78 protein-coding genes and 3 tRNA genes (1 of these 81 running past the window's edge) are annotated in these 53,009 nt (G+C 44.9%); 10 read left to right on the forward strand and 71 right to left on the reverse strand.

Annotated elements, in window-relative coordinates; translation table 11 throughout:
- Positions 1 to 84: 84 nt before the first annotated feature.
- From BP688_RS03840 to BP688_RS03850, 3 genes are all read left to right on the forward strand, one after another.
- The gene (locus tag BP688_RS03840) at positions 85 to 1,332 is read left to right on the forward strand and encodes an acetyl-CoA C-acetyltransferase (RefSeq protein WP_290597020.1); all 1,248 of its coding nucleotides are present in this window, start codon (positions 85 to 87) and stop codon (positions 1,330 to 1,332) included.
- Between the two features lie 61 nt (positions 1,333 to 1,393).
- Positions 1,394 to 2,728: an adenylosuccinate lyase gene (purB, locus tag BP688_RS03845; RefSeq protein ID WP_290597021.1), complete on the forward strand. Its 1,335-nt coding sequence runs from the start codon at positions 1,394 to 1,396 to the stop codon at positions 2,726 to 2,728.
- Positions 2,725 to 3,102: a cyclophilin-like fold protein gene (locus BP688_RS03850; RefSeq protein WP_290597022.1), complete on the forward strand. Its 378-nt coding sequence runs from the start codon at positions 2,725 to 2,727 to the stop codon at positions 3,100 to 3,102. Before purB ends, BP688_RS03850 begins: the two co-directional genes overlap by 4 nt.
- Before the next feature lie 211 nt (positions 3,103 to 3,313).
- Here the strand turns inward: BP688_RS03850 and BP688_RS03855 are convergent, their stop codons facing one another.
- From BP688_RS03855 to BP688_RS03930, 16 genes are all read right to left on the reverse strand, one after another.
- Positions 3,314 to 3,508 carry a hypothetical protein gene (locus tag BP688_RS03855; protein ID WP_290597023.1) on the reverse strand — a complete coding sequence of 65 codons (195 nt, stop codon included), beginning with the start codon at positions 3,506 to 3,508 and terminating at the stop codon, positions 3,314 to 3,316.
- A gap of 317 nt (positions 3,509 to 3,825) precedes the next feature.
- Positions 3,826 to 4,737: a reverse transcriptase/maturase family protein gene (locus BP688_RS03860; protein ID WP_290624515.1), complete on the reverse strand. Its 912-nt coding sequence runs from the start codon at positions 4,735 to 4,737 to the stop codon at positions 3,826 to 3,828.
- A 141-nt stretch (positions 4,738 to 4,878) separates the two neighbouring features.
- Positions 4,879 to 5,022: a hypothetical protein gene (locus tag BP688_RS03865; RefSeq protein WP_290624517.1), complete on the reverse strand. Its 144-nt coding sequence runs from the start codon at positions 5,020 to 5,022 to the stop codon at positions 4,879 to 4,881.
- A 184-nt stretch (positions 5,023 to 5,206) separates the two neighbouring features.
- Entirely contained in the window at positions 5,207 to 5,608 is a 402-nt protein-coding gene (gene avd / locus BP688_RS03870; RefSeq protein WP_349677333.1) for a diversity-generating retroelement protein Avd, read from the reverse strand.
- Between the two features lie 3 nt (positions 5,609 to 5,611).
- Positions 5,612 to 7,222 (reverse strand): DUF2460 domain-containing protein, encoded by a 1,611-nt coding sequence (locus BP688_RS03875; RefSeq protein ID WP_290597025.1) that lies wholly within the window; start codon positions 7,220 to 7,222, stop codon positions 5,612 to 5,614.
- A 1-nt stretch (position 7,223) separates the two neighbouring features.
- Complete coding sequence (locus tag BP688_RS03880) at positions 7,224 to 7,430, reverse strand: hypothetical protein (RefSeq protein ID WP_290597026.1); 207 nt, start codon at positions 7,428 to 7,430, stop codon at positions 7,224 to 7,226.
- Between the two features lie 6 nt (positions 7,431 to 7,436).
- The gene (locus BP688_RS03885) at positions 7,437 to 7,799 is read right to left on the reverse strand and encodes a hypothetical protein (protein ID WP_290624519.1); all 363 of its coding nucleotides are present in this window, start codon (positions 7,797 to 7,799) and stop codon (positions 7,437 to 7,439) included.
- A gap of 84 nt (positions 7,800 to 7,883) precedes the next feature.
- Entirely contained in the window at positions 7,884 to 9,485 is a 1,602-nt protein-coding gene (locus tag BP688_RS03890) for a hypothetical protein (RefSeq protein ID WP_290597027.1), read from the reverse strand.
- Positions 9,472 to 9,705, reverse strand: coding sequence for a hypothetical protein (locus tag BP688_RS03895; RefSeq protein ID WP_290597028.1), 234 nt, complete (start codon positions 9,703 to 9,705; stop codon positions 9,472 to 9,474). The genes BP688_RS03890 and BP688_RS03895 overlap by 14 nt, the downstream gene beginning before the upstream one ends.
- 1 nt (position 9,706) lies before the next feature.
- On the reverse strand, positions 9,707 to 10,798 hold the full coding sequence (locus tag BP688_RS03900) for a baseplate J/gp47 family protein (protein ID WP_290597029.1): 1,092 nt from the start codon (positions 10,796 to 10,798) through the stop codon (positions 9,707 to 9,709).
- The gene (locus BP688_RS03905) at positions 10,795 to 11,148 is read right to left on the reverse strand and encodes a DUF2634 domain-containing protein (RefSeq protein WP_290597030.1); all 354 of its coding nucleotides are present in this window, start codon (positions 11,146 to 11,148) and stop codon (positions 10,795 to 10,797) included. The genes BP688_RS03900 and BP688_RS03905 overlap by 4 nt, the downstream gene beginning before the upstream one ends.
- Before the next feature lie 36 nt (positions 11,149 to 11,184).
- Positions 11,185 to 11,727 (reverse strand): hypothetical protein, encoded by a 543-nt coding sequence (locus tag BP688_RS03910; protein WP_290597031.1) that lies wholly within the window; start codon positions 11,725 to 11,727, stop codon positions 11,185 to 11,187.
- A complete protein-coding gene (locus BP688_RS03915; protein WP_290597032.1) occupies positions 11,724 to 12,560 on the reverse strand; it encodes a hypothetical protein in 837 nt (278 codons plus the stop codon). Before BP688_RS03915 ends, BP688_RS03910 begins: the two co-directional genes overlap by 4 nt.
- A gap of 4 nt (positions 12,561 to 12,564) precedes the next feature.
- Entirely contained in the window at positions 12,565 to 12,846 is a 282-nt protein-coding gene (locus BP688_RS03920) for a hypothetical protein (protein ID WP_290597033.1), read from the reverse strand.
- On the reverse strand, positions 12,847 to 13,392 hold the full coding sequence (locus tag BP688_RS03925) for a phage baseplate protein (RefSeq protein ID WP_290624521.1): 546 nt from the start codon (positions 13,390 to 13,392) through the stop codon (positions 12,847 to 12,849).
- A gap of 51 nt (positions 13,393 to 13,443) precedes the next feature.
- Positions 13,444 to 16,011 (reverse strand): phage tail tape measure protein, encoded by a 2,568-nt coding sequence (locus BP688_RS03930; protein WP_290597035.1) that lies wholly within the window; start codon positions 16,009 to 16,011, stop codon positions 13,444 to 13,446.
- A gap of 252 nt (positions 16,012 to 16,263) precedes the next feature.
- Here BP688_RS03930 and BP688_RS03935 point away from each other — a divergent pair, with 252 nt between their 5' ends.
- Entirely contained in the window at positions 16,264 to 16,665 is a 402-nt protein-coding gene (locus tag BP688_RS03935) for a minor capsid protein (protein ID WP_290597036.1), read from the forward strand.
- A gap of 114 nt (positions 16,666 to 16,779) precedes the next feature.
- Here the strand turns inward: BP688_RS03935 and BP688_RS03940 are convergent, their stop codons facing one another.
- The 27 genes from BP688_RS03940 to BP688_RS04070 all read right to left on the reverse strand — a co-directional run bounded on the left by BP688_RS03940 (position 16,780) and on the right by BP688_RS04070 (position 32,418).
- A complete protein-coding gene (locus tag BP688_RS03940) occupies positions 16,780 to 18,279 on the reverse strand; it encodes a Rho termination factor N-terminal domain-containing protein (protein ID WP_290597037.1) in 1,500 nt (499 codons plus the stop codon).
- A 30-nt stretch (positions 18,280 to 18,309) separates the two neighbouring features.
- Positions 18,310 to 18,492, reverse strand: a complete 183-nt coding sequence (locus BP688_RS03945; RefSeq protein ID WP_290597038.1) for a hypothetical protein — start codon at positions 18,490 to 18,492, stop codon at positions 18,310 to 18,312.
- On the reverse strand, positions 18,489 to 18,752 hold the full coding sequence (locus tag BP688_RS03950; RefSeq protein WP_290597039.1) for a hypothetical protein: 264 nt from the start codon (positions 18,750 to 18,752) through the stop codon (positions 18,489 to 18,491). Before BP688_RS03950 ends, BP688_RS03945 begins: the two co-directional genes overlap by 4 nt.
- Before the next feature lie 46 nt (positions 18,753 to 18,798).
- The gene (locus BP688_RS03955) at positions 18,799 to 19,200 is read right to left on the reverse strand and encodes a hypothetical protein (protein WP_290597040.1); all 402 of its coding nucleotides are present in this window, start codon (positions 19,198 to 19,200) and stop codon (positions 18,799 to 18,801) included.
- A gap of 10 nt (positions 19,201 to 19,210) precedes the next feature.
- On the reverse strand, positions 19,211 to 20,278 hold the full coding sequence (locus BP688_RS03960; protein ID WP_290597041.1) for a hypothetical protein: 1,068 nt from the start codon (positions 20,276 to 20,278) through the stop codon (positions 19,211 to 19,213).
- Positions 20,279 to 20,339: 61 nt separating this feature from the next.
- Positions 20,340 to 20,551 (reverse strand) — tRNA-Gln (locus tag BP688_RS03965).
- Positions 20,537 to 20,872, reverse strand: a complete 336-nt coding sequence (locus tag BP688_RS03970; RefSeq protein WP_290597042.1) for a hypothetical protein — start codon at positions 20,870 to 20,872, stop codon at positions 20,537 to 20,539. Before BP688_RS03970 ends, BP688_RS03965 begins: the two co-directional genes overlap by 15 nt.
- Before the next feature lie 40 nt (positions 20,873 to 20,912).
- On the reverse strand, positions 20,913 to 21,137 hold the full coding sequence (locus BP688_RS03975) for a hypothetical protein (protein WP_290597043.1): 225 nt from the start codon (positions 21,135 to 21,137) through the stop codon (positions 20,913 to 20,915).
- Between the two features lie 37 nt (positions 21,138 to 21,174).
- A complete protein-coding gene (locus BP688_RS03980) occupies positions 21,175 to 21,672 on the reverse strand; it encodes a phage neck terminator protein (RefSeq protein ID WP_290597044.1) in 498 nt (165 codons plus the stop codon).
- 3 nt (positions 21,673 to 21,675) lie between these two features.
- The gene (locus BP688_RS03985) at positions 21,676 to 22,113 is read right to left on the reverse strand and encodes an HK97-gp10 family putative phage morphogenesis protein (protein WP_290597045.1); all 438 of its coding nucleotides are present in this window, start codon (positions 22,111 to 22,113) and stop codon (positions 21,676 to 21,678) included.
- Entirely contained in the window at positions 22,110 to 22,421 is a 312-nt protein-coding gene (locus tag BP688_RS03990) for a hypothetical protein (protein WP_290597046.1), read from the reverse strand. The genes BP688_RS03985 and BP688_RS03990 overlap by 4 nt, the downstream gene beginning before the upstream one ends.
- Positions 22,418 to 22,543: a hypothetical protein gene (locus BP688_RS03995; protein ID WP_290597047.1), complete on the reverse strand. Its 126-nt coding sequence runs from the start codon at positions 22,541 to 22,543 to the stop codon at positions 22,418 to 22,420. The genes BP688_RS03990 and BP688_RS03995 overlap by 4 nt, the downstream gene beginning before the upstream one ends.
- Positions 22,540 to 22,830, reverse strand: coding sequence for a hypothetical protein (locus tag BP688_RS04000; RefSeq protein WP_290624523.1), 291 nt, complete (start codon positions 22,828 to 22,830; stop codon positions 22,540 to 22,542). Before BP688_RS04000 ends, BP688_RS03995 begins: the two co-directional genes overlap by 4 nt.
- On the reverse strand, positions 22,827 to 23,054 hold the full coding sequence (locus BP688_RS04005; protein ID WP_290597049.1) for a hypothetical protein: 228 nt from the start codon (positions 23,052 to 23,054) through the stop codon (positions 22,827 to 22,829). The genes BP688_RS04000 and BP688_RS04005 overlap by 4 nt, the downstream gene beginning before the upstream one ends.
- Before the next feature lie 186 nt (positions 23,055 to 23,240).
- A complete protein-coding gene (locus tag BP688_RS04010) occupies positions 23,241 to 23,717 on the reverse strand; it encodes a hypothetical protein (protein WP_290597050.1) in 477 nt (158 codons plus the stop codon).
- The gene (locus BP688_RS04015) at positions 23,718 to 23,960 is read right to left on the reverse strand and encodes a hypothetical protein (protein ID WP_290597051.1); all 243 of its coding nucleotides are present in this window, start codon (positions 23,958 to 23,960) and stop codon (positions 23,718 to 23,720) included. It lies immediately after the preceding gene.
- A gap of 43 nt (positions 23,961 to 24,003) precedes the next feature.
- Positions 24,004 to 24,285: a hypothetical protein gene (locus BP688_RS04020; RefSeq protein WP_290597052.1), complete on the reverse strand. Its 282-nt coding sequence runs from the start codon at positions 24,283 to 24,285 to the stop codon at positions 24,004 to 24,006.
- Between the two features lie 8 nt (positions 24,286 to 24,293).
- A complete protein-coding gene (locus BP688_RS04025; RefSeq protein ID WP_290597053.1) occupies positions 24,294 to 24,734 on the reverse strand; it encodes a hypothetical protein in 441 nt (146 codons plus the stop codon).
- 6 nt (positions 24,735 to 24,740) lie between these two features.
- A complete protein-coding gene (locus BP688_RS04030) occupies positions 24,741 to 24,905 on the reverse strand; it encodes a hypothetical protein (protein ID WP_290597054.1) in 165 nt (54 codons plus the stop codon).
- Positions 24,906 to 24,918: 13 nt separating this feature from the next.
- Positions 24,919 to 25,248 carry a hypothetical protein gene (locus BP688_RS04035; RefSeq protein WP_290597055.1) on the reverse strand — a complete coding sequence of 110 codons (330 nt, stop codon included), beginning with the start codon at positions 25,246 to 25,248 and terminating at the stop codon, positions 24,919 to 24,921.
- 21 nt (positions 25,249 to 25,269) lie between these two features.
- On the reverse strand, positions 25,270 to 26,169 hold the full coding sequence (locus tag BP688_RS04040; RefSeq protein ID WP_349677332.1) for a phage major capsid protein: 900 nt from the start codon (positions 26,167 to 26,169) through the stop codon (positions 25,270 to 25,272).
- Positions 26,170 to 27,531, reverse strand: coding sequence for an HK97 family phage prohead protease (locus BP688_RS04045; RefSeq protein ID WP_290597056.1), 1,362 nt, complete (start codon positions 27,529 to 27,531; stop codon positions 26,170 to 26,172).
- Positions 27,532 to 27,571: 40 nt separating this feature from the next.
- A complete protein-coding gene (locus tag BP688_RS04050) occupies positions 27,572 to 27,901 on the reverse strand; it encodes a hypothetical protein (protein ID WP_290597057.1) in 330 nt (109 codons plus the stop codon).
- Positions 27,902 to 27,925: 24 nt separating this feature from the next.
- A complete protein-coding gene (locus tag BP688_RS04055; protein ID WP_290597058.1) occupies positions 27,926 to 29,419 on the reverse strand; it encodes a minor capsid protein in 1,494 nt (497 codons plus the stop codon).
- A gap of 1 nt (position 29,420) precedes the next feature.
- A complete protein-coding gene (locus BP688_RS04060; protein WP_290597059.1) occupies positions 29,421 to 30,641 on the reverse strand; it encodes a phage portal protein in 1,221 nt (406 codons plus the stop codon).
- Between the two features lie 30 nt (positions 30,642 to 30,671).
- Positions 30,672 to 32,000 (reverse strand): terminase large subunit domain-containing protein, encoded by a 1,329-nt coding sequence (locus BP688_RS04065; protein WP_290597060.1) that lies wholly within the window; start codon positions 31,998 to 32,000, stop codon positions 30,672 to 30,674.
- Positions 31,993 to 32,418 (reverse strand): hypothetical protein, encoded by a 426-nt coding sequence (locus tag BP688_RS04070; protein WP_290597061.1) that lies wholly within the window; start codon positions 32,416 to 32,418, stop codon positions 31,993 to 31,995. The genes BP688_RS04065 and BP688_RS04070 overlap by 8 nt, the downstream gene beginning before the upstream one ends.
- 140 nt (positions 32,419 to 32,558) lie before the next feature.
- Here BP688_RS04070 and BP688_RS04075 point away from each other — a divergent pair, with 140 nt between their 5' ends.
- Complete coding sequence (locus tag BP688_RS04075) at positions 32,559 to 32,840, forward strand: hypothetical protein (RefSeq protein WP_290597062.1); 282 nt, start codon at positions 32,559 to 32,561, stop codon at positions 32,838 to 32,840.
- A 12-nt stretch (positions 32,841 to 32,852) separates the two neighbouring features.
- On the opposite strand, the gene BP688_RS04080 is transcribed toward BP688_RS04075, so the two are convergent.
- The 28 genes from BP688_RS04080 to BP688_RS04215 form a co-directional block, all read right to left on the reverse strand.
- Positions 32,853 to 33,518: a hypothetical protein gene (locus tag BP688_RS04080; protein WP_290597063.1), complete on the reverse strand. Its 666-nt coding sequence runs from the start codon at positions 33,516 to 33,518 to the stop codon at positions 32,853 to 32,855.
- Positions 33,499 to 34,785: a hypothetical protein gene (locus BP688_RS04085; protein WP_290597064.1), complete on the reverse strand. Its 1,287-nt coding sequence runs from the start codon at positions 34,783 to 34,785 to the stop codon at positions 33,499 to 33,501. The genes BP688_RS04080 and BP688_RS04085 overlap by 20 nt, the downstream gene beginning before the upstream one ends.
- Positions 34,772 to 34,933 (reverse strand): hypothetical protein, encoded by a 162-nt coding sequence (locus BP688_RS04090; RefSeq protein WP_290597065.1) that lies wholly within the window; start codon positions 34,931 to 34,933, stop codon positions 34,772 to 34,774. The genes BP688_RS04085 and BP688_RS04090 overlap by 14 nt, the downstream gene beginning before the upstream one ends.
- Entirely contained in the window at positions 34,923 to 35,174 is a 252-nt protein-coding gene (locus tag BP688_RS04095; protein WP_290624525.1) for a thioredoxin family protein, read from the reverse strand. The genes BP688_RS04090 and BP688_RS04095 overlap by 11 nt, the downstream gene beginning before the upstream one ends.
- Positions 35,165 to 35,899, reverse strand: a complete 735-nt coding sequence (locus BP688_RS04100) for a DNA cytosine methyltransferase (RefSeq protein WP_290597067.1) — start codon at positions 35,897 to 35,899, stop codon at positions 35,165 to 35,167. The genes BP688_RS04095 and BP688_RS04100 overlap by 10 nt, the downstream gene beginning before the upstream one ends.
- A complete protein-coding gene (locus BP688_RS04105) occupies positions 35,886 to 36,671 on the reverse strand; it encodes a phosphoadenosine phosphosulfate reductase family protein (protein ID WP_290597068.1) in 786 nt (261 codons plus the stop codon). Before BP688_RS04105 ends, BP688_RS04100 begins: the two co-directional genes overlap by 14 nt.
- Positions 36,668 to 38,200, reverse strand: coding sequence for a helix-turn-helix domain-containing protein (locus BP688_RS04110; protein ID WP_290597069.1), 1,533 nt, complete (start codon positions 38,198 to 38,200; stop codon positions 36,668 to 36,670). Before BP688_RS04110 ends, BP688_RS04105 begins: the two co-directional genes overlap by 4 nt.
- 3 nt (positions 38,201 to 38,203) lie before the next feature.
- Positions 38,204 to 39,229, reverse strand: coding sequence for a hypothetical protein (locus BP688_RS04115; protein ID WP_290597070.1), 1,026 nt, complete (start codon positions 39,227 to 39,229; stop codon positions 38,204 to 38,206).
- A complete protein-coding gene (locus BP688_RS04120) occupies positions 39,216 to 39,425 on the reverse strand; it encodes a hypothetical protein (RefSeq protein WP_290597071.1) in 210 nt (69 codons plus the stop codon). The genes BP688_RS04115 and BP688_RS04120 overlap by 14 nt, the downstream gene beginning before the upstream one ends.
- On the reverse strand, positions 39,403 to 40,050 hold the full coding sequence (locus tag BP688_RS04125) for a ribonuclease H-like domain-containing protein (protein WP_290597072.1): 648 nt from the start codon (positions 40,048 to 40,050) through the stop codon (positions 39,403 to 39,405). The genes BP688_RS04120 and BP688_RS04125 overlap by 23 nt, the downstream gene beginning before the upstream one ends.
- Positions 40,047 to 40,487: a hypothetical protein gene (locus BP688_RS04130; protein WP_290597073.1), complete on the reverse strand. Its 441-nt coding sequence runs from the start codon at positions 40,485 to 40,487 to the stop codon at positions 40,047 to 40,049. The genes BP688_RS04125 and BP688_RS04130 overlap by 4 nt, the downstream gene beginning before the upstream one ends.
- A gap of 13 nt (positions 40,488 to 40,500) precedes the next feature.
- Positions 40,501 to 40,698, reverse strand: coding sequence for a hypothetical protein (locus tag BP688_RS04135; RefSeq protein ID WP_290597074.1), 198 nt, complete (start codon positions 40,696 to 40,698; stop codon positions 40,501 to 40,503).
- Positions 40,695 to 41,186, reverse strand: coding sequence for a hypothetical protein (locus BP688_RS04140; RefSeq protein WP_290624527.1), 492 nt, complete (start codon positions 41,184 to 41,186; stop codon positions 40,695 to 40,697). The genes BP688_RS04135 and BP688_RS04140 overlap by 4 nt, the downstream gene beginning before the upstream one ends.
- Positions 41,183 to 41,887: a DUF5131 family protein gene (locus BP688_RS04145; RefSeq protein ID WP_290597076.1), complete on the reverse strand. Its 705-nt coding sequence runs from the start codon at positions 41,885 to 41,887 to the stop codon at positions 41,183 to 41,185. The genes BP688_RS04140 and BP688_RS04145 overlap by 4 nt, the downstream gene beginning before the upstream one ends.
- Positions 41,880 to 42,071 carry a hypothetical protein gene (locus tag BP688_RS04150; RefSeq protein ID WP_290597077.1) on the reverse strand — a complete coding sequence of 64 codons (192 nt, stop codon included), beginning with the start codon at positions 42,069 to 42,071 and terminating at the stop codon, positions 41,880 to 41,882. The genes BP688_RS04145 and BP688_RS04150 overlap by 8 nt, the downstream gene beginning before the upstream one ends.
- Positions 42,068 to 42,196, reverse strand: coding sequence for a hypothetical protein (locus tag BP688_RS04155; protein ID WP_290597078.1), 129 nt, complete (start codon positions 42,194 to 42,196; stop codon positions 42,068 to 42,070). Before BP688_RS04155 ends, BP688_RS04150 begins: the two co-directional genes overlap by 4 nt.
- A gap of 2 nt (positions 42,197 to 42,198) precedes the next feature.
- Complete coding sequence (locus BP688_RS04160) at positions 42,199 to 42,441, reverse strand: hypothetical protein (RefSeq protein ID WP_290597079.1); 243 nt, start codon at positions 42,439 to 42,441, stop codon at positions 42,199 to 42,201.
- A gap of 2 nt (positions 42,442 to 42,443) precedes the next feature.
- Positions 42,444 to 43,166, reverse strand: coding sequence for a DNA polymerase sliding clamp (locus BP688_RS04165; RefSeq protein ID WP_290597080.1), 723 nt, complete (start codon positions 43,164 to 43,166; stop codon positions 42,444 to 42,446).
- On the reverse strand, positions 43,163 to 43,441 hold the full coding sequence (locus BP688_RS04170) for a hypothetical protein (RefSeq protein WP_290597081.1): 279 nt from the start codon (positions 43,439 to 43,441) through the stop codon (positions 43,163 to 43,165). Before BP688_RS04170 ends, BP688_RS04165 begins: the two co-directional genes overlap by 4 nt.
- Positions 43,438 to 43,806: a hypothetical protein gene (locus tag BP688_RS04175; RefSeq protein ID WP_290597082.1), complete on the reverse strand. Its 369-nt coding sequence runs from the start codon at positions 43,804 to 43,806 to the stop codon at positions 43,438 to 43,440. Before BP688_RS04175 ends, BP688_RS04170 begins: the two co-directional genes overlap by 4 nt.
- Complete coding sequence (locus BP688_RS04180; protein ID WP_290597083.1) at positions 43,803 to 44,402, reverse strand: hypothetical protein; 600 nt, start codon at positions 44,400 to 44,402, stop codon at positions 43,803 to 43,805. Before BP688_RS04180 ends, BP688_RS04175 begins: the two co-directional genes overlap by 4 nt.
- Positions 44,399 to 44,668, reverse strand: a complete 270-nt coding sequence (locus tag BP688_RS04185) for a hypothetical protein (RefSeq protein ID WP_290597084.1) — start codon at positions 44,666 to 44,668, stop codon at positions 44,399 to 44,401. The genes BP688_RS04180 and BP688_RS04185 overlap by 4 nt, the downstream gene beginning before the upstream one ends.
- A gap of 5 nt (positions 44,669 to 44,673) precedes the next feature.
- The gene (locus tag BP688_RS04190) at positions 44,674 to 45,231 is read right to left on the reverse strand and encodes a hypothetical protein (RefSeq protein WP_290597085.1); all 558 of its coding nucleotides are present in this window, start codon (positions 45,229 to 45,231) and stop codon (positions 44,674 to 44,676) included.
- A gap of 177 nt (positions 45,232 to 45,408) precedes the next feature.
- On the reverse strand, positions 45,409 to 46,500 hold the full coding sequence (locus tag BP688_RS04195; protein WP_290597086.1) for a hypothetical protein: 1,092 nt from the start codon (positions 46,498 to 46,500) through the stop codon (positions 45,409 to 45,411).
- A gap of 129 nt (positions 46,501 to 46,629) precedes the next feature.
- Positions 46,630 to 46,702: transfer RNA gene (locus BP688_RS04200), tRNA-Thr, on the reverse strand.
- 44 nt (positions 46,703 to 46,746) lie between these two features.
- Positions 46,747 to 47,502 (reverse strand): ABC transporter permease, encoded by a 756-nt coding sequence (locus BP688_RS04205; protein WP_349677334.1) that lies wholly within the window; start codon positions 47,500 to 47,502, stop codon positions 46,747 to 46,749.
- The gene (locus tag BP688_RS04210; protein WP_290597088.1) at positions 47,499 to 48,482 is read right to left on the reverse strand and encodes an ATP-binding cassette domain-containing protein; all 984 of its coding nucleotides are present in this window, start codon (positions 48,480 to 48,482) and stop codon (positions 47,499 to 47,501) included. The genes BP688_RS04205 and BP688_RS04210 overlap by 4 nt, the downstream gene beginning before the upstream one ends.
- Complete coding sequence (locus BP688_RS04215; RefSeq protein ID WP_290597089.1) at positions 48,460 to 48,678, reverse strand: hypothetical protein; 219 nt, start codon at positions 48,676 to 48,678, stop codon at positions 48,460 to 48,462. Before BP688_RS04215 ends, BP688_RS04210 begins: the two co-directional genes overlap by 23 nt.
- A 134-nt stretch (positions 48,679 to 48,812) precedes the next feature.
- Here BP688_RS04215 and BP688_RS04220 point away from each other — a divergent pair.
- The 5 genes from BP688_RS04220 to BP688_RS04240 all read left to right on the forward strand — a co-directional run.
- Positions 48,813 to 48,886 (forward strand) — tRNA-Lys (locus BP688_RS04220).
- Between the two features lie 23 nt (positions 48,887 to 48,909).
- The gene (locus BP688_RS04225; protein ID WP_290597090.1) at positions 48,910 to 49,140 is read left to right on the forward strand and encodes a DNA-directed RNA polymerase subunit H; all 231 of its coding nucleotides are present in this window, start codon (positions 48,910 to 48,912) and stop codon (positions 49,138 to 49,140) included.
- 35 nt (positions 49,141 to 49,175) lie between these two features.
- The gene (locus tag BP688_RS04230) at positions 49,176 to 50,714 is read left to right on the forward strand and encodes a DNA-directed RNA polymerase subunit B'' (protein WP_290597091.1); all 1,539 of its coding nucleotides are present in this window, start codon (positions 49,176 to 49,178) and stop codon (positions 50,712 to 50,714) included.
- A 1-nt stretch (position 50,715) separates the two neighbouring features.
- A complete protein-coding gene (rpoB, locus tag BP688_RS04235; RefSeq protein ID WP_290624529.1) occupies positions 50,716 to 52,530 on the forward strand; it encodes a DNA-directed RNA polymerase subunit B in 1,815 nt (604 codons plus the stop codon).
- Between the two features lie 11 nt (positions 52,531 to 52,541).
- On the forward strand, positions 52,542 to 53,009 hold the start of the coding sequence (locus BP688_RS04240; RefSeq protein WP_290624531.1) for a DNA-directed RNA polymerase subunit A'. 2,136 nt of this gene lie beyond the right edge of the window; the window shows 468 of its 2,604 coding nt (coding positions 1-468); its start codon is at positions 52,542 to 52,544; its stop codon lies off the right edge, out of view.

Genomic DNA, 53,009 nt, shown 5'->3' on the forward strand with positions numbered 1-53,009 from the left:
AAGCATCCTCTGATGTGAATATCTCACTCCCTAATTTTTTATGGAAAATGTTTAAAATTGAACATTAAAAGGGTGGTGATAGCAATGGTGGAGGAAGTATATATCGTAGATTTTTTGAGGTCTGCATTCTCAAGGAGCAGGCCAAAGCAGCCTGAAAGAGATGTTTTCAACAAGATTGACATGCCCGCAGTTGCAGCGATGCTTATAAAGGAAATGGTAAACAGAACCGGGATAGACCCAAAGGAGATCGGAGATGTTATTACGGGCTGCACAATGCAGATGAAGGAGAACTGGCTCTATGGTGGAAAGATAATTCCGCTGCTGGCTGAGCTTCCGGTTGAAGTCCCTGCTCAGGGGACGGAGAGAGTCTGCAACTCCGGGACTTCAGCAATGCATCAGTGTGCGATGGAAATCATGCTCGGTTACTCTGAAATCACTATTGCGTGCGGTATCGAGCACATGACTCATCTACCGATGCAGATGGATTTAAACCCACACCTTGGAATCTCCCCGACCATGATGAAGAGGGGGGACCTGATACAAAAATACGACCTTATGACTGCAATGAGCATGGGTCTAACAGCAGAGAAGCTTTTTGAGGTTTATAAAGATGAAATTGGATGGACCAAAAGGGACCTTGACGAGTGGGGAGTTAGGAGTCACCAGCTTGCTACAAAGGCTCTGAAAGAGGGGTGGTTCAGAAATGGCGATGGATATCCAACGAAGAGGGAGGGAGAGATTCTGCCCATTGAGGTTGAGCAGGCTGATGGCAGCATGAAGGTAATTGATACCGACCAGTCCATCAGACCTGATACAACCCTTGAGAAGGTCGAGAATCTGCCACCAGCTTTCAAGCCAGGTGGGGTTATCACTGCTGGCAACTCCTCACCGCTCAATGCCGGAGCTACAGCAATCATGCTGATGAGCAAAAAGAAAATGAAAGAATACGGGCTTGAACCAATGGCAAAAATAGTCTCCATTGGATGGGCGGCAATTGATCCCAGTATAATGGGTGCAAGCCCCGTTCCTGCAAGCCTTAAAGCTTTGAAGCACGCTGGTTTGGAGGTTAAAGACATTGACTACTGGGAGATTAATGAGGCTTTCTCCGTAGTGCCGCTCTTTGCCATCAAGAAGCTGGGTCTTGATCCTGACAGAGTCAACATTAAAGGAGGGGCTATAGCCATCGGTCATCCTCTTGCGGCAAGCGGTCCAAGAGTTACAGGCACTCTTGCAAGAATACTGAATGTTGAAGAGGCAAAATACGGATGCGCCACGCTCTGTGGAGCTGGTGGGCAGGGAGGAGCTACAATTATTGAAAACGTAAACGTTTAATTTACTTTTTATATTTGTCTCGAAAGCTTAACCTTTTATCTCTTCAGTCCAACTCTGCTTCATGATAGTCCACCCCATTGACTACCGGTACGGCACCCCGGAGATGAAGAGGATATGGAGTGAGGACAGCAAGATAAAGAGAATGGTGAGGGTCGAGATGGCTCTTCTCCGTGCTTTGGCCAAAAAAGGATATTTAAGTGAAGAAGAGGTAAGAGAGGCTAAAAAAAAGGCTTTCAGTGTCACTCCTGAAAGGGTCAGGCAAATTGAGGCTGAAATCAAACACGACATAATGGCTCTTGTTAAAGCGATAACAGAGGCGACCAACTGCAAATGGATTCATTTTGGTGCCACATCTAACGATATCATTGATACTGCCACGGCTTTGCAGTTAAGAGATAGCGTGAAGATTTTGGAGGTTAAGCTTAGGAAACTGGCGAGTCTTCTTGCTGATAAGGCTTTAGAATACAAGGAGGTTGTCTGCCTCGGAAGAACCCACGGTCAGGCTGCTCTACCTGTCACCTACGGATTCAGGTTTGCCATCTGGGCGTCAGAAATTGCAAGGCACTACATCAGGCTTCAGCAGCTTAAAGAGAGACTTCTCGTAGGACAGATGAGTGGGGCGGTGGGAACACAGGCTGCCTTCGGAAAGGATGGTTTTGAGATTGAGGAAGAAGTTATGAGGTTGCTAAACCTCAAGCCAGCCATCATCTCAAGCCAGATTATACCAAGGGACATCTACTGCGAATACATAGAGTTTCTGGCAAATGTCGCCACTACTCTCGAAAAAATAGCCCTCAACTTCAGGCTGCTGCAGAGGGCTGAGGTTGGAGAGGTAATGGAGAAATTTGAGGCTAAACAGGTTGGAAGTTCCACAATGCCCCACAAGAGAAATCCGATAGACTGCGAGAACATTTGCGGGATTGCGAGGGTGGTAAGGGGCTTTGTTGAGCCACAGCACCAGTCCGCGATTTTGTGGGAGGAGAGAGATTTGACAAACTCCTCTGCCGAGAGGATAACACTTGTGGAGGCGACTGTTCTTACAGACCACATCCTCACGAAGATGATCAAGGTTGTTTCCGGTATGGCCCTCAACATTGAGAACATCAGGAGGAATCTGGAAATACAGAGAGGGTTGAATTTGAGTGAAGCTGTTATGATCGAGATGACCAAGAAAGGAGTTGGAAGGCAGGAGGCACATGAAATTCTCAGGCAGGCAGCGATGAGAGCTTACGAAGGTAACACAACGCTTTTAGAGGAACTTCTGAAAGACGAGAAGGTCATGAAGTATTTCAGCGAGGAAGAACTCAGGGAGATTCTGAAACCTGAAAACTACCTTGGCACAGCAATTGAGAGAGTCGAGAAAGTTGCAAAGTGGGTTAGAGAGGTGGTGGGATGAAGCTAAAAATTACAGCAGGTAACGTGAAATGTGAAGTTGAGCTTTTTGAGGATTGGGCTCCAGAAACTGTTAGAGCGATTTTAGCTGCACTCCCAATAAAAAGCACAGCAAATAGATGGGGGGACGAAATCTACTTCACTACCGATGTTGTTGTGAACAAGGATGAGAACTCAAAGGATGTCGTGGAGCTTGGTGATGTAGCTTACTGGATTCCCGGCAAGGCCATCTGCCTTTTCTTCGGAAAAACACCAATCAGTGATGAGAGAATCAGACCTGCAAGCGCTGTAAACGTAATAGGTAAAATAACCAGCGACCTGAAAGTTTTGAAGAACGTTAAAGATGGAGATGAAGTTTTGGTGGAGGTTGTAGAATAGGAGTCGCATCTGGGCCCGGCTTCGGAGACTTTAAAAGCTCTTCAGGTTTCCCCTCGGAGCCTTCCAACGGATTTACATCAGGACCTGAGGTTTTACCCTCAAAATCCCAAGTTCAACCCATCAGCATCTCCTCAGCCCGGTTTACCCTGCGACTATTATTGTTGGGGCGAAAGCATATAAAGTTTTCTATTATCTATTATGACAAATTGGATCAATGCCTTTCCGAGAGAACTCTTGCAATCGTTATCAGAACCGAGAAAAGAGCGGAAAGCAGTATAGAAAGAGTTAAATCAACCTTAGAGTAGCGCAGAACCACCATTGCAACCAGAAAACTCATGACGGCTGTTCCTGTGGAGGACATTAGTTTCAGATTTCTGAACATACCTTCACGCAACTTTTCATCCATGGCTCCCACTTCTCTCCTAAAAAGAGCCGCCAAATGCATCCCGACCCGCATCCGGACCCTTGAGGCTGTAGCACCCAACACCCTTAACACCACTCAACTCCTTCTTTCGCGCAAGTGCTTCGGAGTTCGCTTTTTCTTCATTCTCGATGGATCATTCCAGTATGGGGATTTGCATTTCGGGCATTTCTTTACTTCGGGCTTCCTTGGAACCCACTCATGTCCGCAACGTTGGCACTTAAGTCTTGGCACTTCCACCTTCACAGACATCCCGATGTTATAACTTACTTATAGGGTAGTATAAATAAGTTTCGATTTCTTTATTTGGTATCTGGATAAAACTTCTTCAACCCGATTTCGAGAATTGGATACTTCTTTGCTATGCTTTTGTTGAGTCCGTACGCATCCGCATGGATAGTGTAGCCCATCCAAGACATTATCGATTGTTCTGGATCTTTGTCGAAGGTCCCATTTGCTATCTTCTTGAGGCGCTGATAAAAGCGGTGAACATTCCTTCTTCTAACCCTCCGATGATCTCTAAAAACAATATAACCCAAAAAGTCGATGCCCTTGCTGGCTGGAAAAACGATCTGCTTCTTTGGATGCAATTGTAACTTGAGCTTCTTCAAGAATTTTGCTATTTCATCTCTCCAAGCCCAAAGTTGCTTTTTATCTGGATGAAGCATCACGAAATCATCCATGTAGCGGATGTAATGTTTAACCCTCAACTCGTGTTTGATGAAGTAATCGAGTTCATTGAGAACAATGTTGGCAAATAGTTGAGATGTCAGATTGCCGAGTGGGATGCCGACACCAAGTTTTCCTTCTTCGTGGTAGCTGTCGATAATCTTCCAAATAACAGAGAGTAATTCTTTATCCACGATCTTTCTTTTGATGATTTTGAACAGAATTTCGTGATCAACACTTGCAAAATAACTCTCTATGTCTGCTTTAAAGCAATAAACTTTCTGTTTTGGTGGATACGACCTCAGAAACTTTGTCAACCTATCCACACCTTTGTGAGTTCCCTTACCCTTTCTGCATGCATAAGAATCATAAATGAAAATTCGCTCCCAAATTGGTTCAATAACATCATGAACAGCTCTGTGAACGATGCGGTCTCGAAAAGTAGGAGCGTTGATCAAGCGCTTTTTCGGATCGTAAACATAGAAAGTCGTGTAGCCTTGTGGCTCCCACATTCCCGTGCGAAGTTCTTCTTGCAATTCGAACAAATTTTCCTCGAGGTTTGCCTCGAATTCCAAAGCATAAATGCGGTAGGTTTTACCCTTGCGACAAAGATAAAAGGATCGGAGGAGATGTTCAAAAGAGCAAACGATCTCAAAGAGATTATCATAAGTTTTCAAGCAAGACCCTCATAAGAGGGTGGCTTGGTGGGGCAGAGCTTTCGGGAACCTACTAACTCCACCCCACCTTTTTTGTTTTTCGCTGCCCATTGCTGAGCAGCGGCGGGTACCGGGCTCTGTATCGTCGTTGGACAGTGAGGCAACCGTAGTCACCTCACCTATATCCACGACGATATTGCGCCGCGGAAGCCGATGTTGTTCCACGTATCCGAGGGGGCGTTGTTGAGGTTCAGCGAGAAGACACCCGCGTTCGAGCCATTGTCCCAATTCCCGCCCCGGATAGCAGCACGGGGTGTCCGAGCCCGGCCCGCGTCATCCCGCCACGGATGACCATGACTCATGATGTGTTCGCTTTTAGCCAACCACCATTCATCTTTCCGATCTCGATCAGCATCTTTGATGCATGCTCATATTGCTTGATGCTGATGTACTTGAGGTCCTTGGAAAGTCTTAGGATGATCTTGAGCTTCTCAATCGATGCATCGATCTCTTCATGAGCAATAACACTCTTGCTGTTGTTCGCTTCAACAATTTTCATCAGCATATCGAGCAATGTTTTACGCAACTCGCTCGCGAGCCCATTATGTTGTTGAGGTTTTGGAAACTTCTCTGAAAGAGGTAAAAGATAGAGAGTGAGGTCGTAGGCTTTCTTGTAGATTTTGAGTCTCTCGTGTTTTTCGCTCGCCAGATTCCCAGACCTCCAGAGCCAGCTTTTTACCAGACCTCCAGTTTCCCAGATTTTTCAGAAGGCGCCGCGGAAGCCGACGGTGTGCCACGTAGCCGAGGGGGCGCTGCCGAGGTGCAGCGAGAAGACACCCGCGCGCGAGCCATAGCCCCAAGCCCCGCCCCGGAGAGCAGCACGTTCTCCAGTACGAGTCTCGTCAAGCCAATAGCGCATGTCATCGAGTTCTGGATTTGGCGTGGAACTCAATGTTTTAGGAATACCGAGTTCCGCAAGCTCTTGTGAAGAATCTTCAAGCTCTGCAACCCACATCGAGGCTCCTGATGTTGTACCAGTTGTTGGAAGTAAGTGACCTTCTCCTGGATAGCCTTGCGAGATTACGAAGTCTGTTTCGCTGCCTATTAGTAAGTCAACCCACTCCCAAACATTGCCATTGAGGTCCCAGACACCGCTCCTTCTACCATTCAGGCTCCAACTCAGTGGACCGCTGCCCGTAAGAACTCTTGCGATGTCGTTGCCATTGTAGCCAGGTCTGACAGGATCTGGAATACCTTCATACCTCTGTTCCCTTGGATCCCTGTAATCCTTGCCCCAATTGTTGTTGCCCTTGGGGAAGCCAAAGCCAAACCTGTAGCGGTATTTGACAGCCCAAGCTGCAACACTGAACCACTCGTATGCTGTTACGAGATGATGTCCAACGATTTCATAGCTCTGTGATTCGGTCCTTACAGTGTTCTCTCCACTTCCCCTAATCTCCGATGGGAGTGGCGGGAACACCTTTATGTACCTCGCACCAAGAGAATCTGATGATGTGTCGATCCCTTGCTTGATCACCCTGCGGTGATAAGTAACTCCATTCTGCACGATTCTAACAATCCTGCCAACGAGATGTTCAATCGTTTGGACATAGAATTCAGATTTGCTGCCCTTGTAGTAGATGTAATCTGCCGTGATTGAAGCTCCAGCTGCTGGTGCTGTCGTGAAAGTTATCTTTCCAGTGTTGTAGTCTACCGTGTAATCCGTTCCCTCTGTTTTCGCAACACCATCAACGTAGACTGTCAGCGATCCAGATTTCACAGGATAGAAGTCGAGCAAGAATTCGGTTGTAGAGCCATCGCCAGTTCCAACTGCTTCTCCAGTCACACTCATTTCTTGAGTCTTGTACGTTAGAACATATCCTGTGGCTTTCTCTCCAGTTATTAGGTTCCTGTTCTCGACAGCTGTTTTAGCGTTCCACCAGTTTATGTTGGTCCATGGAACAACATGTGGTTTAGAAGCTGCTGCCACTGTGCCAGGAGAGTTCGGTGTGTCTGTTCCTCTGCTGAACCTCGTAGCCTTGGGGTGACAGCACTGATACTTATCGATCCAAAAGCCCCCCAATAGCAATCCATTAAGGGCTGGCTGGCTGAATCCCTCGCTGATGAAGTACGGGATGTACACTTGGTGAATTTCAACCCACATGTTGTTAGTTGAATCGTAGAGCCAAAGCACTCTGTTTGGCAAATCTGGCAATGGTAGTTCTTCATCGTAATCGTTGTCTCCAGTGTGAGCGTTTAACGCTTGATACACAGCCTTGTCAAGTTTGTCAAAGTTCGCATTAATCGGCAGATCCCAATCGAGTTGTCCCCTATCGGGTTTTTCCAAATTCCATTTTGGTGTGTACGTGGGCATATCACATCACGCTCCTCGAGAAAACAGTCCTTATACCCGATTCCATCTCGCCTTCTTCATTAACAGTCCCAACAACATCGGTGATTTTAATGCGATCCACGACTTCGTTGCCATTCAAAAACACGTACTCATCGCCTTCGATGATGTATCTGTCAGCCACGATCTCCTTCTCTCCATCAACCGTATTAACCAAAAACTTTTGCCTCATAGTTCATCAACCCCTCGAGAACGAACATTTTATTTTGATGACAGCTCCAACAGTGGCATCGAAGTATAGGGGGTTTCTAACTTCTCTGTAGTACATAACACCTCCCGAAGGAGCGTTGAACAACCCTATCTCGGTAATGTTCTTGTCAACGATATCCCCTGGATTGATCGTTATCTCGAACTCGACCTCGCTACCATTTACAGTCGCTGTAGCTTGCTTCCTTATGACTTCAGCCTCGAGAGCTGTATCAGATGTTGTTGGATCTGTGGTACCTGTTCCTAATGCTATGTAAGCCATCGGTGTCCCCTGTCCGCAAAGGAGTTTTGCCAGTTCGTTAAGTCCCGCGTCAGTTATTATCTTTCCTGGCATCTGACTCCCTCCTGAAGAGTTTTATCTCAGATCTGACATCAACTCGGATCTCCATAGCTTGGCTTCAAAATTAGACTTTAAAAATCAAAGAGCTTGATAGCCCCAAACATCGAATATATCATTATAGCAAGCTTCGGTATCCGAGTTCTTCATAAGCAACTTGAACTCTATCGTATCGCCATAAACAAGAGATAAATCCAACATTAGCTCATAAACATTGTCGAAGTTTGGATCGCTTGACCAAGATGCGCTACTAACATTAAATGATCCAGATCCTTCACCATATACCTCACACAATGTTGTCCACGGAACTTTTACTGTTCCATCGGGAGCAACTATTTGATATTCAATCTTTATCCAACCAGTTGAAGCAGAATTCTGGCGTAGATTGAACTTCATCTTCGTGAAGTTCGTAGCGCTGGAATAGGTTATGCGCTTCTTTTCCACGTAATCCAATTCCGATGCTGAAGATACAGTTCCTCCTCCATATTGCCAATATCCAAATCCTCCTTCGCCAAAAGAGAAGTACGTGTGGATACTAATTGCAATTGCTTGTGGTGCTACAATTGCGAGAATTGCTGAAAGTGTTTCGAGCAACCACTTAATGGTTGCTGCATCGTATCTGTCTGAGAACCCCAACTCACCAAAGGCGCCATACCCAAATCCAAGCCCACTACTAATTTCAGCATTTGTGTTGGAGGTCTGCAAAATCATGAGGTCTATCAGATCGACATCACCCTTTACGATCACAAGCAATTTATCTCCAAATGATACCAGTCCAAATCCGCTTTGTCCGAAGCCTAAAGGGGCGACTTGATACTTCGTTTCGGCATTCTCGCATAGGGCTAAAGTTGCATTTAGCAAGGTTAATGCTAAGGCTACAATTGCAACATCCAACCTTTCTGAAAATCCAAGCTCTCCGAATCTGCCATGACCGAAGCCAAGCCCACTTTTAGTTCTGGCTTTCGTTGCGGAACTTACCAGAATCGACAAATCGATGTTGCTCGTTTCCGCATCAGCTTTGACCACAAGCAAGAATCCCCCATATGGGCCACCCCCGAACCCATCGTAACCAAAGCCAAGTGGCGTGGATATAAGCACCACTACTGTAGAATCTCCCTTGGCGAGAGCGAGAATCTTATACCACAAGCGAGTCCCATCTCTTTGGAAATACACGCCAGCTGCCTTTACGACATCTATGGCGTTGTAAAGAGCTTTCAAATTCAATTGAAGGATTGGCGCCTCTAAAAGCTCTATCCGAAATGTACCTTTGGGGGAAGCGAATACATTGTTCCCGAACGATCCTTCACCAAATCCGAGTATGGCTTTTGGAGCTTCGACGACCTTGATGTCTTTGCTGTCGAGGCCCGTAAAGTATACTACTACATCCAAAATATCTTTGAGTGTCCCACAACTCAAGTACTTTTGCAACTCAACTTGCAACCTTCCGCGAAGCTCGTCATCGCTCTCTCCAGATTTTCTCGTGAGATTGAAGAGTTTGGCTATGTAATCAAGAGATCTACCCCTTGCAACCTCTACGAAGCGGGCCACCTTTATTTCCTCGATAACTTGCTCTATCTCGCTCAGCTCTTCCGCAATCGTGGAAAGAATTTTGTAATTGTTGCTATCTTCATCTTTCCTATAAGCGCTCGAGATTCTCGACAGCATCTCCTTAGCGCTTGCCATTTTCCCCCTCCAATTTTTCAAGCAAATAATAAAGAGAGATAGTCATTACCGAAACGATAACCATAAACATGTAATACTCGTAATTCGCCTCTCCGAAAATATCGACATATATGATGGTCTTTTTTGCTGGAGAAATGTAAGCTGTAAGGAACGTACAAACAAGAAGAAGCGCTAAAGTGTACATCCAAAGCAATCCGAGCAAGATAAGCAACTTCTTCATCTCATGTCACCGTGATTTCATGGGCTCCAGCTTGAGCTTTCTCGTTGGCTTCTATTGTCAAAGCTTGCCCAAATGCGTTTATTGTGGTTACTCCATCTGTTGCCTCGAGGCTGTTGATGTCATCAACACCCTCAGCCGCAAGAATTGCCTTAGCCAGATCTGAATACACGACATCCTCGCCAATGGGCAATGAATTGATGTAGTTGTCGATAGCAGCTTGAACATTTGCTTGAACTGTCGCTGCATCGTAGGAAGCAATTTTTGTGACAGAAACAGTTACTGTGATAGTTTTTATCGAGGGACGTTGCCATATTACTTGTATTCCCGCTGGCCTGACATCCTCAATCGTATTGGTTATGTCAGCATCATTACCTCCAGCGATTGTTACTGTTACCTTGCACTCTGCAAAGTCCTCCTCAACATTAACATCTGTGACACCTTCTACTTGCAATAATGCGGCCTTTATGGAATAAACTGTTGCTTTTGCGGATGGTGCATATGTTATAGCCCGATAACGCAACTCCTCGTCAGACTCTGCATCGCTGCCTCCGCTTGTTGGAGATGCATTGTTTACGCTTTCGATTCCACTTATCGGATCGAGTAATTTGGTTATAGTGTTCTCGGCGACATTTCCGTGAGATCCTGGTTCAACAGCCTCTATAGCTGCATCTACACTTGTCTGACCTTGCTGCAATATGACCTCCTCTATTGTCTGGAAAATCACCGACCCATCGGCTGTAGCAACCTTTGTGCCTATTGGAATCACGATGTTGCTCGTAGCTGGTGTTGAGCGACTGAAAGTTACAATTCCAGTTGCTTTGGTGGCTTGCTTCCTTCTAATTCCGAGAATTGCAACTAAGCGATCCAAATTCTGTCCTGTGGCAAACTCTATGTAGCCAGCGTAATAAGCATCCTCCAACAGCTGCCAGAGCATATCTATGTCGTAAGCTATGGTCTTTAGGAATGCCAGAAATTCGGAATCCTCGCTTAAGTCTATTTCTCCGAGGTAAAGTTTAGCCCTTTGCTTCAGCCCATCCAATATCGCATTGAATGGTTTGACAACAAATCCGTAATCCGTGACTCCATAGTTCATACGACCACCTCGGTCTCAACTTTCCCCTCATCAACTGTCAGAGTGAGCTTTATACTCAATTTTCCATTAGAATCGGGGTCAGAAATTTCCACACTATCCACGGACTTTATTTTGTCGTAACTTGCGAGGGCTTTTTTGATTTCGTGTTCTATCAAAGCCTTGTTCAGCCCCGAGCGCTTTATCTTCAACCAATCAACTCCAAACTCTGGATTGAACAAATCTGTACCTTTGACAGTTTTAAGGAGAAACCACACATGCTGCTTTATCTTTTCGAATTCTGTTACCCTCTCGAGTCTTTTCAATTCGTTAATAACAAGATCCCCTTGAGAGAACTTGAAATCCCATGTCATCGAGAGCTATGGAGCCAATAGACTTTAAAAATCGAGTTAGGGTGGGTTGTGCCAAGTACCATCGTCAGCGTTAGTTCCCCTTATGGTTTTGAAATCGAGGTCGCCATCGATGTAGACATCTCCCTTGATGACTACTCTTCCATCTTGCTGGAATTTGATGTAATTGCCCGATTTGTGCTGGATAAGTATTTCATCTTGGTTTATTTGTGGAATTGGATCCACCAACGTGTGGATGCCCGCTATCACTATGGCGTTGTTGATGCCGAAACGAAGGATCTCGTTTACTTGCACGATTTCATTGTTCTTCAGTTGCTCTTCCAACTCGTGTTTAGAGAATATTATTACGACAACATCCCCTTCCGATGGGGCCACAATCACGCTTCCAGAACCAAATTTTTGCACAGCTATTGGCACTTCAAACAACTCTACCTCCTTGCCATGTACTTTGTTCTTCAACTTGACATTGCAGCGGAATTTCTGTAAATCGACTTGAGTTACTACCCCCAAAGCAGCAGTATTCATCCTCGCGAGTTTTCTTTCAATCCTCTCGTCCAAAATTTTCAGCAACTCGTCGATCACGGTATCACCTCTACCTCCGTGTAGTACTCTCCGCCCTTGCAAACATGCTTGTATGAAGAAACTACGAATTGTCCGCTTAGCTTTTCAGAATTCACAACCACAACACTGCCAACTTGTATTTTCCACCTCAACAAAGCCCTTATCCTGAATTTATCTTGATCGTCCTTAATCTTACTAACTTCCAGCAATCCTGTTTCTGACTCGAGTACTTCGGCTTCGTTAGACAGCCTGTCTTTTGTTAGAAATGCCATATTGTTCTCAATCGTGAAAACATACTCCTCGCCAAACTTTGGCATTGATGACATCATCCAACCATCCCATTGTTTTCTTGTCCTTAACTTGCCATTGATCAGCTTTACAACCTCATCTATGACTTCCTTGGGGGTTCCTTGGAACACAAATGGTTTCTCGAAGGTTACACCAGTGTTCTCAATCTTGCCAATAGCGATTCCACAAGCGCTGCACATGTCTTGGATTACTCGCGATGCGTCTGTTCCAGCTGGATACTTGACCACCACTGGCTCCTTGTTCAGATCGATTGACGAATCCGTGCACTCTATTATCGTTGCTTCATCTCCTCTCTTCCTGGCAACATCCACGCTCGCAACCTTGCCATAAAAGATCGTGCCATAGTCATCGTTGTAGCCAGCTTTCAATTCCACATCAATATCAGTCTTAATCTGTTCTCTCGTTTGTTGGGAGATGTTGTAAACGATTATCGTTGCTGTCTTAGGTTCACCCTCCTTCTTTTCAACTTCGAATTCGATGTCGAGCTCGTTGGATGTGAAAAGTAAGCTTCCAACCCTCACTTCAATGTGCCGGAGCCAGAGCATGCTATCACCAGAACGCCCAAACCTCGCAATCGCTTTCCGTAACCTTCCAAGGCAGAATCACGAATAGTGTTTCGTATGTTTTCGTGTCTCTGATTTCGAAGAGTTTCTTTTCCACGAGCTTGCCCTCGAACAGAATTTCGTTACTTTCAATGTCTCTTATCCGGAGGACAGCGAAACCTTTCACATTCCATCTGTAGAAGAGTAAGTAAGCTCTGCCACCTATCTTAACACTCTGCTTCTGAGGATAGCCAATATTTCTGTCGAATGGCAATCTCCCAATCTCCATTTACACCCCTCCAAAAAGCCCACCAGTAAGCCAATTAACGAATCCGAGAGCTTTATCCAACAAGCTTTGCTGAGGTTGTTCTGGTACCTCCTTCTTGTACTCCTCAAAGTGGCGGGCCATCCAGCCATCGAGTGGATTGGTGGGGGTTGTGCTACCCTTTACCTCCTCCTCGCTTGGAGTTACAGAAATCGGAATGCTGACAGTCTTCGTTTCAGCCACGCGTATTTGCTTGATGTGGATAGAAGCTTGCAAGTTGCTCAAATCGAGAGGTCGGAAGGAGAGACTGAGAACAACCATGTTGTCGTACGTGCCATGAAGCTCCGAGACAAACGTGAACAACTTTTTTGAGTCTCTTAGTGCCTCGAGTCTCTGTTTTGTTGATGTGTCGATTGTTGCTTCGATTGAGAATTCGGCTGGCTCCAGGATGATGTGGTCCGATATGCTGAATTGCTTCTCGACTCTGTGCTCTGGAACCGTGGTCTTTTCGGTTAAATCGACTACTTGAACAGCCTCAAGCTCAATATCGTCGAGCAATACATTCTCCATGTTGCCGAGGAAGAGAATAGACTTTAAGAAGTGTCAAGAATTCTTGAAGAATTATCCTGGATTCGCATAATGCTTCAGCTTAAGCTTTCTGATGAACTCCTTGAAGAATTGATCTGGATTGTCTGTTTTGATTTCGAGCTTATTGATTGTAATCGGTTGGTTGTAGGTTGTTTGAGTCATGGGTTGGTGGATCATCGTTTGGTAAGTTGCGTGGATGAGCTCGGTTGGGAGAGTTTCCACTGATTTGAGTATGCCACTTGGAAGCTCTGGCTTAATAAGTTTAGGAATGTACTTCACAACTCCAACTAATTCTGGAAGCTTGGGGATATCCGCTATAATGGGCTTGATGAGAGCTTGAGCGTAGAGAGATGGGAGTTTGATGGCTTCGACTACTGGCTTAATGTGTAAAAATAATGTATCGAGCCACGACATATCTGGCTTCTCGATTATTGGCTTGAAAACTGGCTCTTCCACCTTCAACTTAATCGAGCCCTCTTCGTAGAATTTCTTGTCGTACTCTGGCTTGCCTACGTACGGAATTATTTCGGGATTGATGATGACTTCACCGAACTTGGTCTCAAGCTGTTTCTTGATTTCTTCCTCGTTTGTTACTCCTTGTAATTTGATTGATTTGATGTATTCGTATTGCTCTATCGCTTTTCTCCTGATTTCCTCCTCAGTCACGTTTCTTCTGAGGAGCTCTTCTTTCTTTGAAGTTTCGATGAGGTTGATTGTTTTTGTTTCGATTGTCTTTCTTGTTACTATCTCGTAGGCTTTTAATGCTGCTCCAAATGGTGTCAGAGTCTTGATCAGATTGAAGATCGGGTTCTCTGTTAGGGTTTTCCACGCGTTTTTTATCCAAGTGATGAAGTTCTTGATTGCAGAGGTTACTTTGTCGAAGTTTTGGGCCAGGAATAAGATTGCTCCAGCGGGGCCGAGTATGGCATATTTGAGGGGACCTAATGTGTCAAGTCCTTGCTGGATCCAGGATACGAACTCGCCGATTTCACTCGACAACCAGTCTATACTCTGCCTCATCCAGTTGATGGCGTTGCCAACGCCTTCGGCGATTGGCTTGAGGAAGGGAAGCTTTTCGAGGAGCCAATTGACGAACTGCCCGAGATAACTTCTCTCCCAACCCTTGACAAGTACATCCTGGAGTAGTAGGATTGCCATTATCAATCCTCCAATTAAAGCGATCCATGGGAGGAGAGGTGCCAAGGTTGTCCAGAGAGATACTGCAAATGTTCTGAGTGTTGTAGTTAATCCTAAAATCGTTGCTTTCAATTTTGTATAATTTAAACCAAGCCAAGTGATTGCCGCCACTTGAACCAACAGCGGACCTACAACAGCTGAAACAACTGTTACCAATCCAGCTACGACACCAATGAGTCCCTTAATTGGAGTTGGAAGTTTCTCGAACGTGTCTGTTAAAGTTCTTAGAATTGCAACAACCTTTTTCATTACTGGCAACAAAGTCTTGCCAATTTCAACAGCCAGAATCGTCAGATTGTTCTTTAAGATCCCAATTTGCTCCGATAAGCTCTTGTCAATTGTTTCAGATGCTTTTTTGGTCGTTCCTCTCACATCATCCATCTTCAACATGAATTTATCCAGAGCTTCGGTACCACCTTCAAGTACTCTTGCCAAGCCAGGACCAGCGTATGAGCCAAATATCTCTACAGCTCTCCTCGTTCTCTCTGTCGAGTCCTCTATTTCGGCAAGCTCTCTCAAAGCTTTCTTGACATCGATGCCTTTGGCTGCTGCGGATCTCAGCCCCATTAAAGCCCTCGAAACATTAACACCATTCGCTTCAAGGGCTGAGAGTAACCCAACAGCTTCGCTGAACGATAGGTTGAGCATTTTTAGTGGGGCTGCGTTGCTCTTCAGCAGCTCGATGATGTATGCCGATTGAACACCGAAGCGCTGTTGGGCTGCGATTAGCGTATCGGTTACCTCATACATTTGCGAAGCTGGAATACTGAAGGCTTTCATTGCAACACTTATCGAATTCGCAGCTGTTACAGCATCTGTCCCTGTCACCTTGGCGAAGTCGAGTATTGCTTGGGCTGTTTCCTTCGTTTCTCTCCCGAGGTAGCCATATCTCTCGGTTAGAATTGTTACGACTTCTGATATCGTTTTGAATGAGTCAGAGTTAGCTCTTGCAAGATCCTTGACAACTTCTGTCATTTCTTTGAGTTGCTCGGTTGTCAAAGTTGTTCGGGCTTGCATCTCAAGGATCGCTCGCTCGAAATCTTTGGCGGAGCCTCCAAACACTCTGAAGCCTCCATATCCAATTGCCGAGAGAGCTGTACCTATTGCAGCTATGGCTTTCTTGTGCTTCTCTACGATTTCGGTCAAATGCGAGAGCTTCGTTTTCATTGAAGTTACGTATTCGGAGGCTTTCACTTTGACCCTATCGAATGCAGAGGCAAGGTCTTGTACTGGCTTTGTCGTTTGCTTGACCTTCATCGTTTCTGTCTGCAAATCCTTAATGGGCTTTACAGTAGTCTCCAAATTTCTCTTAAAGTCAGTTACAGATTTAGAAACTTGTCTAATGGGTTCAGAAGCTTTATCCACGAACTCGATCAGAACATACAACCCTCTCAAAGCTTCCATCGAAAAACTAAAATTTGATAGACTTTAAAAAAGAAAATATGCTATTCGGTGGGAAGAAAAAGATGGACCAAAATTCTGAAAATGCTAAGATATGTCCATTTTACTTCGAGTGGGTTGGAGGCGAAACATCGTCTATTAAATTAGCTAAATGTCTTAAAGAAAAGTGCATGCTCTGGAACCCCGAAGAACAAGACTGTAACATCAACGTGATAGCAAAACGCTTGCCAGTTATCCAAGAAATATTGCGATAATATGAGCGAACTCAAGAAAATTCAACTTCCGCAAGTCGTATATGAGTATTTAGAGGAACTCGTAAAAGAAGGGATTTTCTCAAGTGTCGAAGAAGCCATAAACACGGCAATAGCGCACATGATCTCCCACGCAAGCAGATATGGATACGATTCTGTCAAGAAGAAGGCGAACAAATTGATAGAAGATTATACTCGCTCGGTTGAAGCAAACAAAGCCACACTCGAACGCTACAAAGAGGCTGGAGTTAAGCGCTACAAGTGGCTCTCAACGGATGATGAAGCTACATGCGACAAATGCAGGGAGCTACATGAGAAATCATTTAAAATCGGAGATAAGAACGCTCCACTACCGCCACTCCACTTGATGTGTAGGTGCACAATTATCCCAGACATGGATAAATAGTCTACCACCTTAAAGAAGAGTGTATGTGGTGGAACGCCCAAGAAAAAGATTGTAACATCAATGTGATTGCCAAGCGATTGCCAATGATCCAAGAAATTTTGAGGTAATAAAAAATTAACGAAGCTCAAGGAACTTTATCAAATCTTCTTTCAATTCAGTCCGCTTTTGTTGGACATTGGATTCCTCCTCAAGCAATCGAACGAATTCCTCAACCAATCCATTCAGAACTTTCTCCCAAATTTTGAAGTAATCGTGTTTCAAGTGGATTGTCGTGACACCTGTTGTGCTCTTCTTCCCCATCTTGACCAAGTCAGGTTGCAAAGCGTTCAATACATCGTAAATGAGTGTTTGAAGTAAAATTTCATCCATCTTGACAAAGCAAGCATCGGCTGTTCTGGCAGCAAACTCTCTAAACCGCTCCCTCAGCCTCTGCCTTGCAATCTCGATTAAGCTCTCTATTCTCCTGTCAGCCTCCTCAAAAAGCCTGTCAACATCCTCCTTTCTGATGATTTTCTCCGACTCGAAGAGCATTGCGAGCAAGTCGTGCGTTAAAATAGGGTTCTCTCTGTATTTCTTCACCAAGTACACGAGCGTTTGTGCTGGTAAGAAAGAGAGCTTAATTCCGCCAGTCATGTGTCTGAACTGCATTGTGAACCTCTCGATATCTACAGGGAAGTCTGGACCAACTACAACCATGTAGCGAACGTAATCTTTGTATACCCCCAACAACTTTTCCTTGACCAAATCTATACAATACGTTTTCAGCTTGATCAAGTAGTCTGGATTTCTCGTTATGTAATCGTAAACTCCGCTTGTTGCTGTTTTGCATTCGATGACAGCGATGTATGGTGGGGTTGCATGCGTGCCAATGACAAGTAGATCCCATCCAGACTCTTTGGTCCTTACAATAGTGTCGAACTCAAGAAGCTGGAAAGCTTGCTCTGTAAGAATCTCGAAGACCTTCTCTGGAGGACTGTGATACTTTTCTCTTGCAACTTTTGAGTTCTGTCTCGAAATTTCAACATAATCCTCGACAACCTGCCTCAAGCTGTTCTCGATGTCTCTCCCAACTGGTTTCAGCAAACCCTCTTCTTTCTTTCTCTCCTCAACCAAATTCAGCAAGGCTTCGAGAACTCTGCCTGTAATGTTGTTCAGCTTGCTCGAATCTACCAGTCCTTGATACACCAACTCTGCAAGAACAGCTGGATAGTGCTTGCAAAATGGATATCTCCCCTTCCTAACTTGGTAAACATAATCGGCACACTTCTCGTCGCAAGAGTAAGAGAAATCCTCTTTACCAAGATTGGATATCTTTACTCTGTAGCCAGCGACATCGGCAATCACCATGTCATCGCTGAAGTGCTCGATCTGAACTTTCTTCAGCAAGAAATGATCTCTGGCATCGTTGACTTTCGCCACCAACCTTTGTTCGATGAATGAGTTGGCGAGGTTTTCGAGTTCCTCTAAACTCAAGTTGCAATTCTTCGCTATGTGCTCTGCCAATTTAGCTTGACTCAAGCCCGAATAGCCTTTGATACCATAATTCTTGCAAATCTCAACGAGCTCGTTCTTCGTGAGCTTTTTTAGAATTGCAACCTTTTTCTTGATCGACACAAATCAAAATTTAAAATCAAAAATAAAAAGCTATCGAAAGACAATTAAATGCTCTTTTCGTTGCGGTTGTTCAACTTGCTTCTTAGCCTCTTGCCCCATAAGCTTGAGAGCTATGGACCACCTTATGATCTTGTCAACACTCCAACTCTTAACCTCTTCAATGTCCACGCACAACTCTTTTGCGATCACATAAAGCCCGAGCTCTTCCCTCACTTCTCGCTCGATTTCCTCAACACTTCCAATTTTTTTAGGTCCTCTCCAATCAATTCGTTTATCTTGGCACCGAGCGTGAAGAAAGTTTCAGGATCCATTTCCTCAACATCCTTCTTCGTCAGCTTTGGTTCTTTGACAGTAAGCAAAATCAGATCCCTGGTTATGTCGGCTGGATCCTTGTCTTCACCTACAGCCTTCAAAAGCTTGTAGCCACTTGGCTTTTCGAGTTCGTAAACCTTATCACCAATCTTCACTTCCATGCAAGCTTCTTAAGAAAAAGACTTTAAAAATGAGATAAATGGATTTTTACTCTTTCTTGTAATTCGTTCCTATGAACTCCCAAGTCAGCTTGGGCTCCTCTGGATCTGGCTTAACCTCTGGCAAGAAGAAGTGGCACTGATCAATCGTTATCTTGCTCCATCTCGTTTGCTCCACGTTCTCCGAAACTATTACGACTTGTACTGGCCTCTTGCTCTCCGCAATCTCCATAAGATGTGTGTTCGCCTCGGCAGACATAAGCAATGTTATAGAGCCCTCAGCATCGGTGTTCTTCTTAATTGCCCATCCCTTTGTCCTGTCAGCCCAATCCTTGATTGGCTTGACATTGTCCTTGTCTTTGGGGGTTATTCCGAGCTCTTTAAGCCCATCGAGCTCAACTCCATCCACGAAAACCTTGATGTCCTCAATACTGTATTGCTCGGTCGCCATCTACATCACCTCACAGAGTTATAACGAGATCGAGCTCGATCTTCTCGACATAGTTCATCAAGTAGGCTGTAACCGAGACATTTTTTAGAACGCCATTAGCCTTGTCAGCATCGGAGATGTCCTCGTAGGCTGGAACTGTCACTTCGAAACCTCTGTGCAAGTTTCCATCGGCATCGGTCCAATCGGGCTTTAGAACTCCAAGGGATTGCTGCACTCTCAAAACTTTCTCTATGGTTGACTTGACCACTTGCAATCCAGATGGTGTGAATGGTATGGCTTTACCCATGTTGTTAAGCTTGAGCTTCAAGTTCACGAGCTCTGTTTTGATTACTTCGGCAAGGTAGATCTTACTTCTGGAAATGTAAACTCTCCCTCCATCCAATGTTCGAGCGTTAGAAAGTACAGCCTTAGCGACTTCTGTTATTGTCGCTATGTTGTTCGTCTCGAGCTGATCCACTTCGCTGTCCTTGTAGCTCGCTGGATTCACTCCTTGCACGACAACCCATTCTGGGGTTTGCCAAGGTTTAAGCGTTGCAACTACGCCTCCAACAGCTCCAGCGACCTCTCCCTCTGTCAGTGCATCGTAGGCTATGGCGTAGACAAACTCGTTAGCTGTTAGAGCTGCGAAAGTTGTTTGAGCATCAGCAACCGAACCTATGAAGGGGAGGATCAGGAGCTTATTGTACACTCCCGCGTGATCAACGAGTTTTTGAGTGTTTGTATCTCCAGCACCAATTGTCGGAATTATTATGTCGTACTCGGCCCTCTCAGCGAGATCGGCAAGAACAGTATCGTAATCTGCAACAGCATTTCCAGCGCCATCGTCCTTCATCACATTGACTACCTTTATCTCCGAAATTCCTTGCATGAAAGCCTTGGCTGTTGCTTTGGCTATCGGTGAGTCGGCTCCGAAGTCATTTTCGACATCACTTTGGCTATAGTAATTTTTCACTTGATTGAACAAATCAAGTTTGTTTGGATCTTCGCCGATGACAATGGGCTTTCCATAGGCTGGCCCTGGAATAGCTGCTGTGGCATCCCTTATGTTTATTTTGATCGCTGAACTAAGACTCGGCAATTTCGATCACCTCTTTTCCATTCATGGTTTCATGGCTGAAAATAGACTTTAAAAAATGGAATAGCCCCGCCCCGATTCGAACGGGGGTCGCCAGGTTTCTTCGCCCCCCAAGTTGTAATAAGGGTATTCTGCTCGCCTTAGTTTGTCATTGCGGGTGTCACTAAACTTTCGTCAACCAAGTTACTCCTACTCGCATACCCAAACTCGCTGCTTGCACTGGTACATTGTGGGGGGCTCCAAAGCCTGGCATGATTGCCACTACACCACGGGGCTTCGAGATGCTACCCTCTTAAGGGCCTCCTCCACTTCACCTTCTTCAAATCCGAAAACATAGCAAATTGGATCGTAATTCAAGTATGGATAAGTTGATATCGAGACTTTAACGCCTCTCGTATTGTGATCGATCCAAAACGTATTAATCATATTAGTTCCGAGTTCCCTTGCGAGTTCTTGACTGAATGTTTGTTCGTCGAATCCTAAGTTTTTCAAATAACATCTTTTCGCCTCAACAACGCAACAATCCACGCAACTATAGCGTTCCCTTCGCACCCAAATCTTTTCGAGCCCCAACAATCTCTTCAGCAACTTCAGCATCCACTCCCTCCATTGAGCTCCAACATGCAAACCAAGTACATCAGTACGTTCCTACGACTAACCTCATGTCTCCCTTCAACTCCTTCACTTCGATGAGCTCTCTGCCAAATATCTTCTTGACTTTCTCAACATCCTTGGATCTGCACCAAACATAGATGCGCTTCTTCGATGGAACGACTAAGAAGTGCGTTGCTACATTGAGCAGAGTGGACGATGTCCTGGCAACATCCACCCTGTCTTCGAACTCTCCGAGGAAACCAAACATTGGGGGTTCTTAAGAAAAATGACTTTAAAAAAGGGGTTTATTGGGTGTCTATTGAGAATTCCACTTCCTTTATCATCCCCACGAGTTCCTCCCACGTAACACTGTACTTGCAAACAATCTCGATTGCTCTCCTATAAATGTACCCACTCTCAACAAAGTCCAAATTTCTCGGTGGCAAAACTCGCGATATTGTCACATCCGTGAGTTTGAGTTTGAGGGCCCACAAATAATAGATCTCTTGAAGTTTTGCTATCCTCTTCACACTTCTATCGTATATGCTCAAGTCGATAGATTGTCTCAGCACGACACCCTTCGTGTACTTCACGCTCTCGTTTGAAAGTTCCACCTTGAAAACATGGTTTAATGGAGTGTTCAGATCCACCACTGGATCCAAAAAGTTTACCAGGACCATGGGGTAAGATGGCTTGATTTTTTGCTTAGCCCTGTAAATTTTAACATCAACTATGTTTCCATCAATCTCAACTTGCTTTGGGATTGAATTGTAGAGCTCCTGCCAGATTTTCGTTTCGAGCATGGTTTAAAGCCTCCTTATGACTTTTTCAACTTCTCTGCCAACGATCTTCTCAACTTCTTGGATGTTCTCATCAAACGTAGGTCTTATGAATGGACGGGCTGGGATGACAACCTTATGCCCTCTTCCAGCTCTCGTAGTTCCGAATTCGTGAACAGCTGCGATTATAGCTTCTTCACCAAAGACTCCGACCTTTACAGCATTTCCCTCAACCTTATGGGTGATTGAGTCTCTAAGATGTCCAGTGTCGAGCAATGGTTTAGATGAGCCTTTGCGTTTAATCGTTTCTGGGCTGAGTGGTGGCCATTCAGCTCTACCATGAGATATTGTCTTTTTTATCTGATCTTCAAGGAATGCCCCGACTAAACTCAGTATTCTCTCCTTCTCATCTTCCAAGGCTTTTAGCAAGTCTGGTGTCTTGTCAATGTCCCTAATTCGAATCATACTGCCTCCTCGAGAATTGCTTTTCTGTACGATTGGTAATTCTCGTAAGCTCTTATAATGTAGCGCTTGCCATCTATCTCCATCTGCCAGCCAATTTCAAGCTCGACATCGACATAAGCCTTCATCGATGCCTTAGTTATTCCAGCCTCTTGCCAGAATCTCAACTCTTCGGATTTAAGTGGCAAAATTACAGCCCTAATAGTTTCCACTTGCTCTGATTCCTCCAAATATCCATCAATATCTTGCTCGAATACTTTGATCAGCGTTACATCGATTCCCTTCTTTTCCAGGATTTTCGCGAAACTCAACCCCACCCCTCCTTGAGCTGATTGAAGTCATAGCTCCTTGGCAGCTTCCTTATTTTCAGCTCATCACCAACTTCTATTACTTCGATGTATCCTTCACGTGGAACCAAAATTATCAATTTCATCTCCACTTACCCATGATGTACCAAAGTCCAGCAACGAAAGCCATGAACACAACAACACCAATGCAGCCAAGGAGGTCGAAGAGCACCATCATAAGCATTGCTCCGAATGAATACTCGAAGAAATCTCCAAGAAAGTTCGCTTCTCGTTCTTTGCCTTTGAGATAAACGTGCTCTATGAACTCGTAGGCGACAAAAATTACGAACATCGCTGGAACGAATTTTGTCACGCCACCAGCGAGTATGTGTGCTACCGATCCTTTGCGGTCATCGAACACATTAACCATCATTTCTCCTCCCTCCCCTTGAACAGCCAACCCCCAACAGCCACGCTAAGCAATGTTAGCAAAGTCTGCAAGAGGAGCTTGAAAGTGTCCGTGTCTATCGAGACCTCTATTTTTGCAACTTTAAGCAAATACGCATAGCTCACAAGGAATGTCAGCAAGATAATCAGTGTCACGATTGCTTTTAGCTCCGCTTTTTGCAACAACGATTCTGGTTGTAGTGGCTTCATGAGGGGTCATGCAATAATAGACTTTAAAAGCCCGAAGACAACAACGAGGAGACTTTATAAATGACAAAAAAGTTACTCTCTTCGCTCCATTTTCAAAAATATCAAGTGTCTAATTTTTATGAAATTAAGCTAAGAAATATATCGCGCTGAAAATGGCCCATGCGTATGGGCTGTTTTAAAAAAGACCTAAAGAAGGGATGTCGTGAAGAGCCGGAGCCCACCAACTCTTATTTCAAATATGTAGCCACGCTTCACGAGTACATCCAAATATTTTTTCAAGGTGTTGTTGTTCCAATTGAGCTTGCACTTAAGCTGCCAGATGCTTATTAACTTGTTGCTCCTGATTTCGTTGAGCAATTTAAGCATAGATTCCTCCTTTATTATCCTTGCTCCCTTCTGCATCCCTGGCTTCCTCTTCTTGAAGCCCATTTCGAGCAATATTTGTTCAGCCTCGCTTATCGTGCACTCGAACTCCTTGGGCAGAAAGATCGTTTTACCACCAAACCTCGCGATTGCAATCAAGTCGCGCTTTCGCAATGCTTTAATTCTTTGAGGTAAGTTGCTGTTGCCTTTATATTGCAAGTTGAATCGCTCTTTGAGTTGCTTGTATGTTGCGCAACCCATTTCTTGTATGGCTTGTAAAACCTCCTCTTGAGTTGGCATCTACTCCAACTCCAATTCCATTTCTCTTTCGATTTCTCTCTCCTTGCGCTCAAACTCTCTCTCGAACTCTGGAACCTCGAACTTGAGCACATTCTCTATGAATTCTCGCACTTCATCGTAGTTCCTTGGTTTGACAACAATTGCGAGGCCATATTGTTGGACATCGAGTAAGTCGGAGAAATTGTCCTCAAAAAATTGCTTGGCGATTTTAAGGACCTTAATCGCCTTGAGACTCTCGGTCACATTCAAATTTTTCTTTGTATCCTTTATATTGTTTTTTGTCATCTTACGATTTAAAGAACGCAATAAACGCCGAAACAATCGTGACAATCACCGTAAAAGCTCCACCAATTATCTTAAAATAGGATTTGTGTCTCTCTTGTACTTGCTTCAAGTTAGATATGTCCTTTTCATGCCTATCGAGAATTAAGGACTGATCCTTTTGCTTTTGTTTTATCGCCTCCAAATCAGCCTTCAGTTCTCCGAGCATCCTAAGTTGTTCTTGGTTCGTTTTCTGAACATCCAAAAGCAATTGTTGCACGAGTTCCTGCCAGTCCTTGCTGTCCATATTCCCCCTCACGGGGCGGACCTCTTGAACAAAGTCGGTCTAACAACAGTTTCTTGCGTTTCTGGATCCACTTCGTATTTGGCATAAGATCTCTGTGATCTGAGAAACACTTTCAAGGCTTCATCAGCTTCAAGTCTGAAAAGTTCCATGAGTTGGAGCTTCAACTTGACATTCGGATCCTTGCTCTCCCTCAACTCAGCTAAGGTGTACTCGAGAGCATCGGCAGAATCTTTTCCACTCAAATCTCTCGCAATTACATCAGCACAAGCGTAGTACAATACCCACTTGAAGATAGATTCAGGAACAAAATCGGAGAAGTCCCTGCCAGTGAGCTCTTTGACTTGCGCGATTCTTCTATCTAAAAAAGATTGGATTATCGTATCTGGTGGGTCGGTGGTGTAAGCATCTCCAAGCTTATTCCTGACATCGCTAATCGTTGGGAAGGGCATAGCCCTTCACTCTTTCTTTGGCTTGCTCTTCTTCTCCTCGACAGTCTCGAAGAGTCCTGTTGCGAGCATTCTTTCTGCAACTTTCTCGTCCTTGACTTCTACAATTTCGCCTTTCTTCAGCTTGAACTCTTTGGAGATGTATGTTGGAGCATTAACGAGTTTTAACTTCAACTAAATCACCTCCTCAACCTTTAATCGTCTTTGGTGCAAAATCGGGCTGAGTGCTCTTCTCAGCATCGGCTGTCGTGACAACATTGGTCGTGTCTGTTACATTCGTGGTACCATCGTAGTGCAGTCCTGTCGCAGCACAATGCGCATTGTAATCGGCCTTTATCTCATTCACGAGATCCACCAATGCGTTATACTTGGCCTTAAGATCGTTGATTATGTCTTTTATCGTTGCAAGATCGTCGGCAATATCTCTCAATGCTTGTGCAAGGTCAGGTGAACCTTGAGCCCCTCCAGGAGCTAAGTTCGCTCCACCTTCACCAAAGTTCTCTTTGATTACGACCATCGAAACCACCTAAAAATTGGGTTAAGGTGCTGCAACATTGATGGCTCTTGCAATCGCATCCTTCTCTTCGATTATGAAATCGACCCTTGCTGTCAATGCATACTTGGCGTAGAGGTCCTTGTCGATCACCTCATCGCTCTGCGTGGTCTTCCTGACAGTTATGTTCCTCTGGATGACCACAATGAGGTTTTGTGGAATCGTAAGCCAGACTTGGTCATCAGGCCACTTAGGTGGCGTAATTACTGGGAAGCCCCTCGGCATGACTTCCTTGTCGCTGATCAGGAGGGCGTCGCCAGCGGCAGTTGCTCTGTTCGTTAGGTAGTCTTTGAAGGCTTCGAGCTGATCGGGGCTCATTATCCACACAAGCCCTGGCCTTCTGTATTTGTTCGGTAAAGCCTTGATCAAGTTGCTGAAGAGCTCCTTATCAATCGAAGCTCCACCATGATCGTAAGTGTGGGTTCCAGTTGCAGCTTGCTTTATCCAACCATCGTCGATCTTCAGAAAGTCGTAGTCAGGATCTGCTGGATCAGTAGCTGTATCTGCGTTTATGGCGAGATCTTCGAGATCTACGCTGAATTGCTGGGCCATTATCCTTGCAATAGTGTTCGCGAGGTTTTCGCGCTCAATGTTGTCCTCGATAGCTTCCATCGTTATGCCATACTTGAGCATGACCTTAACAGTATCATAGTTCACGCTGCCTATCGTTACTGATGCTTCGGAAGCGACAGTTTCTCCTTCGGTTGGGGATCTCAGAATCCTTGATGCTACACCAATCTTGTCGATCTGACCCTTGGGATGGTTAACTGCCAGAACTCTGCATTTCTTCAGCAAGATCGCTTGCTCTTGTACCATTTGTATGAAGCGATTGGCTTGCTGTCTGTTCATCACTCCAGTTCCCAATTCAGTAGTTGTTATGGGCATTTAGAACACCCCCTCAAAACTAACCTCATCTGAATTCCCGCCAACCTTAACCTTCGGAGGCGCTGACTTCGCTTTGAGTACCTTGGTCTCGAGGATCGTCAAGTAGAATTCCTTGAGATCAGTAACATCCTTTGATTTGAGTTCTTCTTCGTTGATTTCGTCAGTCAAAGCCTTGATCTTCTCAATCAATTCAGCTTTTTCACGTTCAATGTATTGCTTGACCTCGTTTGCCAATTTCTCGTTTTCTTCTTTGAGTTTAGCGTTTTCAGCTGTGAGTTCACTGTTCTTTGTCTCGAGTTCTTTGACTTTCTCCGATAATTCGCTGATTGTCGCTTCGAGTTCCTTAACCCTTTTCTCTACTTCTTCCATGTTTTCTTGGCGTGAATTTAGACTTTTTAAAGCAGAGTGGTCAGTTGCTTCCTCTTCAAGTTTGAGCGCCTTAAGAAGTACCTCTTCGTCGATCTGAAGAGTCTTCAGTACAACACCAACATCAAGAAGCGATCTATATTCTGGTGGCTCCCTTCCAAAATCGTTTTTGTAGTGGGCCGATAGGTGAGCATATATTTTGCGCTTGTCCTCCTCTGGCAATTTTGCAACAGATAGTCTGACAAAGCCAGCGATTACTCCTCTCAAGTTGACAGCGTGCGGTTTTGGATGTTTGGTCGGGTTGTGGTGTGGGAACTTCAAGTCTGTATAGCGGTCTGGTGGATTCTTGGGAGCCCAAGCAAAGTGGGCTGCGATGAATTGTTGCTCGTCCTCGCTCAATGATTCCCAAGGCTCATCAGTAAAATCACTCAAATTCGGTTTCCTCCAAGGCGATTCTTCATCCTTGCCATACTTGAATGTGTGGCGAGGAGATATGCCTTTAATAACCAAGTTCTTCTCGTAAACATCTTCGACAACAGCTTCAGGGTTTGAAGGGATGCCGACAAGTGATACTTCGAGTATTTGCAATTTCTTTATCTTATTGCCCTTTCTCTCGAGTACCTTGAAGCCTATGCTGAACGCATCGAGGAATCCATTTTTAAGAGATTCGTAAATTAGCTCGAAGTATGGATGTGCCTTGTTGAGCATTACCTTTATCCAGAGCTTCAATATTCCTCTGTCTTCTTTTACAGCTGCATCCACAACTTTTCCGATTGGTATCTCATCCTCGATGTCAAAGTCTCTCTTTATTAGGGGCGCATGCCCGATGAAAACCTTGTTGTAAGGCGGATTCACGATGTCTCTTGCCGCTTCCTGTAAGGCTTCTTCGGTTATTATTTCGTCGTGGAGGTCCTCAACAGTGGCAGAAGCGTATCCTTCAACATATACGTTTTTCTCGTCCTCTTTGGTTTTGAGAGATCTGACTACCAATTGCATGTGAGAGTCTGCCAGAATAGACTTTTAAAATGCTGATAAGCTAATACACCAAAGTTACACCATCTTCCGAATCGGGCATTCTTGGAGGCTTAACTTCTGGCAAGTTATCCTTAACGATCCATTCTCCCGAATCAGCCAATTTATTCGCTGCATACCTCCATAAATATAGGTCTCTTTCCGATTTTATGAGCCACGCGAGAAATGTCGGTCTGGAGTTCATCTCCTGTCGAATTCTCTCCAGAGCTCTTTTCCCGAGAGTACCGAATGACTTTGCTGTGACCTCGATTGGATTATGAGGGTCGCTGCCCATACCAATTATCTCTACTTTATCTGGCAATTCTTTGTGTTTGACTACTATCTTCCATTCCATTCTACCACTATTTCCTTATTAATATTATATAAAATCTCCCCTCAACACGGAAAGCAAAAACGCGAAGACTTCTCTGTCAGCCTCGTACAACTTCTTCATCGATTCCTCCGTGGCGAAATGCTCTAAACCGACACTCACGAACTCTGTCATTATGTCCCCCTTCAGATCTTCGATGACTTCGGGATTCTCCTTGATTCTCATCAAGTTTCTTACAGAATCCTTAGCCAACTTTGATGGATAAAATCTTCCCATGTACGGACTTATGTGCTCGAAGCCTTCGAAAATGTAAACATCATATCCAACGAACTCGTAGTTCTTGAATTCGTTCAGTCGCCTCAACTTGTAGCCTCTCTTCCTAATTCTCGCGAGATAAAACTCTTTCACGACATCTTCAGCGCCATAGTGCTCCAAGTGGTGGCCATATTCATGGAGAAAATCACGCCACTCGTTTTCACTTCCAACCCCTCTTATCAGCGTAATTCTCTTCTTCCACCAATTGTAATGTGGATTTCCAGACTTCTGATAATTAATTTGCACATTTCCCGCTTTCTCTATCAACCTTCTGTTGACCTTTGTGGGTAACAATAATTGTATTCTCTCCCTCAAATCCTTACTGGCTCCTTTCATGTAGCTTTTGTAAATTTCCTTTCCTATTCTCTCAGACTCAATCACGCTCAATGGTCTACCATTTACAACACGATTAACAGCTTTCGTAAAGCTACCCTCTTCCTTCAACGCTTTTTCGAAATCGTCCAAAGCCTTTCCAATTTTCTCGTCGATCTCAGGAATTCCAACCCCAAATTCTTCTTTTCGCTCTTCTTCACTTTCTTTATCGAAGTAAGGCAATGTCGTGCACCGGCAATTCGGATGCGCTGGTGGGGTAGGGTCCCCGATGTTGAATATCTTATCATGTTTCGCTCCACAAATCGGACAAGTGCGCTCGTCAGCAGCTGCGTACCACTTCCACTTCTTCAAGCCAGCTTTCTGATAGCGGTCAATTGCTGCGGCATTAAAAACTCTCGTGGATTCCGTTCTTGCAATACGCTCTGCTTTCCATTTTGTATCGTTTATTACCTCTTTAACCCGCTTAGTTAACTCCGATATCGATTCTCCTCTAATTATCCCTTCTCTCAACTGGAAAGCTAAAGCCTTCTTCGTCTCCTCGCTCAAGCCCTTGATCAGATCGAGCTGCAAGTTCTCGAGCTGGAGCAAAGTTTCGTTGTCGAGAATGCCAAGATGTGGCGGTATTTCTATCGTGATGCCATAGCGCTTCAGCTGTCTGTTTGCGAAATCAGCTCCGCGCTGCCAGAATTGCTGAGTATAGTAAGCAACAACTTCTTCAGCCTTATCGCCAGCGAGGTGCTTCGATACGATTTGCTTTATCTCCCCGATTGTCGCCTCGTTAATCGCATCTGTAGTACCGAGAACTTCCAGGATTTCTCGCTTTGCCGATTCTGAAAGCTTTCTCAGCGCTTTAACATACTCTTTTCTGAGGAGCTTTGTCTTCGTTGGATCCATGTTACTCTTCCTCTTTTGGTGGTTCTGGTGGCAGATCGATCCATTCTCTTGCTTCTCCAAGCGTTACAACGCCAGCTTGATACAGCTTGACCGCCTGATCGACCCAATCGCTGTAGTCCTCCCTGAGCGGATTGTTGAACTTGAACCTGACATCTGCATCAGTGATGCGTGGAATCAGCTTTCTGTTGATTTCAGCCTCGAATTTGCGCTGGATACTCTCGATGAACAGCATGAACGTGCGACGTTGGTTGTATGACGTGGCTCTGTTGCTACCCTCAGCCTCCCCCAAGAAAACTTTCGGTACCTTCAGAGCTCTATCCACCTGCCGCTGCAGATGCTCGAGTATTTTCGCTATGCCTGCGAAGTCGTGAGAGGCTGATAGGTCCTTCAATTCAACAGTTTGATCAAAAACAAGATTGTTGCTCACAGTAAAAGTTCCATCAAGGTTATCTTTCACCCTATCAGCGAGCAACTCGTTCACAGCCTCAAGCTTCTCCTCAGCGTATGTTTTTCCAGTCTTAGGATTTATTGCTTCATCTTCTGGAGTTAACTCCACCTTGGCCCAAAGCAATCGGTGGGCATCACGATGGGCCATGGCTGCTGCTGTCGCTTCTATCTTATTCTTTATGCTGAGTTTATTATAGACATTGTGCAACAAGCTCAAACCATAAACATTGTCCGCAAATTGCCTAAAGCGGAAGTGAAGGACATCCTCTGGCTCGAATTTGTACTCTGGATCTCCAATGAATGTTGCGTTGTAATCGTACCAATAAAATTGTATTCTACCATACTCGTCCGTTACGATTTTGACACGCTTTGGGTGAACAACTTGAAGAGTAAAACCAAAATCGTTGTCCTCCTCGACAATGAAATTGTAAGCGTTTCCAAAAATCAGATGAGTTAACACATCGTTTTCCAAGATGTCCCAAAATCCGACTTCAGCTGCAAACTCCTCGCACCTCTCAACAGCTTTCGGCTCGCCGATGAACTGAAAGCCAGCTCCAACAACCAAGTATGTGATGGTCTCAAGGTGGGCTTGAGCGTCTTCGCTTATATTGTAAAGCCATTCGTATTCGTCGTAGTTAACACGAGGGTCGAATCCAGGTGAACTTTCCAATGGTTTGGCTACAAGAATTGCCTTGTCGGACTTGTACTTGAACTCCCTTCTTCTTTGTGTCTTGGGCATGTCATTCGAGAACCTACGGATGATTCTGTTCAGCATGTAAGAGTGGGCAGATTTAGACTTTAAATATCAGCCAACGACTCCATAAACCCTCCTCAACGATCTGCCTCCGTGACCCGCTGCCCACACAGCAAGGGCCAACGCTATGACACAATCATCATGCATGCCTTGCCTCGCCTCCATCTTTATTCCTTGCCTCGTGAGTTGATACTCGAAGAATTGTAGCTCTTTTATCAGCTCCTCTATGTATGGATACTTGACTTCGCCATTCTCGATTGCCGCTTGCAAGCGCTGGATCAATTGGACCTTCGACTTTGCAGTGAAGACATATCCTTCAGCTCCGATATCCTGCAAGTCCTCGAGTACTGGATCTCCAACACCACTGGAATCGATCAAAACTTTGGCGTAGTTGAAGCGCTTGTACAATTCCTTCAACTTCAATATCGTTTCGGCGTAGGGGCGGCGGTTGAATCGCTGGAAGTGGACGAGTTTGAAGGGCTTATTCGTGATGTCAAGTACTATGATGACCGTATAATCGAGATACTTCGCCAGATCGCAACCGATAGCGTAGATTCTCCCTGGCTGCCCCATATCGACGAGTTCGATGTTGGAGATGTTTCTCTGGATGTCGGCCCACCTGAAAACAGCATTCTGGTCCTCTACGAACTCCGCGAGGTATTCTGTGCGGAAAATGATCGAGTTCTCGCCATACTCTCTCTTTTTCTTCTCTATGAACTCGTGACTGATATGGGGATTGGCTGTAGAAGGGAAGCGATAGCTGCTGTAGTCTTCGAACTCTTCCGATTGCCCCTTGAGGTAGGAATCGTAAAAGTGGTTCTTTCCGAATGGCGTTCCGATTTTGATCCATGATCCATTGAAATCTGCTAACATTGGCTCGACAACTTGGCTGATGACATCATCGGGAATGTAAGCAGCTTCGTCGAGGATTGCCCTATGCGCCTTGTGGCCTCTCAAGTACTCTGGCTTTGTTGTCGAGCGAGCGTGGATCTCGCTGCCATTCCTAAATATAATCTTGCTGAAGGGAGTTTTGTAGACTCGCTCGATGAGGTGAACAAGAATCGATTTAGAAAGTAGGGTCGTTATCTCCCAAAACATGATATTTGCTTGGTTGTAGGATGGGGCGAGGATGAACTGAATGGATCCAGGATGAGTTATGGCGTAGTGGATGGCCGAAAACGCCATCGCTTTGGTCTTGCCGAAACGTCTGCCAGCAACAACAGTTATGAACTGATGCTTGTCGCGGAGGATCAGCTTTTGAGCTTCGTGGGGCTCGTGGTTTAGGAATATTTGTGTGAACAGAACTGGATCCCTTATGGCTTGCTTAATCTTCTTTTTGTCCTTGCCGAGTTCCGATATCAAATCGTCGAGCTTACTCATCTTCCTTCAAAGCTTCTTCAAACAATGCTAAGAGCTTGGAGGCTGGATCTTGAATGTTGCCAGCGAGCTCGTGCTTAAGTTTGATCGCTCTAAACATAGCGTTCGTGCATACTTCCACGACCCTTGGCTTCTTTTCGGGATCGACCTTCATAGCGTAATTGCGCATCCTGGCAATTATATCGTTCAAAGCTTTGATCTCATCCACAACCTTATCGGCTCCCTCCTCGAGTTGTTGATAGTACTTCTCCACACCCCTCTTCACGAAATTGAAGTGTCTCTTGTGCCTGGTTATGTTGGACTTACTAAGCTTTAAATCGGGGAATTTTGCGATGATCTCGCTGTAAGGACGCCCTTCAATCAACATTTGATTAATTTCCTCAAGGTGTTCGGAGCGGCAAATCTTGCATCTCGGGTTCAAGAGTTGCGCAACATTTTCGGAGTTACTCATGGTTGCGCTTGTTGTGGATGGACTTTAAAAGAGAGATTAGTTGAGACAATGGAGAAATCCCAATGTTCTACAGTAGAAACCTTATTATAGGTAGGTTTCTACTGTAGAACATGAAGTACGAGGTGTGTGATGTTAAGGAGTACGTGAAGAAGAGTAAAAAAAGAGGTCGTTGGTACGCGTGGACTCAAACTGTCATAAATCTCAGCGCTGATTGGCAAGGAGTGCCATTTGTTGCAATATTAGACTACAAGTTTGTCGCGGAGTTGTGGAACTTTCTCAGCAAAATCAAGGGAAGAATTGGCGAAGTTCAACTCGAAATCGAGTGTGAAGACTGGCTTATAAAATTCGAAGCGATGAAATCAGTCATGGAAAAGAAAATGCACGAAGTCTGATCTGACAATTTTTTACAAAAACTCCTCAAAATCCGAAAACGTGATGTATTCGACTCTCTTCTTTCCTTCTGGAGGTAAGAGTCTTCTCTTTGACTTGTTTTTATTATACTCGGCGAGGAATTTTATCATCGCTTCCTCGACCTCATCGAATTCTGCAAATTCATCTCCAAAGATCGAACGTATCATCCACTTTCTCAAAAACCCATAGAAGAAACTCTCTTCTGGTAAGTGTGTCGTGAACTTCCTATAAAATGGTAGCGAGTTCTTCTTCAAGTAGTGCAACCTCTTGCTCCTCAATGACCTCTCATCACTAAAATAATACGTGCTGTGATGCACAAACTTGTAATTATCCCTCTCAATGAACTCGATCCCCCCACTTTTCAACAACTCGAATCCATCTTGAGTCTCATTCACCTTATAGACTCCAATCCAAGATGGCAAGCAATCTGGCATCTTAGCTTTAGGACCCAAAACTAAGAAAACAGCATCGCAAATGTAAACATATTGAGGAAGTTGCTCGAGGATTCTCATCGGCTTATCGTTATCTCCCTTGATCTCGAAGCCAATTATGTTGTCAGCATAAAGCCCAAGCACATCGAATACCGAACCCTCGTAAATCGCATCGAAGTTCCTTAAAATTGTTTTCTTCAACAACTCCTTAATTTCGCGCTCGTTCATTAGCCTCTCTCCTCAAGAAGACTTCAAGGTCGCTTTGCACCCAAGATTGTTTGATGTTCTTCCAAAACAAATTCAGGCGACTTCTCCAGTACGGGCTGTTTTCCCAACGCTTTGAAAGATAAAAATAATAGCGATCTGGATCGTTAGCAAATTCATTGGCTATTTCTTCCTCTTTTTTTACAACCCAAGCGTTGTGGAGTGCTCTGACAGTAAAACCATCTTTCTTGTGAGCCTTGAATGCTTTGACAAGAATATCGAATGGAATGTCGTGGAAGATATAGTCGGGATCCGCATGAACCTCTCTGAGCAAGTTGAGTTCTTTGGATCCGAGCTTGTTTCTCTTGACACCTACTGGAACCCCAACGTGTTCTGGCAAATAGATGGTCCAGAACCTTGCCGCAATCCTCCAACTCGAGCCATCCGAGAATTTTGCTCCACCGAGGAAGCCGAGATGCATGAAATTTATGTTTGCGGCTCCAAGGAGGAACACTTCTCTATCTCTCAGCAAATTTAGGGCTGTGGCGAGGCGTTCAAAGATGACATTGACAGGTGTGAGGTCTTTTCCATTGCTGCCATTGCTGGATCCAGCGGGCTTATGTTGGTTGCCGACTTGAGGAGCTGGATGCGTATCAGCTGCATAAACACCAAGTCCGATCTTGCGAGTATATTGGGCATCCAAAGGATGATCGTGTTTCGGTCCTTCGTAAGAGTTATTTATCCCCGAAAAAGTTCCGATACCCAACAAATTCGTGTCCTTTGTTGTGGCGTGATATGTTCCGAGAGCGAGTCTGTCCGGATCTTCGATAAGATTTAAACTTTCCAATAATTCTCCGAGGGTCCAACCATGAACCACTGGAATGACTGGAACGTGTTCGAGCATGATGTGGTAGAATTCAGCTGACTTTCTTATCAATTTCCGACGATCCTCACAACTCTGATAGTACGCTGGTGGAAGGTCGAGTTGGATAAGAATGTCTTTTTTAGTGTAGCCCATTTTCTTGTAAACAGCAACAGTTCTGAGTGGATCTGGATTTTTCAACTTGCCCGTAAGGAATTGGAAACCTCCACTGTCGTAAACGAGGCGATGACTACTACCGAACTTATGGCGAAAGCCCATACTATTGTTGGACTTATAGAAAGGAACTACCGAAAAAAGGAGCTCATTAAAGTAGTCTTCGACATAAGGGTGTTTGCCCACACACTCAACTTGATGAGAAAGGAATACGATTATTTCTTTTGCCGCTTCTTGGCTTTTAATCCCCTTCATCCTCTTTTACCCACTCCAACAATTTCTTGATCTTCAAGTAGATGCAACTCTCAATTTCGTTCGGACACTCCCAACTCCACTCGCAATACTCGCATACTTCCTCGTCGAGCCACCTTTCGATGTCGCTAATCAACTTGTCAACATCCATGTATCTCCCTCAAAACGCTCTCCAACCGCGACAAATCCGATCCAACAATAGAAGCGATTGGCACTTCGTTCTCAAGCACCACAATAGTTGGCAGCGATTGAACGAAATATTTCTTCGCCAATTCTCCATTCTTTTCGACATCGACCTCTTTGAAGTCGATCCCTCGCTCTCTCAAATATTGCTTGACGATTTTACAAGGAGCACACCATCTGGCCGAAAAAAGCAAGATTTCTACCACCATTCCACCTCCAAAAAGCCCTCTTCTACCAACATTATAGCTTCGGCAAGTTTGTACGCCATCAAAGGTGGGACAGCGTTGCCTATTTGCGCGTATTGCTCTTCGAGAGTTCCATAAACTACGTAATCAAGCGGGAAAGTCTGAACGATTTTTGCCTCTGGAATCAAGCTTCTTCTGCGGAAGACTTTACTCAACCCTCCGCGCGATGTCTTCCATCCTCTTCTGTACTCGCTCGCAAGAACAGTTGGAAATATAACATCCACGGGTTGTTTTTTGGGTTCGGGAAAATCTCCAGCAAACAATCGCCTTCTCAGTTGTGGAACTCCGAAGTCGGACATCCTGTATATTCTGACTTTCGGGACATCGGGAGGAAGGTAGTCTCTGGCGAGGGGCGTTTCCTCCATGATCACGTACTTCGGTTTTTTCTTGCGGACTATCTCCCAAAACCAGTTTATGAGAGATGTATCGTGCGTTCGCTTGTGATTCGCAACGCTGTGGTCCTGGCAAGGTGGAGAGCCTATAATTATGTCGCAATTCGGAATGTCTTTGGGATCCACATTTAAAGCATCCTCGCAATGGACATCAACGTGAGGAAAGTTAGCCTTGTAGCTCCTGCAAGCAATTTCCCACTTGTCGAGAGCGTAGATTATCTCGAAACCAGCATAATCAAATCCCAAGCTGAACCCTCCGCAACCGCAAAATAAATCGATTACCTTAAGTGTCCTCAAACTCTATTCCTCCATAATCCGACAGAACTCTCTTTCCCATCATATGCATGATTCTTCGATACAACGCTGGATTCACTTGAGATAGTTGCTTCTCCCAACCAATGAAGCCAGTACAAGTCATGCAACCATTTCTATCTGCAAAATCGTAGATTGGATTGATCGGAAGTTGTTTTACTTCGATGTATTCCCAAATATCCTTGTCTGTCCAATAAGCCAAGGGATGCGCTCTTAAAATTGGCCTCTTGAATTTCGTATCGCCTATCCTCTTCGTCCAATAAAGTGGTCCTTTGTTCGCAATGTGGAGTTTTCTTGTCCTTGACTCAAATGCGGAAATTCCAGTGAACACACAATCGATGTTGTTGCTCTTATAGAAATCATTGGCTGGCTTGTTCTTGAGATACCAGCAACACTTGGGCTCCTTTTTATACCACCTTCTGTGGTCTGGAAAGCCATACTTCTTTACGATCTGCCAGAAATTCTTCTCTGGCTTTAGCTCGTAGAAATTCAAGTTCCATTCTCTGGCAATTCTCCTGACAAACTTTAAATTTTGGGGATATTCAACACCAGTATTGCAGAAGACAACTATAATGTTGGGCTCGAATTGAAGGACCAAGTGTAATAAGACCAAAGAATTCTTTCCACCACTAAAAGCTACAGCTTGCTTTGTTGTTTGCTTTAAAGCATCTTGGATTATTCGTTCAGCAATCTCTATCTTTTTGCTAAGAGGTTTATCGAGCCAATCCTCGATCTCCTTGAGTTTAATGTAGCTCATGGCTCTCCCTTGATCATCCTCTCGATATTGTCGAGACGTACCATCAGCGTGGCGATTGCGTTAATCAATTGGATCATTCTATCCTGCTTCGAAGCTCTCTCGACCCTCTCAAGGAAAAGTCTTTCGAGGCGCTCTATTCTCTTTTCTATGCTCGAAAACATGGACTTCATTATGTCTTCGAAGTTTTGCTGCGACATGCCACCAGCAATACAAGCCTCTATAGCATCTATGCGTTGTTGGATTTGCTGGATTTGTGGCTTAAGTTGAATTGCTGCTTCCAACCCTTCTCTTACCAAATCGATCTCCTCTGGATTGTCGGACTCTATGTGGCCTTCACCATGACTGGCATCAATCCATAGTCTTTCATTCAAGCGAATCGGAGATGTTTCAACAATACCTCCATTTTGCATCAATGTTTTAGTTCGACTTTCGTTGCGCAATTTCTTCATGATGTTTTGGATGAGTTTTGACTTCAAAGCCCATTCTGGCTTGCTCAATAGGTAAGGCTTGTCGAGCTCTATTTCGACACCCTTAGCATATTGCTCTCGAAGCCATATTTGAACAGCCCTATCCAACATCCGTATAACTTCAGCTGCTGCTTCCTCCGCAGATTTATCGATAAATTCAACATCTTCAGCAAGTTCTGCTACGACTTTGTACTTTAACGCCCGGATCCGGACAACTATGCTGTTGACAGTGATCAAGTATACGTGGCCAGTCCAACCCTTTGGTGTGTACGATTTGAGGTACGACTGACATTCGGTTGAGAAGGGTTGATTTTGGTTGACAATGTGATAAGCCAATTGCAAGCGGTGCACATTGATCGGGAGCTTTTGCGGGGAGCTAACATCCCTGTTGTTGCGTGGTTGACAATTGGGTTTGCTGTGTGCCTTTATGAATGCGATGATAGCTTTCTTAACGACATATAACTTGTCCCTCTTTTTTCCGAAGCCCCAATGAGACCCTTTCTCTGCGATGAATCCCCATTTTATGAATTTCTTAACCCACTTGTGTACCGCTTGCCTCGATATTCTGAGTTTTCTGGCAATCTGGCTTTGAGTTAAGCCTTCGTATAACAATTTCAGAATTTGCTTAGCTCTCTCACATAAGTTCTCGAGTATGCCTATATCCCTAAGGTCCAAGGGTTTGTCAACCACCCATGTTGGAGGTTTGTCAACCACATTGTCAACATGTGTTCTTGGTCTCGTGTCCTTACTTTTTGTGATTGCTCGGCCATTCTTTGAGATACGATATGATAACCCATGATGTGATTGCTCTGTTTCAAAAATGGAGGATGGAGATTGCTTTGATTCGTTGAGTTTTGTCAACCCATCATCATGAGATTGACTATCAATCTCGCTGTCAACCAAGACTATGTATGTCTCGCTGCCAACATACCTCCTCTCGACTGGCAGCGATAAGAGATGCCACTCGATGGATGGTACAGGATAACCAGTAAGCTCGGCCAATTCCTTTAAAGTGCGAGGTTTCTCCTGGAGAATAGTTATTATGCGGTCTCTGATGCTCATAGCTTACGTGCCATCGTACATGTTGCCGATGAGCTCCCTCTCTTGCTTCAATTTCATCTTTATGTCCTCAGAGAGCGAGAACGACTGTTTGATGAGCTTGAGTTTTCTCCCCTCTTTCACGAGTTCCGCATCGAAATCGACATAATTGGCGAAGATTGGCATTAGAAACGATGATGCCACTTTCCTGTCAATGTTGAGTTCAAGTTTTTCAGCAACTCTTGCTATGTCCTCAGCATAAGCTTCCTCTGGTAAACTCTCGAAGAGCTCTTTTATTTTATCGTAATCGTAAACTCTGGACCACAACCTTCTGCCATCTTTATTTGTCACTCGGATGATCAACTTGCCATCGTGGATAGCGTATTGGAAGTAGCGATGGGAAATCCAAATAACACTCTCTTCGTCATACGCTGGCTTCCTCCCACGCCTCTTCGGTTTTACTGGCTCTCTTGGTTCTCGGAAATTGATTAGTTCGGTACCCTTGACAAGGATCATTTCCGAGCCTCTCTTGTGGGCCTTCACAAGCTTGGCTTCGAAGTCGTTGTGAGCCGAGAATATGTGCATCAAGTACCTCGCAGTAGCATCAGAAATCTTGAGTTCCATCTCCCTTGCTTGCTTCAATACATCTTTAACAGTGGACCGTGCTGGAAGAGCATCGAACAATTCCTTGACTTTTGAGAATATTAGCCTCCGCTTGAAGCCTGGAGGATCGGCCCTATGCTTGAAGTATATCAGATCGTTCTTTTCGTCAATGAAGTAGTAAATGCTTCCAACTTCTCGCCATCCTGGTTCGCTTAATTCTTTGTCAGGCTCATCCAGCATCCTTTCTATGGCAAAAATGAAATAGGCCGCACCATCGACCAAATCGTCGAGTAATTTTTCCTTGCAACCAGTCTGGAGCATTGTTGAGGATCTGTAAGACTTTACTCGGGCCATCGCTATGAGATCTTCGAGTGGCAATTGCTTCCAAGTTTGCTTGTATAGAGAGTCGCGCTCGTTTATCTTGTCGAGAATTAACTCAATTGCCCTCATTGGTGTTACCTCCAAAGAAAGCGAAGCAAGGAAGGATTGCAACAAAGTCAGCTTCTGGATTGAGCTTGCTGTCATACAGATCTTCGGCAAATTCTTTGGCCTCGTCGAAATACTTGAAAGGTTTTGCGTTCACGATTTGCTCGTACCCCTCCAACTTAGCATTGTAATGATTCTCAACCCACAGAACTAAGAACACGATTCCATCCCTCCATCTCTCCCTCGAACTCGATTGGTAGATCGATTCTGTAGCGGCGCTGGATGTTGTGTTTGCAAAGATCTTTCAATCTGAGGAACAAGTGAAAAATTGTCTCGATGTCTCTCTGGCAATGGGCCCTTATCTCCGCAAATTTCGATTCCTCGTACAACTTCGGTATATCTCTGCCAGATATCTCAGAATCGTATGGAAGGCCAAGATATTCCGCGATTTCTTTCAGTTTTACGTGCTTGTTGTTGGGTTGGAGATACCTCGTAACAACATACATAAGATCCACGCGATAAAGCTGCCTCAATCGCGTAACGAGCGACGAGTTGTACTCGTGTTTTAGATATCTCGCAGAAATAAAGGGTATGTCAAAGCTGATGTTGTATCCAATTATGCAATTCGAATCGTTTTCAGTGAGCTTGTAGATAGCTTTTACAATCATGTCGTCTTCGCTGTACTCGTCCCTCGACAGCACTTCGACTCTGAGCTTGTCATCCTCGATGTACCCTACGCCTATTGCTACTATCTCGCACTCTGTTTTCTTTTCAGTCGGGATGGGGTCCAAGCCAGTCGTTTCGATATCGAGAAAAACAGGATTTAATCGGAGAATTGCTGTCATTTTGCATCTACCTCCCTTATCGCATTAAATAAGTCATTTCTATCGATTTTCTTCCACTCTGCATCTTTTTGGGCATCGTAGGGACAAAAATTAGGAGGAAACCATGCAAGTGCTGGACCTATGTATATGCATGGCGCTCCACAAAGCTTGCAGAGGAAGACGTTCTCGTTTCCATATAGCTTCAACTTTCCAAGAGATTTCGTAAGAAGGGGAGCTTTGCAATGCTTCAGAAACTCGCGAGTGTAGCGTATACAATCTTCCCTGCCGCACATCCCATCTTCAGCCTCTTGCCTCAGAGGACAATCTTTATTGCAGAATACATGTGCAATTGAGTCTTGTACCTCCGACAGATGCAAGTGTCTCAGAATGTCCAAGCCCTTTAATTTTGTAGCAAGATATCGGAAGAATGTTGCTCTATCGCGTTCGTTCTCTCTCATTATATCAAACCTCCTAAAATAGCCCGAACATTCTCCCAAGCCTATCTCTTTCCCTTTCCAACTCTCTGTAAGCTAAGTCATCCAACTCGTCAGCCCTTATGAAGTGCGGGCAATACTTGCATTTTCTAAGCCCACATTCTTCTGGCTCGAATTCCTCATCGACCTCAGTATCGAAGTAATAGCTCTTCGGGTTGTTGCAAGCTCCCTTCATCTTGATCCCTCCCGAATTCGCCAGAGCAATCGTATCGGACAATTGTATCGCTCGCCATTCCACTCGAAAATCGCCATCCTTCTGTTCACGACAGCCACGAGCTTGACAACAACTCCTCTCGGAACTCTCGCGTATTTTGGACCCATGTAAATTCTGAGTTCATCCTTGAGTTCGACATCCGAAAGAAAGTTGTTAGGACAGAGTTCAATGCAATCGTATATCGTTATTATTGGTGGCAAGCCTGTAAGTTCAGAGAACTTTTCGCACCACCAGTATTCGCCATAGGGAACCTTCCCCTTCAGGAAATCGCAATCCAAGAGATCAAGCAATCCCTTATCTTTGGCAATCTTCAGAAACTCATCCACACGAATCGGCCTCCTCTGGAAAACAATCGAAGTACAACTCGCACTCGTGGCAGCAATCGTTGTGGCCCTCGATCCACATGTTGCAAGGAAAGTGAGGGCAGAGTTCGCAACACATGGCATCATCGCACCTCCGGAAATTCTTGGATCTTCTCTGGCCATCGCAAGTTGTTCTTGAGGAAAATTGGGATTCCAAGTTCTCTTGCTGGCTTTATTATGCGTTCCACCCACTCTGGCTTAGGTGGGCGATAAGGATTGGTTTGGGCACCAACGATTATCCAATCGATGCCCTCGAAATCATCTGGCTCAAAAACACTCGGTTGCTTTAGCAATGGTTCAAAGCTCAGAAATCTGACCGATGGAGTTTTGGCTCTGAGCAACCAAGATTTAGCCACGTACAGATTTGCAAGATTCACACCATCTAATGTCGCTCCAATCCAAGTGTTCTTTGGAAATGCGAACCACGAGTACCTTCTCGGATTCTTCGTCAAAAATTGAAATACATGCTGCGAGTTGTCCTTGACAACATTGAGGACTTTGTGAACCCACTCTATTGGCACCCAAGCACCAAAAAGGTCTCCCATACTGACTGTGAAGATCATAGCGCTACCCATTGGGAGGTACGGATTCCTCGATCTGAAACTCTTTGGAACACTGTTATATGGCTCTTTCAGTCTTTCAGAGTGGAATGTTGGAGCATAGCCATACGGAAATAGCTTTTTGAAGCGATTAGCGATTTTGCGACCATAACAATAGGGGCAATTATGCAAGCAACCAGTTACAGGGTTCCAAGTGAAATCGGTCCATTCGATCTTTGTCCTATTCATATCCTCCACCACTCCTGAGTTCGTCAACAAAAGCCCAAACGAGAACTGGAAGCCAAAGCACCATAGCTAAAAGCAACGTGATCAATTTGTCCTCGGGCTTCTTGTGGTATTTTGTGGCTCCAAAGCCTACCCAAGCCCCAATTGCAAAATAAATTAGAATCAGAATTGATAACGCTGCCATCATCTGTTACACCTCACTTGTTTGAATCCGACGAATCCGCCAAAATAGGGGCATTTCTGACACATCTCGAGTGTCATGAGTCCATGATGCTTGCAATTTACAGCTCCGATGACAATGACAATCTGCATTGTTAATCCCCCTCGAACTCCACAAAATCGTCAAGACTTCGCTCATTGATGCTGCTAATCGGTTCGAGCTTCAGCTCGAAAACAGCGCCTTTTTTTATTGTTCTCAGAAATCTCTTCAAGTCCTCCTTTGTTTCAGCCTTGATTGTTATCGTGATGTCTATGTCTCCAGTGTTCTGCAACTTTGCTTTGTAAGTCCTTTTCTTCATCGAATCTTCAACACCAATGCTTCTGAGAGTTACATACATTGCTATCCCTCGTACTCTATTCTTGGAGCCAAGAAATACTCCACAACGACACTTCCGATTTCGAAGTGCAACCTCACTGGATAATCGGTGCCAAGATGTATCGTGAGCAAATCGTCAGATGATGCGACTTTTAGCATCATTTCCAAGTAATCCAAGCCAAACATGCTTCTGGCTTCAGCGCCCTCGAACTCTTCAAGATCCGCAGAATCGATTTCGAGAACGAGCCTATCGATATCTCCTTTTGCTTCTACGTAGAACGATTCTTTGTCGGTTCTGAAAATTACGCTGTCAGATATGTTTTTAGCAAGAGAAATGAACTTCTTGACTTCTTCAACCTTCAAAGTTATCTTGGCTGGCAAATCCAAGCTTGGTTGTTTAGGCTCCCTTCTTATTGCCGAAGGATCTATGGCTTTAAGCTCGTATGCCATGTTCCCGCTTCGCAACTTTATTGCTTTTCCATCGAAAACGATGTCTACTAAATCGTCCTTTTTCAGTCCTTTCAACAAATCGTTGAGTCTGTCTATGTCCACACCCACGATCTCTTCCTTCGCATCGAAGGCTTCGAAAGCATCCAATGGTACTTTCACGATGACCATCGCGACATTGCTGGCATCCACAGCTCTGACATTGAGTCCATCGTTGAATCGAAACTTTGCCTCGCTGACAAAAGGTCTGAGAGCTTGTACTACTGTTTTAAGAATAGAAGCCTTGCATATTACATTCATTCTCTCACCTCAACGCGTATTTTTGCGCTCTCGACAATCTGATCGAAGTCCACTATTCCTCCATGTACCAAGCTTTTAATGAGCAATTCAATCGCTTTCTTGGCTTGCCTCTCACTCTTCAACCTGAAGAATCCGAGGCGAGGCTTCTTCCTGTCCGTAACAGCGAAGAATTCGAAGCCATCCCTTCCATTTCTGTCCTTCGTTGGTCTGTAGTATATTTGCTTGATGTCATCGGCCCTGATGTAAAGTCTGCCAGTCTTTATCCACGTGTTCATTGGTCATCCCCTCCAGAACCATCTACGACAACTTTGAGTGGCATTCCGATGTATTTGCTCAACATCTTCATCTTCCAGCCTTTCTTGCCAATGACTTTTCCAGCTGTCTTCCTGTTATCGACTTCTATCGCCAAGTACAAGCGCTTGATACCATATTTGGAAAGGATTGATGACAGAGCTTTGATGTCCTTTGGTAAGGGCTTCATCAGAAGAATGTGGTTGCTGAGATCCTTGACCGCATCGTAGCTTATTATGGCGAAAATGTGATTCGGATCTTCCAAGCGAAGCAAGGCGTGTTCCTTTACTATGTTAACGATTGGCTCGCCCTTATTGGCAAGTATCTCTACAAGTTTCAATTCGTTCATCGCTCATCCCCCATGTACCTCTCGCTCAACCTCTCGATTTCATCAAGCACTACGACAACATCCTTGTAGCGTACATCGCCCATCGTTGCAATGAACTTCCTCAAAGCGTGTTTCTCATCAGCGTTTCTCGCCTTCTCTATAGCATCCAAAACAGCTCTGATTGTCTTCTTGGGCAGCTTTGTTTTGCCATAAAGCAATGCCTCGAGGTCGTTGCGATCAAAAGAATATCTTATCCTGGAAATCGTGTCATTCAATCTCTTCAAAATTTCAATTGCCTCCTCGAGCAACAATCCATACTTTCGCACTTCTTCTGGCGTGATTGTCTTTTGCAATGGATTCGTGTCAAGGGGGCATTGTTGGAGCTCTTCTATCAGGACTATATCTCCAGTCGCCAAACAAACATGCCTATCGCCATTAATGTTCGCTATGCCGCTGTATTTGCAATCGTTGCAACCGAGAAACTCTTTGATGTCTATCAATTCCCCTCTCATGCAAAGGTCTCTATCGGGACAACTCTCATCGCATTGCTTGTTGTGGTATGGGTGGTCCTTGTTATTCTGACATACCTCGAAGAACGGATTGGGAACTTGCTTCATTGCTCGCACCCCTTACAAAAATTGCGGATCTTCTCCTCTGCCTCCCTTGGCAACTTGAAAATTGGAATCAGCATTTCGTTGTTTATTATATCTATAATTTCCTCAGCGGTTTTGGCGTATTTTATGCCAAGTGTTCTGAACTTTCCACTCCAGTACTTGATAGTACTTGTTATTTTGAATCTTGGTTTCCGCTTGTAGCGCTGAATGGTGATAAACTCGTAACCCACCCAAGTTCGACCCAATGGTATTGTCAACTTGTCTGACAAGAGTATCACCCCATCTGAACGATAGCCTTTATTTTCTCGATCTCAGCCTTGAGCTCTTCCTCAGTAGGTTTACTCACCCTGCAATCCACGATCATTTGCTTGAGCTTTGCAACCAATGCTTGCAATTGCCCTCTGATCTCCTTTCTTCTTCCGATTAGGATATTGGTTTTGTCGAGCACATTAATTGCAAATTCCAACGCAAGTTTTGCTTCATATATCTCCTTGAGGAACTCTACAAGATCATCTTGCTCATCCTTGCACTTGTCACATAGCGTAACGCCATCGTTGCGCAACAACCAACCAGTGGGCACGGAAGTACTGTTCTCAACAACAACCTTCTTACCACACTTCAAGCACTCGTGTTCAGAGGTATAGGGAAACTTCAACTCTTTTGCAAAGCAACGAAGTTCGCTAAATTCTCCGAGAGTTCTTAAAACCTCATTCTTACAGTTTCCAGAGTGCTTGCACGCAGAATCTATGTTTGGTTCATAACGCCCGCAAATTATCTCCGCGACACTTTTGCCACGCTTGTAAACTTTAATAGCCTTGTACTTAGTTGGCATTGCAAAGCCCCCTCACCAGCTTCCTAAACCCTTCATCCACAACCAAATCCTCGTACTCGACATCTATGTCGTACAATCCATCATCTCTGCGTTCCACTTCGAGGCTCACGAGCCTCGAGCCATATCGGCGGATCTCTTCCAACACTGTTCGCTCGAGTTCCTCTAAACTAACTCCTGTCACGATATAGTTTCGAACCAACATGGCTCCACCTCCAATGGGGATGCCTGTGAAGGCGGAGCCATCGATGCATTCAGAAGGGTCTCCAAGGAAGAACCAGTAATGATCCAGATTCCATAGTGTCTGCAAAACTCCCATGCTGAATCGTAAACACTGCCATCCACAACGAGCGCTGGAATTGCAAGATCACCATAGGCTTGTTTGACATCCAAGTAATATTCAGCGAGAAAACCTTTCGTAACTCTGAAATTGTACTTAAACTCGAAAACAATCGTTATGCTTCCATGGAACCACTTTAGCCTTTTCCACTTGCCATTTACTTCTATGACTGGAATCGCGTAGGCAACGAGGTCAAAGATTCGAAGCTTTCCATTTGGCAATTGCTTCCTAACTTGTTTGTTGAATTCGAAGATCTGTATTGCGATTCTGTTTGTTTCAAAAAGAGTTGAGAGAGCTTCGTAAAGCAAGCTCTCGAACTCTCTGCCCTTCTTCATCGCCTCGTGCCTCTTCTGTATTGACAATTCGAGTTTCTCCTCGATTATCCTGTCAATGTTCTGTTCGAGTTCTGGACTGTAGTAGAATGTCGCATCGACATAGCGACCTTGGTACTTCTTGATATGTTTCGATGCCAACAAGCCATTGCGGATGTAGTTCTCGAGAGGTGTCAGATCCACAGTTCCATACTCGCTCCTGATGTCGTAGTTGCTCAAGATTTCCTTGCCATATTTTATTCTGTCGTAGATGTCAACAATTCTGTCTGGCAAGTTTTCGGCCAAGAATTGCTCGACAAGTCTGTCGTGGAGAGATGCGAGTTTGTGGCTGAAGTACAAGTAGAAGCGCTCGTTACCCCTCAAACTGATGATCCCCTTGCTTCTCGAAAGAGCTCCTTTTCTATAGAGAGATGACAGAGCTTCACTTATGCGCTTTTGATTCCCTTTGAAGTCCATCGAAGTGAAGTATGGTTTACCGAATTGCGATAATTGGTGGAGAATAGATTCGAGTGTAGATCCTGGATTCGTGTGCAACAAAACGCCATCGAGCTTGTAGACCCTCATTCCCCCCTTGGTGTCCCTGACATGCTCGACAATCATTCACACCACCCGTGGTTCGCAAAAAGAGAAGTTCTTGCCTTTAAGCTCAAGGATTTTTGAGCAACTTTGCAAAACTGTGGCAACCTCTAAGTTAAGCTTAGCTACGCTTGAGAAGAGTTTGGATAACGAAGCCGCCGGCGGGATTTGAACCCGCGACCTGGTGATTACAAGTCACCCGCTCTGCCAGCTGAGCCACGGCGGCACTCTGCTTTCATTTTGATTCGGAGAGTTAATTAATTTTTTGCTTTACTCTAAGGTGCTCCTTTCAAAGGCAAACATCGCGATTCCAAGGAAAGCTAACGCAAGAAAACCAAGAATGGACAGATCAGTAGAAAGGGGAAAGACACCATCAACATCAGTAAGCATACTTCTCGCCCCATCCACTGCGTATGTTAGGGGGTTTATGTAAGCCAGTAACTTCATCCACCATGGCATCGCATTTATTGGATATATCGCACCGCTGAGAAAAATGATAGGAAGCATTAGAACTGCCATAATCATCTGAAATCCCTCCATGCTCTGTATTCTCGTCGCCAAGCAAACACCAAAGCTTGAAAATGCGACAGCAAGGAGTAATCCAACACCAAGAGTTGGTAGAATGCCAGGAATCCGAACTTCTGTGATTAGAAGTGTTAAAAAGAGGATTATCGCCCCCTGAACTGTTGCAACAATAGAATCGCCCACGATTCTTCCAGATATCGTCTCTTTTCTTGATGCTGGAGCAACGAGTACTTCCTTTAGGAACCCAAACTCTCTGTCCCATATCACGCTAACACCACTTATAAAGCTCTGATTGAAGATCGTCATGGCAAAAATTCCGGGTGCAAGATATGTGAGATAGTTTACACCACCAAATACTCTCACATCTTTGAAAACCCCGCTCCATCCCACCCCGAAGAATATCAGCCAGATCAGTGGGTTTACAACCATTCCCACAACTCTCGATTTGGCACGGCTGAATCGCTTGATCTGCCGATAAACCATTATGATGAAGGCTCTCATCTTCTCATCCACGACCTCACGATGGTTTTGAAAAATTCTCCTCCTTCGTCCCTTATCTCTCTACCTGTCAGGTGCAGAAACACATCGTTGAGAGTTGGCTGGTGATATGTCATCTCAACGATTTTCACACCCTTCTCCCTTGCAATCTCGAAAATTTTAGGTAGAGCTTCTGCAGCGTTCTCAACGTCAATTCTAATCCTACCGTCTCTTAATACCTTACATGACTTTATGAAGTCTCCTTCTTCAAAACACTCAGCATTGCTATCAACTCTGACATACACCACATCACTACCAACCAATTTTTTGAGTTCATCACATCTTCCCTCTGCGATAATTTTTCCGTGATCTATGATAGCTATCTTGTCCGCCAACTTCTCAGCCTCCTCCATATAGTGAGTTGTAAGAAATACCGTCATGTCGTGCTCTTCTTTTATTGTTTTGATGTAATTCCAAACGTGAACCCTTGTCTGAGGGTCCAGACCGAGCGTCGGCTCATCGAGGAACAGAACTTCAGGCTCATGAAGTAACGAGCGGGCAATTTCCAGTCTTCTCTGCATACCACCACTAAAGTGCCTTACAAGCCTATCCTTAAAATCCCAGAGTTCAACGAATCTCAGTAACCTCTCTATCTTGTCCCTCAACTTCACACCGCTCAATCCGTAAACTCCACCATGTATCAACATGTTCTCGTAAGCTGTCAAATCCCTGTCTACGCTTGGTTCCTGAAATACAATTCCAATCTTCTTTCTGACTTCCTTTGCTTCTTTGACAACATCAAGCCCCGCAACCTTCGCCTTTCCATCCGTTGGCTTGAGTAATGTCGTTAAAATGTGAACAGTGGTCGTTTTCCCAGCCCCATTTGGACCAAGAAAGGCAAAAACTTCACCTCTCCTAACCTTGAAGGATATACTCTTAATGGCTTCAAAATCTCCAAATCTTTTGACCAGATTTTCGACCTCAATCGCGTACGTAGCCTTCACCCAGCTTGCCTTCTTCATTAAGCCAGTAAACTTTCTTCCTATCCCCCTTCAGCTTACTCTCACCCTCAGCCAGTTTTAAACTTACGAGAACTGAGAATGTTGTTCCGGGACTTGGTGAAATCCCGAACTTTTCAACTGTCCTGACCCTTCCACGATTTTGCATTTCCAAAACGAAAGACTTGAGATGTTCCTCCATACCTCCACACTCTTGATGCGTCCGCTGATATAAAATTTTCTTAAATGGCAAAAATTTAAAAGGAAGATACCGTTATTGCTACTTATTTGCGAGCCACGAAAAAGATTTAAACCTTTACCGTTGCTTTGAAATAGGGGCTCGTAGCTCAGCCAGGCAGAGCGACGGGCTTTTAACCCGTCGGTCGCGGGTTCAAATCCCGTCGAGCCCGCATTCAAATACAGGAGGAGAGTTATGAAGTTCAAGCTGCAGGAACACATGCTCGTTCCAAAACATGAGATTTTGAGTAAAGAGGAAGCAGAAGAACTGCTTAAAATACTCGGAGTCCGCAAAGAACAGCTCCCGAAGATGAAGGCAGATGACCCCATCGCCAAAGAAATTGGTGCGAAGCCAGGAGATATTGTTAAGATTACAAGGAAAAGTTTAACTGCAGGAGAGAGTGTCTTTTACAGATTGGTTATATGATGAAATGCGGAAAATTTAACGAAAGGTGAGAATACATGCTCGACACCCGTGTTTTGGCGAGAGCGTACTTCACTCATGAGAGGCTCGTCAAGCATCAAATAGATTCCTTTAACAGGTTCGTTGATGAGGGCTTGCAGAGAGTAATTGACGAGCAGGGAGTGATAGAGTTAGATATTCCTGATACCTATGTCGAACTCGGCAGGATAAGAGCTGGAACTCCGCTCATCAAGGAAGCAGAAGGAACGATAATGCCTCTCCTACCAGCTGATGCGAGATTGAGAAACCTCAGCTATGCTGCTCCAATTTATCTTGAATGCACAGTTTATGACGAGGGCAAACCGCTTGAGACAGAGTATGTTCAAATCGGAATGCTTCCTGTAATGGTGAAATCAAAAATCTGTAACCTTAATCCCCAATATATTGACATGGCTCTTGAAAAAGTGAGAAAGGTGGATAATCCGCACTCTTTGAGTTACGAGGACAAGCTATGCATTGCGGGAGAGGACCCATACGACCCCGGTGGTTACTTCATCATCAATGGCACGGAGAGGGCATTGGTTACACTTGAAGACCTCTCACCCAACAAAATATTGCTTGAGAGGGAGGAGAAGTATGGCGAGATGGTTGAACTCGCCAAGTGCTTCTCCCAGAGAGCAGGTTACAGGGCTCTGATAGTCGTTGAGAGAGGACGAAACAACATCCTTGAAGTCACCTTCCCGCAGCTTCCAAAGCCGATTAAGTTCGTGACCCTGATGAGAGCTCTTGGCGTTGAGACTGATCAGGAAATCGTAGAGATGGTTAGCACGAATCCTGAAATCATGAAGTACATGCTGCAGAACGTTGAGGATGCTGAAGTGAGCAACTACGAAGAGGCTATTGAATACATCGGTCGCAGGGTTGCACCGGGGCAGAGCAGAGAGTACAGAAACCAGAGAGCAGAACAGGTTATTGACCAGTATTTCCTGCCACATCTCGGAACGGATAAGGAGGCAAGAAGGGCTAAAGCCTTTTTCCTCGCGAGGATGGCAGAATCCGTTTTTGAACTTTACCTCGGATACAAAAGGGAAGATGACAAAGATCATTACGCCAACAAGAGACTGAAGCTTGCAGGAGATTTGATGGAGGAAATTTTCAGGGTTGCTTTTCTCAGGCTTATAAAAGACGTTAAATACCAGCTTGAAAGGGCAAAGATAAGGGGTAGACCGCTTAAAATGTCAACTGCTGTCAGGAGTGATGTTCTCACAGACAGAATAATGCACCCGATGGCTACAGGGAACTGGGTTGGTGGTAGAACTGGAGTTTCCCAGCTCATAGACAGACACAACTATATTTCTGTTCTATCTCACCTCAGGAGAGTTGTTTCCCCACTGTCAAGATCACAGCCCCATTTTGAAGCAAGGGACTTGCACCCAACCCAGTGGGGGAGGATTTGCCCCAGTGAGACCCCCGAAGGTCCGAACTGTGGACTGGTGAAGAATTTCGCAGAATATGCCGAAGTCAGCGTCGGAGTGGATGAAGATGAGGTTAAAAGGACAATTTTCAAGCTCGGTGTTGTCCCGATAAGGGGTGAGTAATGTGAGAAAGTGTAGAGTTTACGTTAATGGTGCTCTTGTAGGATTTCACGATGATGGAGAAGGTTTAGCCAATCAGATTCGTGAATTGAGAAGGAAAGGAAAGATATCTAACCAGGTAAATGTCGTTTACTACCCTGACTCGAATGAGGTTAGGATAAACACAGATGCCGGAAGAGCGAGAAGACCGTTGATCGTCGTAAAGGACGGTAAGCCTCTTGTAACTCCTGAACACATCGAAAAGATCAAGAAGGGAGAGCTAACAATTGACGATCTCGTAAAGCAGGGTTTGATTGAATTCCTTGACGCTGAGGAGGAGGAGAACGCTTACGTAGCTGTTTACGAGCATGAACTAACCCCCGAGCACACCCACCTCGAACTTGACCCAATGCTCATAGTCGGGATATGTACTGGAAGCGTTCCTTACGCTGAGCACAATGCGTCTCCAAGAAATACAATGGGCGCCGCTATGATCAAGCAGAGCCTCGGAATTCCCTACTCAAACCTTGCCTGGAGGACTGACACAAGAGGGCATCTGCTACAGCATCCGCAGGTTCCATTAGTCACCACAGACACCCAGAGGGAGATAAAGTTTGATGAGAGGCCTGCTGGCCAGAACTTCGTTGTTGCTGTCTTGAGCTATGAAGGATATAACATTGAGGATGCTCTGATAATGAACAAGGGGAGTATCGAGAGAGGCTTGGGCAGGTCTTTCTTCTATAGAACATACGAGTCTGAGGAGATGAGGTATCCGGGCGGTCAGGAGGACAAATTCGAGATTCCGGGTGCTGATGTTTCCGGATTCAGGGGGGCTGAAGCCTACGCTCATCTCGATGAGGATGGGCTTGTTTTCCCTGAAACTGAGGTTGGACCTGATGATGTGTTGATTGGCAAAACATCTCCACCGAGATTTCTTGAGGAACCGACAGAACTTGGCATCTCACCACAAAAGAGAAGAGAAACGTCAATAACAATGAGAAGCAACGAGAAAGGAATTGTTGATGCAGTCTTCCTGATGCAATCTGAAGGGGGTTCGAAACTCGCAAAGGTGAGGGTCAGAGATTTGAGAATACCCGAACTCGGCGACAAGTTTGCTTCAAGACACGGACAGAAGGGGGTTGTAGGGTTGATCGTTCCTGAAGAGGATATGCCCTTCACCGAGTCAGGAATCGTTCCGGACATGATAATCAACCCTCATGCCATTCCATCGAGAATGACCGTAGGGCATGTTCTGGATATGATTGGTGGAAAGGTGGGCTGTCTGGAAGGAAGGAGAGTTGACGGAACTATTTTCCATGGAGAGAAGGAAGAGGACTTGAGAGCAGCACTCAAAAAATATGGGTTCAGCCATACAGGCAAAGAAGTTATGTATGACGGGATTACCGGGAGGAGATACGTTGTTGATATATTTGTAGGGGTAATCTATTACCAGAAGCTCTACCACATGGTTTCAAGTAAGATACACGCCAGAAGCCGAGGACCGGTGCAGGTTCTGACAAGGCAACCGACTGAGGGTAGAGCGAGAAAAGGTGGTCTGAGATTTGGAGAGATGGAGAGAGATGTTCTCATCGGCCATGGTGCCGCCCTTCTTCTAAAGGACAGACTGCTTGAGGAGTCAGACAAAGTTGAGGTTTGGGTTTGCGGGAACTGCGGACATATAGCTACCTACGACTACCGCAGAAGGACGGCTTACTGCTACGTGTGCGATGATGACAGCAACATCCACAGAGTTGAGATGAGTTACGCCTTCAAACTCCTGCTCGATGAGTTAAAATCAATGATGATTGCTCCAAGAATAGTCTTGGGCGATAAAGCGTGAGGTGAAAAGCAATGTTACCGAAAAGGGTTGCTGCCCTGAAATTTGAAGTTCTTTCTCCTCAGGAGATAAGGAGGATGAGCGTTGTTAAGATCATCACCCCCGAAACCTACGACGATGATGGTTTTCCGATTGATGGCGGTCTGATGGATACGAGGTTGGGTGTGATAGACCCCGGACTGAGATGTAAAACGTGTGGGGGTAAGGCGGGAGAATGTCCGGGACATTTTGGACACGTGGAGCTTGCTGCACCAGTCATTCATGTTGGATATGCAAAACTGATAGCGAGATTGCTGAACGGGACTTGCAGGGAGTGTGGAAGAATACTGCTCAAGGATGACAGAAGGGATAGGTTTATTGAAGAGATAGAGAGGAGGATTGAGTTCAATCAGAATTACGAAGATGTCATAAAGGAAGTTTTTAGGCTGACAAAAGCTGCTAAGAAATGCCCCCACTGCGGAGAGGAGCAGATCGAGATAAAA

The sequence above is a fragment of the Archaeoglobus sp. UBA230 genome (genome assembly GCA_002507545.1).
Taxonomy (GTDB): Archaea; Halobacteriota; Archaeoglobi; order Archaeoglobales; family Archaeoglobaceae; genus Archaeoglobus.

Bases quoted from the DNA above. Each gene is read 5' to 3' on its own strand.
- BP688_RS03840 (WP_290597020.1), top strand. From the start codon at position 85: ATGGTGGAGGAAGTATATATCGTAGATTTTTTGAGGTCTGCATTCTCA.
- purB (WP_290597021.1), top strand. From the start codon at position 1,394: ATGATAGTCCACCCCATTGACTACCGGTACGGCACCCCGGAGATGAAG.
- BP688_RS03850 (WP_290597022.1), top strand. From the start codon at position 2,725: ATGAAGCTAAAAATTACAGCAGGTAACGTGAAATGTGAAGTTGAGCTT.
- BP688_RS03855 (WP_290597023.1), bottom strand. From the start codon at position 3,508: ATGGATGAAAAGTTGCGTGAAGGTATGTTCAGAAATCTGAAACTAATG.
- BP688_RS03875 (WP_290597025.1), bottom strand. From the start codon at position 7,222: ATGCCCACGTACACACCAAAATGGAATTTGGAAAAACCCGATAGGGGA.
- BP688_RS03880 (WP_290597026.1), bottom strand. From the start codon at position 7,430: ATGAGGCAAAAGTTTTTGGTTAATACGGTTGATGGAGAGAAGGAGATC.
- BP688_RS03885 (WP_290624519.1), bottom strand. From the start codon at position 7,799: ATGCCAGGAAAGATAATAACTGACGCGGGACTTAACGAACTGGCAAAA.
- BP688_RS03890 (WP_290597027.1), bottom strand. From the start codon at position 9,485: ATGGCAAGCGCTAAGGAGATGCTGTCGAGAATCTCGAGCGCTTATAGG.
- BP688_RS03895 (WP_290597028.1), bottom strand. From the start codon at position 9,705: ATGAAGAAGTTGCTTATCTTGCTCGGATTGCTTTGGATGTACACTTTA.
- BP688_RS03900 (WP_290597029.1), bottom strand. From the start codon at position 10,798: ATGAACTATGGAGTCACGGATTACGGATTTGTTGTCAAACCATTCAAT.
- BP688_RS03905 (WP_290597030.1), bottom strand. From the start codon at position 11,148: ATGACATGGGATTTCAAGTTCTCTCAAGGGGATCTTGTTATTAACGAA.
- BP688_RS03915 (WP_290597032.1), bottom strand. From the start codon at position 12,560: ATGCTCTGGCTCCGGCACATTGAAGTGAGGGTTGGAAGCTTACTTTTC.
- BP688_RS03920 (WP_290597033.1), bottom strand. From the start codon at position 12,846: ATGGAGATTGGGAGATTGCCATTCGACAGAAATATTGGCTATCCTCAG.
- BP688_RS03925 (WP_290624521.1), bottom strand. From the start codon at position 13,392: ATGGAGAATGTATTGCTCGACGATATTGAGCTTGAGGCTGTTCAAGTA.
- BP688_RS03930 (WP_290597035.1), bottom strand. From the start codon at position 16,011: ATGGAAGCTTTGAGAGGGTTGTATGTTCTGATCGAGTTCGTGGATAAA.
- BP688_RS03935 (WP_290597036.1), top strand. From the start codon at position 16,264: ATGAGCGAACTCAAGAAAATTCAACTTCCGCAAGTCGTATATGAGTAT.
- BP688_RS03950 (WP_290597039.1), bottom strand. From the start codon at position 18,752: ATGGAAGTGAAGATTGGTGATAAGGTTTACGAACTCGAAAAGCCAAGT.
- BP688_RS03955 (WP_290597040.1), bottom strand. From the start codon at position 19,200: ATGGCGACCGAGCAATACAGTATTGAGGACATCAAGGTTTTCGTGGAT.
- BP688_RS03970 (WP_290597042.1), bottom strand. From the start codon at position 20,872: ATGCTGAAGTTGCTGAAGAGATTGTTGGGGCTCGAAAAGATTTGGGTG.
- BP688_RS03975 (WP_290597043.1), bottom strand. From the start codon at position 21,137: ATGTTTGGTTTCCTCGGAGAGTTCGAAGACAGGGTGGATGTTGCCAGG.
- BP688_RS03980 (WP_290597044.1), bottom strand. From the start codon at position 21,672: ATGCTCGAAACGAAAATCTGGCAGGAGCTCTACAATTCAATCCCAAAG.
- BP688_RS03985 (WP_290597045.1), bottom strand. From the start codon at position 22,113: ATGATTCGAATTAGGGACATTGACAAGACACCAGACTTGCTAAAAGCC.
- BP688_RS03995 (WP_290597047.1), bottom strand. From the start codon at position 22,543: ATGAAATTGATAATTTTGGTTCCACGTGAAGGATACATCGAAGTAATA.
- BP688_RS04000 (WP_290624523.1), bottom strand. From the start codon at position 22,830: ATGATGGTTAATGTGTTCGATGACCGCAAAGGATCGGTAGCACACATA.
- BP688_RS04005 (WP_290597049.1), bottom strand. From the start codon at position 23,054: ATGAAGCCACTACAACCAGAATCGTTGTTGCAAAAAGCGGAGCTAAAA.
- BP688_RS04010 (WP_290597050.1), bottom strand. From the start codon at position 23,717: ATGCCAACTCAAGAGGAGGTTTTACAAGCCATACAAGAAATGGGTTGC.
- BP688_RS04020 (WP_290597052.1), bottom strand. From the start codon at position 24,285: ATGGACAGCAAGGACTGGCAGGAACTCGTGCAACAATTGCTTTTGGAT.
- BP688_RS04025 (WP_290597053.1), bottom strand. From the start codon at position 24,734: ATGCCCTTCCCAACGATTAGCGATGTCAGGAATAAGCTTGGAGATGCT.
- BP688_RS04035 (WP_290597055.1), bottom strand. From the start codon at position 25,248: ATGGTCGTAATCAAAGAGAACTTTGGTGAAGGTGGAGCGAACTTAGCT.
- BP688_RS04040 (WP_349677332.1), bottom strand. From the start codon at position 26,169: ATGCCCATAACAACTACTGAATTGGGAACTGGAGTGATGAACAGACAG.
- BP688_RS04045 (WP_290597056.1), bottom strand. From the start codon at position 27,531: ATGCAATTGGTAGTCAGATCTCTCAAAACCAAAGAGGACGAGAAAAAC.
- BP688_RS04050 (WP_290597057.1), bottom strand. From the start codon at position 27,901: ATGGAATGGAAGATAGTAGTCAAACACAAAGAATTGCCAGATAAAGTA.
- BP688_RS04055 (WP_290597058.1), bottom strand. From the start codon at position 29,419: ATGGATCCAACGAAGACAAAGCTCCTCAGAAAAGAGTATGTTAAAGCG.
- BP688_RS04060 (WP_290597059.1), bottom strand. From the start codon at position 30,641: ATGCTGAACAGAATCATCCGTAGGTTCTCGAATGACATGCCCAAGACA.
- BP688_RS04065 (WP_290597060.1), bottom strand. From the start codon at position 32,000: ATGAGTAAGCTCGACGATTTGATATCGGAACTCGGCAAGGACAAAAAG.
- BP688_RS04075 (WP_290597062.1), top strand. From the start codon at position 32,559: ATGAAGTACGAGGTGTGTGATGTTAAGGAGTACGTGAAGAAGAGTAAA.
- BP688_RS04080 (WP_290597063.1), bottom strand. From the start codon at position 33,518: ATGAACGAGCGCGAAATTAAGGAGTTGTTGAAGAAAACAATTTTAAGG.
- BP688_RS04085 (WP_290597064.1), bottom strand. From the start codon at position 34,785: ATGAAGGGGATTAAAAGCCAAGAAGCGGCAAAAGAAATAATCGTATTC.
- BP688_RS04090 (WP_290597065.1), bottom strand. From the start codon at position 34,933: ATGGATGTTGACAAGTTGATTAGCGACATCGAAAGGTGGCTCGACGAG.
- BP688_RS04095 (WP_290624525.1), bottom strand. From the start codon at position 35,174: ATGGTGGTAGAAATCTTGCTTTTTTCGGCCAGATGGTGTGCTCCTTGT.
- BP688_RS04105 (WP_290597068.1), bottom strand. From the start codon at position 36,671: ATGAGCTACATTAAACTCAAGGAGATCGAGGATTGGCTCGATAAACCT.
- BP688_RS04110 (WP_290597069.1), bottom strand. From the start codon at position 38,200: ATGAGCATCAGAGACCGCATAATAACTATTCTCCAGGAGAAACCTCGC.
- BP688_RS04115 (WP_290597070.1), bottom strand. From the start codon at position 39,229: ATGAGGGCAATTGAGTTAATTCTCGACAAGATAAACGAGCGCGACTCT.
- BP688_RS04125 (WP_290597072.1), bottom strand. From the start codon at position 40,050: ATGACAGCAATTCTCCGATTAAATCCTGTTTTTCTCGATATCGAAACG.
- BP688_RS04130 (WP_290597073.1), bottom strand. From the start codon at position 40,487: ATGAGAGAGAACGAACGCGATAGAGCAACATTCTTCCGATATCTTGCT.
- BP688_RS04135 (WP_290597074.1), bottom strand. From the start codon at position 40,698: ATGAAGGGAGCTTGCAACAACCCGAAGAGCTATTACTTCGATACTGAG.
- BP688_RS04140 (WP_290624527.1), bottom strand. From the start codon at position 41,186: ATGATGCCATGTGTTGCGAACTCTGCCCTCACTTTCCTTGCAACATGT.
- BP688_RS04145 (WP_290597076.1), bottom strand. From the start codon at position 41,887: ATGAATAGGACAAAGATCGAATGGACCGATTTCACTTGGAACCCTGTA.
- BP688_RS04150 (WP_290597077.1), bottom strand. From the start codon at position 42,071: ATGATGGCAGCGTTATCAATTCTGATTCTAATTTATTTTGCAATTGGG.
- BP688_RS04155 (WP_290597078.1), bottom strand. From the start codon at position 42,196: ATGCAGATTGTCATTGTCATCGGAGCTGTAAATTGCAAGCATCATGGA.
- BP688_RS04160 (WP_290597079.1), bottom strand. From the start codon at position 42,441: ATGTATGTAACTCTCAGAAGCATTGGTGTTGAAGATTCGATGAAGAAA.
- BP688_RS04165 (WP_290597080.1), bottom strand. From the start codon at position 43,166: ATGAATGTAATATGCAAGGCTTCTATTCTTAAAACAGTAGTACAAGCT.
- BP688_RS04170 (WP_290597081.1), bottom strand. From the start codon at position 43,441: ATGAACACGTGGATAAAGACTGGCAGACTTTACATCAGGGCCGATGAC.
- BP688_RS04175 (WP_290597082.1), bottom strand. From the start codon at position 43,806: ATGAACGAATTGAAACTTGTAGAGATACTTGCCAATAAGGGCGAGCCA.
- BP688_RS04180 (WP_290597083.1), bottom strand. From the start codon at position 44,402: ATGAAGCAAGTTCCCAATCCGTTCTTCGAGGTATGTCAGAATAACAAG.
- BP688_RS04190 (WP_290597085.1), bottom strand. From the start codon at position 45,231: ATGCCAACTAAGTACAAGGCTATTAAAGTTTACAAGCGTGGCAAAAGT.
- BP688_RS04195 (WP_290597086.1), bottom strand. From the start codon at position 46,500: ATGATTGTCGAGCATGTCAGGGACACCAAGGGGGGAATGAGGGTCTAC.
- BP688_RS04205 (WP_349677334.1), bottom strand. From the start codon at position 47,502: ATGAGAGCCTTCATCATAATGGTTTATCGGCAGATCAAGCGATTCAGC.
- BP688_RS04215 (WP_290597089.1), bottom strand. From the start codon at position 48,678: ATGGAGGAACATCTCAAGTCTTTCGTTTTGGAAATGCAAAATCGTGGA.
- BP688_RS04225 (WP_290597090.1), top strand. From the start codon at position 48,910: ATGAAGTTCAAGCTGCAGGAACACATGCTCGTTCCAAAACATGAGATT.
- BP688_RS04230 (WP_290597091.1), top strand. From the start codon at position 49,176: ATGCTCGACACCCGTGTTTTGGCGAGAGCGTACTTCACTCATGAGAGG.